Source organism: Paenibacillus sp. F4 (genome assembly GCF_002894905.1).
Lineage (GTDB): Bacteria > Bacillota > Bacilli > Paenibacillales > Paenibacillaceae > Paenibacillus > Paenibacillus polymyxa_B.
Map to the genome: position 1 here is coordinate 1 of NZ_POVS01000025.1, position 57,671 is coordinate 57,671.

The 57,671-nt window shown below is 46.5% G+C and carries 58 protein-coding genes, 1 other RNA gene and 1 riboswitch; of the genes, 21 read left to right on the forward strand and 38 right to left on the reverse strand.

What is annotated here, in order from left to right; all coding sequences use genetic code 11:
* Positions 1-340: 340 nt before the first annotated feature.
* From C1T21_RS25195 to rpoE, 14 genes are all read right to left on the reverse strand, one after another.
* Positions 341-616, reverse strand: coding sequence for a pro-sigmaK processing inhibitor BofA family protein (locus tag C1T21_RS25195; protein WP_103050203.1), 276 nt, complete (start codon positions 614-616; stop codon positions 341-343).
* Positions 613-924, reverse strand: coding sequence for a DUF2508 family protein (locus C1T21_RS25200; protein ID WP_025676300.1), 312 nt, complete (start codon positions 922-924; stop codon positions 613-615). The genes C1T21_RS25195 and C1T21_RS25200 overlap by 4 nt, the downstream gene beginning before the upstream one ends.
* A 214-nt stretch (positions 925-1,138) precedes the next feature.
* Entirely contained in the window at positions 1,139-1,738 is a 600-nt protein-coding gene (gene recR, locus C1T21_RS25205) for a recombination mediator RecR (RefSeq protein ID WP_103050204.1), read from the reverse strand.
* A gap of 27 nt (positions 1,739-1,765) precedes the next feature.
* Positions 1,766-2,077, reverse strand: a complete 312-nt coding sequence (locus tag C1T21_RS25210; RefSeq protein ID WP_013308226.1) for a YbaB/EbfC family nucleoid-associated protein — start codon at positions 2,075-2,077, stop codon at positions 1,766-1,768.
* Between the two features lie 42 nt (positions 2,078-2,119).
* Positions 2,120-3,871 (reverse strand): DNA polymerase III subunit gamma/tau, encoded by a 1,752-nt coding sequence (gene dnaX, locus C1T21_RS25215; RefSeq protein WP_103050205.1) that lies wholly within the window; start codon positions 3,869-3,871, stop codon positions 2,120-2,122.
* A 157-nt stretch (positions 3,872-4,028) separates the two neighbouring features.
* Positions 4,029-4,295: signal recognition particle sRNA large type (gene ffs, locus C1T21_RS25220), an RNA gene on the reverse strand.
* Positions 4,296-4,405: 110 nt separating this feature from the next.
* Positions 4,406-4,603 (reverse strand): 50S ribosomal protein L31, encoded by a 198-nt coding sequence (gene rpmE, locus C1T21_RS25225; protein ID WP_013308223.1) that lies wholly within the window; start codon positions 4,601-4,603, stop codon positions 4,406-4,408.
* A gap of 157 nt (positions 4,604-4,760) precedes the next feature.
* Positions 4,761-6,032, reverse strand: coding sequence for a radical SAM family protein (locus C1T21_RS25230; RefSeq protein ID WP_103050206.1), 1,272 nt, complete (start codon positions 6,030-6,032; stop codon positions 4,761-4,763).
* A gap of 96 nt (positions 6,033-6,128) precedes the next feature.
* Positions 6,129-7,466 (reverse strand): transcription termination factor Rho, encoded by a 1,338-nt coding sequence (rho, locus tag C1T21_RS25235; RefSeq protein ID WP_103050207.1) that lies wholly within the window; start codon positions 7,464-7,466, stop codon positions 6,129-6,131.
* Between the two features lie 258 nt (positions 7,467-7,724).
* Entirely contained in the window at positions 7,725-8,978 is a 1,254-nt protein-coding gene (locus tag C1T21_RS25240; RefSeq protein ID WP_103050208.1) for a UDP-N-acetylglucosamine 1-carboxyvinyltransferase, read from the reverse strand.
* A gap of 227 nt (positions 8,979-9,205) precedes the next feature.
* Positions 9,206-10,060, reverse strand: a complete 855-nt coding sequence (gene fba, locus C1T21_RS25245) for a class II fructose-1,6-bisphosphate aldolase (protein WP_013308219.1) — start codon at positions 10,058-10,060, stop codon at positions 9,206-9,208.
* 246 nt (positions 10,061-10,306) lie between these two features.
* The gene (locus C1T21_RS25250) at positions 10,307-10,675 is read right to left on the reverse strand and encodes a response regulator (RefSeq protein WP_013308218.1); all 369 of its coding nucleotides are present in this window, start codon (positions 10,673-10,675) and stop codon (positions 10,307-10,309) included.
* Positions 10,676-10,888: 213 nt separating this feature from the next.
* Positions 10,889-12,490 carry a CTP synthase gene (locus C1T21_RS25255; RefSeq protein ID WP_013368772.1) on the reverse strand — a complete coding sequence of 534 codons (1,602 nt, stop codon included), beginning with the start codon at positions 12,488-12,490 and terminating at the stop codon, positions 10,889-10,891.
* Between the two features lie 402 nt (positions 12,491-12,892).
* Positions 12,893-13,441: a DNA-directed RNA polymerase subunit delta gene (gene rpoE, locus C1T21_RS25260; protein WP_103050209.1), complete on the reverse strand. Its 549-nt coding sequence runs from the start codon at positions 13,439-13,441 to the stop codon at positions 12,893-12,895.
* Positions 13,442-13,846: 405 nt separating this feature from the next.
* On the opposite strand from rpoE, the gene C1T21_RS25265 reads away from it, so the two are divergent.
* A complete protein-coding gene (locus C1T21_RS25265) occupies positions 13,847-15,007 on the forward strand; it encodes a S8 family peptidase (RefSeq protein WP_103050210.1) in 1,161 nt (386 codons plus the stop codon).
* Positions 15,008-15,021: 14 nt separating this feature from the next.
* On the opposite strand, the gene C1T21_RS25270 is transcribed toward C1T21_RS25265, so the two are convergent.
* The 4 genes from C1T21_RS25270 to C1T21_RS25285 are packed head-to-tail and all read right to left on the reverse strand — an operon-like array spanning position 15,022 to position 20,168.
* Complete coding sequence (locus tag C1T21_RS25270) at positions 15,022-16,407, reverse strand: MBL fold metallo-hydrolase (protein ID WP_103050211.1); 1,386 nt, start codon at positions 16,405-16,407, stop codon at positions 15,022-15,024.
* Complete coding sequence (locus C1T21_RS25275) at positions 16,404-18,074, reverse strand: ABC transporter permease (RefSeq protein ID WP_103050212.1); 1,671 nt, start codon at positions 18,072-18,074, stop codon at positions 16,404-16,406. The genes C1T21_RS25270 and C1T21_RS25275 overlap by 4 nt, the downstream gene beginning before the upstream one ends.
* Before the next feature lie 4 nt (positions 18,075-18,078).
* Positions 18,079-19,149 (reverse strand): ABC transporter substrate-binding protein, encoded by a 1,071-nt coding sequence (locus tag C1T21_RS25280; RefSeq protein WP_103050213.1) that lies wholly within the window; start codon positions 19,147-19,149, stop codon positions 18,079-18,081.
* Positions 19,150-19,169: 20 nt separating this feature from the next.
* The gene (locus C1T21_RS25285) at positions 19,170-20,168 is read right to left on the reverse strand and encodes an ABC transporter ATP-binding protein (RefSeq protein ID WP_103050214.1); all 999 of its coding nucleotides are present in this window, start codon (positions 20,166-20,168) and stop codon (positions 19,170-19,172) included.
* A 202-nt stretch (positions 20,169-20,370) separates the two neighbouring features.
* Here C1T21_RS25285 and C1T21_RS25290 point away from each other — a divergent pair, with 202 nt between their 5' ends.
* Positions 20,371-21,264 carry a LysR family transcriptional regulator gene (locus tag C1T21_RS25290; RefSeq protein ID WP_103050215.1) on the forward strand — a complete coding sequence of 298 codons (894 nt, stop codon included), beginning with the start codon at positions 20,371-20,373 and terminating at the stop codon, positions 21,262-21,264.
* Positions 21,265-21,390: 126 nt separating this feature from the next.
* Positions 21,391-22,251: a hypothetical protein gene (locus C1T21_RS25295; RefSeq protein WP_103050216.1), complete on the forward strand. Its 861-nt coding sequence runs from the start codon at positions 21,391-21,393 to the stop codon at positions 22,249-22,251.
* 111 nt (positions 22,252-22,362) lie between these two features.
* Here the strand turns inward: C1T21_RS25295 and argS are convergent, their stop codons facing one another.
* The 3 genes from argS to C1T21_RS25310 all read right to left on the reverse strand — a co-directional run bounded on the left by argS (position 22,363) and on the right by C1T21_RS25310 (position 25,462).
* On the reverse strand, positions 22,363-24,042 hold the full coding sequence (gene argS, locus C1T21_RS25300; protein ID WP_103050217.1) for an arginine--tRNA ligase: 1,680 nt from the start codon (positions 24,040-24,042) through the stop codon (positions 22,363-22,365).
* Between the two features lie 2 nt (positions 24,043-24,044).
* The gene (locus tag C1T21_RS25305; RefSeq protein ID WP_013308207.1) at positions 24,045-24,479 is read right to left on the reverse strand and encodes a YwiB family protein; all 435 of its coding nucleotides are present in this window, start codon (positions 24,477-24,479) and stop codon (positions 24,045-24,047) included.
* Between the two features lie 92 nt (positions 24,480-24,571).
* Complete coding sequence (locus tag C1T21_RS25310) at positions 24,572-25,462, reverse strand: LysR family transcriptional regulator (RefSeq protein WP_103050246.1); 891 nt, start codon at positions 25,460-25,462, stop codon at positions 24,572-24,574.
* Positions 25,463-25,615: 153 nt separating this feature from the next.
* On the opposite strand from C1T21_RS25310, the gene C1T21_RS25315 reads away from it, so the two are divergent.
* From C1T21_RS25315 to C1T21_RS25330, 4 genes are all read left to right on the forward strand, one after another.
* Positions 25,616-27,370 (forward strand): ABC transporter ATP-binding protein, encoded by a 1,755-nt coding sequence (locus tag C1T21_RS25315; protein WP_103050218.1) that lies wholly within the window; start codon positions 25,616-25,618, stop codon positions 27,368-27,370.
* Positions 27,367-29,106 (forward strand): ABC transporter ATP-binding protein, encoded by a 1,740-nt coding sequence (locus C1T21_RS25320; RefSeq protein WP_103050219.1) that lies wholly within the window; start codon positions 27,367-27,369, stop codon positions 29,104-29,106. Before C1T21_RS25315 ends, C1T21_RS25320 begins: the two co-directional genes overlap by 4 nt.
* Before the next feature lie 210 nt (positions 29,107-29,316).
* Positions 29,317-29,631 carry a MazG nucleotide pyrophosphohydrolase domain-containing protein gene (locus C1T21_RS25325; RefSeq protein ID WP_103050220.1) on the forward strand — a complete coding sequence of 105 codons (315 nt, stop codon included), beginning with the start codon at positions 29,317-29,319 and terminating at the stop codon, positions 29,629-29,631.
* A 13-nt stretch (positions 29,632-29,644) separates the two neighbouring features.
* Complete coding sequence (locus C1T21_RS25330; RefSeq protein WP_103050221.1) at positions 29,645-30,226, forward strand: LOG family protein; 582 nt, start codon at positions 29,645-29,647, stop codon at positions 30,224-30,226.
* Positions 30,227-30,440: 214 nt separating this feature from the next.
* Here C1T21_RS25330 and C1T21_RS25335 read toward each other — a convergent pair whose 3' ends face one another.
* Positions 30,441-31,733, reverse strand: a complete 1,293-nt coding sequence (locus C1T21_RS25335; protein ID WP_103050222.1) for an MFS transporter — start codon at positions 31,731-31,733, stop codon at positions 30,441-30,443.
* A gap of 269 nt (positions 31,734-32,002) precedes the next feature.
* Positions 32,003-32,830, reverse strand: a complete 828-nt coding sequence (speE, locus tag C1T21_RS25340; protein ID WP_053324352.1) for a polyamine aminopropyltransferase — start codon at positions 32,828-32,830, stop codon at positions 32,003-32,005.
* Between the two features lie 282 nt (positions 32,831-33,112).
* Here speE and C1T21_RS25345 point away from each other — a divergent pair, with 282 nt between their 5' ends.
* Positions 33,113-35,170: a transglycosylase domain-containing protein gene (locus C1T21_RS25345; protein WP_103050223.1), complete on the forward strand. Its 2,058-nt coding sequence runs from the start codon at positions 33,113-33,115 to the stop codon at positions 35,168-35,170.
* Positions 35,171-35,308: 138 nt separating this feature from the next.
* Here C1T21_RS25345 and C1T21_RS25350 read toward each other — a convergent pair whose 3' ends face one another.
* Positions 35,309-35,773: a transporter gene (locus C1T21_RS25350; RefSeq protein ID WP_103050224.1), complete on the reverse strand. Its 465-nt coding sequence runs from the start codon at positions 35,771-35,773 to the stop codon at positions 35,309-35,311.
* A gap of 135 nt (positions 35,774-35,908) precedes the next feature.
* Positions 35,909-36,958, reverse strand: coding sequence for a hypothetical protein (locus tag C1T21_RS25355; protein ID WP_103050225.1), 1,050 nt, complete (start codon positions 36,956-36,958; stop codon positions 35,909-35,911).
* Between the two features lie 119 nt (positions 36,959-37,077).
* Between C1T21_RS25355 and C1T21_RS25360 the strand changes: the two genes are divergently transcribed.
* The 3 genes from C1T21_RS25360 to C1T21_RS28510 all read left to right on the forward strand — a co-directional run bounded on the left by C1T21_RS25360 (position 37,078) and on the right by C1T21_RS28510 (position 38,529).
* Entirely contained in the window at positions 37,078-37,470 is a 393-nt protein-coding gene (locus C1T21_RS25360; protein WP_103050226.1) for a VOC family protein, read from the forward strand.
* A gap of 118 nt (positions 37,471-37,588) precedes the next feature.
* Positions 37,589-38,401, forward strand: coding sequence for a pentapeptide repeat-containing protein (locus C1T21_RS25365; RefSeq protein WP_103050227.1), 813 nt, complete (start codon positions 37,589-37,591; stop codon positions 38,399-38,401).
* A 62-nt stretch (positions 38,402-38,463) separates the two neighbouring features.
* Complete coding sequence (locus tag C1T21_RS28510; protein ID WP_323873446.1) at positions 38,464-38,529, forward strand: putative holin-like toxin; 66 nt, start codon at positions 38,464-38,466, stop codon at positions 38,527-38,529.
* A gap of 270 nt (positions 38,530-38,799) precedes the next feature.
* On the opposite strand, the gene C1T21_RS25370 is transcribed toward C1T21_RS28510, so the two are convergent.
* Both C1T21_RS25370 and C1T21_RS25375 read right to left on the reverse strand, forming a co-directional pair.
* Positions 38,800-39,153, reverse strand: a complete 354-nt coding sequence (locus C1T21_RS25370) for a YunG family protein (protein ID WP_103050247.1) — start codon at positions 39,151-39,153, stop codon at positions 38,800-38,802.
* Positions 39,154-39,210: 57 nt separating this feature from the next.
* Positions 39,211-39,756 (reverse strand): histidine phosphatase family protein, encoded by a 546-nt coding sequence (locus C1T21_RS25375; protein ID WP_103050228.1) that lies wholly within the window; start codon positions 39,754-39,756, stop codon positions 39,211-39,213.
* A gap of 141 nt (positions 39,757-39,897) precedes the next feature.
* Here C1T21_RS25375 and C1T21_RS25380 point away from each other — a divergent pair, with 141 nt between their 5' ends.
* Positions 39,898-40,647 (forward strand): MBL fold metallo-hydrolase, encoded by a 750-nt coding sequence (locus C1T21_RS25380; RefSeq protein WP_103050229.1) that lies wholly within the window; start codon positions 39,898-39,900, stop codon positions 40,645-40,647.
* Between the two features lie 156 nt (positions 40,648-40,803).
* On the opposite strand, the gene C1T21_RS25385 is transcribed toward C1T21_RS25380, so the two are convergent.
* Positions 40,804-41,310 (reverse strand): PTS sugar transporter subunit IIA, encoded by a 507-nt coding sequence (locus C1T21_RS25385; protein WP_103050230.1) that lies wholly within the window; start codon positions 41,308-41,310, stop codon positions 40,804-40,806.
* Between the two features lie 304 nt (positions 41,311-41,614).
* Between C1T21_RS25385 and C1T21_RS25390 the strand changes: the two genes are divergently transcribed.
* On the forward strand, positions 41,615-41,974 hold the full coding sequence (locus tag C1T21_RS25390) for a winged helix-turn-helix transcriptional regulator (protein ID WP_103050231.1): 360 nt from the start codon (positions 41,615-41,617) through the stop codon (positions 41,972-41,974).
* Between the two features lie 9 nt (positions 41,975-41,983).
* Here the strand turns inward: C1T21_RS25390 and C1T21_RS25395 are convergent, their stop codons facing one another.
* Positions 41,984-42,535 (reverse strand): NAD(P)H-dependent oxidoreductase, encoded by a 552-nt coding sequence (locus C1T21_RS25395; RefSeq protein WP_103050232.1) that lies wholly within the window; start codon positions 42,533-42,535, stop codon positions 41,984-41,986.
* Between the two features lie 238 nt (positions 42,536-42,773).
* Positions 42,774-43,280: a YwhD family protein gene (locus C1T21_RS25400; RefSeq protein WP_013368743.1), complete on the reverse strand. Its 507-nt coding sequence runs from the start codon at positions 43,278-43,280 to the stop codon at positions 42,774-42,776.
* 124 nt (positions 43,281-43,404) lie between these two features.
* On the opposite strand from C1T21_RS25400, the gene C1T21_RS25405 reads away from it, so the two are divergent.
* The 4 genes from C1T21_RS25405 to C1T21_RS25420 all read left to right on the forward strand — a co-directional run bounded on the left by C1T21_RS25405 (position 43,405) and on the right by C1T21_RS25420 (position 47,988).
* Positions 43,405-45,417: a M1 family metallopeptidase gene (locus C1T21_RS25405; protein ID WP_103050233.1), complete on the forward strand. Its 2,013-nt coding sequence runs from the start codon at positions 43,405-43,407 to the stop codon at positions 45,415-45,417.
* An 11-nt stretch (positions 45,418-45,428) separates the two neighbouring features.
* The gene (locus C1T21_RS25410; protein WP_103050234.1) at positions 45,429-46,256 is read left to right on the forward strand and encodes a hypothetical protein; all 828 of its coding nucleotides are present in this window, start codon (positions 45,429-45,431) and stop codon (positions 46,254-46,256) included.
* A gap of 276 nt (positions 46,257-46,532) precedes the next feature.
* Positions 46,533-46,670: riboswitch (cyclic di-AMP (ydaO/yuaA leader) on the forward strand.
* A 5-nt stretch (positions 46,671-46,675) separates the two neighbouring features.
* Positions 46,676-47,176, forward strand: a complete 501-nt coding sequence (locus tag C1T21_RS25415; RefSeq protein WP_103050235.1) for a C40 family peptidase — start codon at positions 46,676-46,678, stop codon at positions 47,174-47,176.
* Between the two features lie 305 nt (positions 47,177-47,481).
* Positions 47,482-47,988, forward strand: a complete 507-nt coding sequence (locus tag C1T21_RS25420; RefSeq protein ID WP_103050236.1) for a GNAT family N-acetyltransferase — start codon at positions 47,482-47,484, stop codon at positions 47,986-47,988.
* 78 nt (positions 47,989-48,066) lie between these two features.
* Here the strand turns inward: C1T21_RS25420 and C1T21_RS25425 are convergent, their stop codons facing one another.
* Both C1T21_RS25425 and C1T21_RS25430 read right to left on the reverse strand, forming a co-directional pair.
* Entirely contained in the window at positions 48,067-48,366 is a 300-nt protein-coding gene (locus C1T21_RS25425; RefSeq protein ID WP_007428083.1) for a 4a-hydroxytetrahydrobiopterin dehydratase, read from the reverse strand.
* A gap of 117 nt (positions 48,367-48,483) precedes the next feature.
* On the reverse strand, positions 48,484-48,777 hold the full coding sequence (locus C1T21_RS25430; protein WP_013308186.1) for a hypothetical protein: 294 nt from the start codon (positions 48,775-48,777) through the stop codon (positions 48,484-48,486).
* A gap of 187 nt (positions 48,778-48,964) precedes the next feature.
* Here C1T21_RS25430 and motA point away from each other — a divergent pair, with 187 nt between their 5' ends.
* Entirely contained in the window at positions 48,965-49,759 is a 795-nt protein-coding gene (gene motA / locus C1T21_RS25435; protein ID WP_029514943.1) for a flagellar motor stator protein MotA, read from the forward strand.
* The gene (motB, locus tag C1T21_RS25440) at positions 49,752-50,579 is read left to right on the forward strand and encodes a flagellar motor protein MotB (RefSeq protein WP_103050237.1); all 828 of its coding nucleotides are present in this window, start codon (positions 49,752-49,754) and stop codon (positions 50,577-50,579) included. The genes motA and motB overlap by 8 nt, the downstream gene beginning before the upstream one ends.
* A 134-nt stretch (positions 50,580-50,713) precedes the next feature.
* Here the strand turns inward: motB and rluF are convergent, their stop codons facing one another.
* Together rluF and C1T21_RS25450 are read right to left on the reverse strand one after the other, a co-directional pair.
* Positions 50,714-51,415, reverse strand: coding sequence for a 23S rRNA pseudouridine(2604) synthase RluF (gene rluF, locus C1T21_RS25445; RefSeq protein ID WP_069290781.1), 702 nt, complete (start codon positions 51,413-51,415; stop codon positions 50,714-50,716).
* Between the two features lie 50 nt (positions 51,416-51,465).
* Positions 51,466-53,742: a PAS domain S-box protein gene (locus tag C1T21_RS25450; RefSeq protein WP_103050238.1), complete on the reverse strand. Its 2,277-nt coding sequence runs from the start codon at positions 53,740-53,742 to the stop codon at positions 51,466-51,468.
* Positions 53,743-54,071: 329 nt separating this feature from the next.
* Between C1T21_RS25450 and tadA the strand changes: the two genes are divergently transcribed.
* Entirely contained in the window at positions 54,072-54,572 is a 501-nt protein-coding gene (tadA, locus tag C1T21_RS25455) for a tRNA adenosine(34) deaminase TadA (protein WP_103050239.1), read from the forward strand.
* Between the two features lie 60 nt (positions 54,573-54,632).
* Entirely contained in the window at positions 54,633-55,199 is a 567-nt protein-coding gene (locus tag C1T21_RS25460) for a GNAT family N-acetyltransferase (protein ID WP_103050240.1), read from the forward strand.
* A 115-nt stretch (positions 55,200-55,314) separates the two neighbouring features.
* Here C1T21_RS25460 and C1T21_RS25465 read toward each other — a convergent pair whose 3' ends face one another.
* The 4 genes from C1T21_RS25465 to C1T21_RS25475 all read right to left on the reverse strand — a co-directional run bounded on the left by C1T21_RS25465 (position 55,315) and on the right by C1T21_RS25475 (position 57,358).
* The gene (locus C1T21_RS25465) at positions 55,315-56,391 is read right to left on the reverse strand and encodes a hypothetical protein (RefSeq protein ID WP_053324341.1); all 1,077 of its coding nucleotides are present in this window, start codon (positions 56,389-56,391) and stop codon (positions 55,315-55,317) included.
* 198 nt (positions 56,392-56,589) lie between these two features.
* Positions 56,590-56,745: a small acid-soluble spore protein P gene (locus C1T21_RS25470; protein WP_029514956.1), complete on the reverse strand. Its 156-nt coding sequence runs from the start codon at positions 56,743-56,745 to the stop codon at positions 56,590-56,592.
* 72 nt (positions 56,746-56,817) lie between these two features.
* The gene (locus C1T21_RS27505) at positions 56,818-56,988 is read right to left on the reverse strand and encodes a hypothetical protein (protein WP_007428073.1); all 171 of its coding nucleotides are present in this window, start codon (positions 56,986-56,988) and stop codon (positions 56,818-56,820) included.
* Between the two features lie 28 nt (positions 56,989-57,016).
* Complete coding sequence (locus C1T21_RS25475; RefSeq protein ID WP_029514958.1) at positions 57,017-57,358, reverse strand: hypothetical protein; 342 nt, start codon at positions 57,356-57,358, stop codon at positions 57,017-57,019.
* Between the last annotated feature and the right edge of the window lie 313 nt (positions 57,359-57,671).

The window sequence follows — 57,671 nt, forward strand, 5'->3', positions numbered from 1 at the left end:
TAGAAAGAGCGATAAGCTCATGTTGAAACTGACGAGATAAAATATCTCTTGTTTGATTTTGCGAACAAAATCGTTTTACTCACTCGTTGTTCAGTTTTCAAAGATCAAACCTGCATTATGTCTTACTTTGTTTCACCACCGCATCTCAGCGGCGACTTGATTAATATAACACACATTCGGGATTTAAGTCAACACTTTTTTAAAATTATTTTTTTAATTTCATTCAAGTGTTGTTCTCACAAAAAAATTCCCGGGCTTTAAGGGCCGAGAATTAATGTATCATGTTTTTGAATTTGCCGTCAACTATTTTTTAAAAATAGAAACAATATCATTTAGGTTTTCATATGGCCTGTCCGAATAATATTATTTTCAATCCTAGTAAAAGGACAATTCCAGGCAAACCCAATATTGTTACCGCCCCCATTGTCACTGGATTAATAGGGATGTACACCTGCGTAATCCACCCTGAATAATTGATAACATACAACGCGATGGCTGCCAGGCCCATATGTGCCCCGAATACTACAAGCCAGCCGACACCCAAACGTTTTTTTAAGATTAGAAATAGTAACATCCCGACACAGGCGATCAAAACAAGCCAGACCGCCCCTTTCATTCAGCTCTCCGCTTGTGAACACGATCCGTATCATTGGCATACCCCGGTTCATCTGCAGGCAGATGGAAACGATGTAGGCCTTGCTGTTTCGCACTTTTTAAATGTATCTGATATTTACGCTCTGCAGCTTCTAGAACAAATATGGCGTAGTCAATCTCATCCTTACCCGTAGCTTCATGAAATAAACGATGCGCTCTTAACCATTCCGCATGCGAAGCCCGAATCTGGGCAAACAACTCCTGCCGATACTCCGCTTCTGATTTGCCATTCTCCTGACGACGGAAATTTTGTTTCATCCGTTCCCACATCCGTTCATCCTCCTCACAAGCTGAATTATGTGCACAGTCTGCAAGACTACCTTATTCATACTTATTGAACAAAGGACAAACTTAGAACTAGGAACGATCTATACCGCCATCTATCACCGCAAATAAAAAAGGAGCCGTAGCGGCTCCCCCAAGTGAGTCGAGAATGACCAAAGGACATTCCAGACTCCCTATTTATAACGTATAAATACACCTATTAATTGAGCTCTCTACGGCCTTCCAACGCTTTGGACAGGGTAACCTCGTCAGCATACTCCAAATCTCCACCCACTGGCAATCCGTGAGCAATACGAGTAACCTTGATTTCAAAAGGACGCACCAGCCGAGAAATGTACATGGCCGTGGCCTCTCCTTCAATGTTCGGGTTCGTAGCTAAAATCAGCTCCTTGACGCGTTCATCACTGAGTCTGTTCAGCAATTCCTTGAGTTTGATATCCTCAGGACCAATTCCCTCCATAGGAGATATCGCCCCGTGAAGCACATGGTAAAAACCATTAAACTCCTTGGTACGCTCCATAGCCACCAAATCCTTGGAATCCTGAACAACACAAATGACGGAAGCATCCCTCGTCTTATCCTGACAGATCCGACAAGGGTCCGTATCCGTAATGTTGCCGCAGACTGAACAGAAGTGCAGATTGCGTTTTACATTGACCAGCGCCTTGGCAAAGTCAATCACATCATCTTCCTTCATTTTCAGTACGTGGAAAGCCAACCGGGCAGCCGTCTTCGGCCCTACTCCCGGCAGGCGCGTAAAAGCATCAATTAGCTTTGCAATCGGCTCCGGATAATACAATAGCGCGTTTCTCCTTTATGCAGCAGACTAGAACAAGCCCGGAATTTTCATGCCGCCTGTAAATTTACCCATATCATCATTAGCCAGTTCATCTGCTTTGGACAAAGCATCATTGACTGCAGTCAGCACAAGATCTTGCAGCATTTCTACATCATCAGGATCTACAGCTTCCGGTTTGATCGTGATGGACAACACTTTTTTATGTCCATTTACCTCCACCGTCACAACACCGCCGCCAGAAGTACCTTCGATTACTTTTCCGCCAAGTTCCTCTTGGGCTTTCAGCATTTGTTCCTGCATTTTCTTCACTTGCTTCATCATTTGGTTCATATTGTTCATTTCAATCTCTCCTTTAATGAAGTATACATCTAGACACTTAATTTAATCTTTAATGACTACCAGATCTTCCCCGAAAAGTTGAATAGCTTCATCAATCCAGGGCTCCTTGGACTTTCCCGGCACATCATGCTCCGGCTCCAGTTGCAATTCTTCGGCAGGCTGGTCGGAAACTCCTTCAATCGCAGCATTCCAATCCTTTTGCATCATCGTTACTAAACGATAAGGATGACCCAACTGCTCATGCAATACTTTCTCGATGACCTGCTTATTGGCAGGCTTTTCGGTAGTTTCACGATGAATATTGTTCTTAAATGCGACCAGTACACTGTCCTCTAACACAGAAACTGGCTCACCGTCCATAAACCAGGCATGAACCGTAACTTTCGCCTCTTTTACCCCTTGCAAAATCTGACTCCACTTACGCCCCGCTGCTGCGAATGCTTCGCTCGACTTCTCAGCGATATAGCGATCCAACTGAGAAGGGAGTTTGGCCGGCGCTGAAATCCGCGGAGCAGGGGCACGACCCCCGGAAGCCTGACGGCCACCCGACGATGCTTCCTGTCCAGCTCCAGAGCCCAATCCACCTTGCAGCGCGCGCTCCAGTTTCTTTTCCAGCTCAGCAAGCTGGCGCTTCAACATTACCACATCTTCCTGCTCAGCCGCAGCACCAGAGCGCTGTGCAGCCGGCTGAGCAACAGCTCCTGCTTCCTCCGGGATACTGCACAGCTTCAATAGAGCTACCTCAAACAAAGTTTGAGGCTGAACGGCATATTTCATCTCGCTCTGATAACGATTAAGGGTGTCAATCATCGCAAAGAGTTGCTCCTTGGTAAAAGCATCTGCCACTTCCTTAAATCGCTCTGGATCTAGCACTCGCTCCGTCATTTTGGTTGCCTGAGGCACCATCTTGATCATTAGCAGGTCTCGGAAATAGTACAGAAGATTCTCCATGCACTTATCCGCACTTTTACCTTCCTGCATAAAGTTCTCGATCATTTGGAGCACCGTGCCCACATCTTCTTTTAGCAATGCCAAGGCAAGCTTACCGAATTGCTCGGACGCAATACCTCCTGTCATATCCAGCACCTGCTGATAAGTAACCCGACCATCTGTAAACGAGGATATCTGATCCAAAACGCTAACCGCATCTCGCATCCCGCCATCTGAAAGACGCGCAATGTACTGCAGTGCATCCGAATCAGCCTGTATGTTCTCCTGTTGACATATCAGGTCAAGCCGCTCTGTCTGCTCTTCCAGCGATACCCGCCGGAAGTCAAACCGCTGACAACGTGAAATAATTGTCGCTGGAATCCGATGCGGTTCAGTCGTAGCCAATATGAACATCACGTGTGGCGGCGGCTCTTCCAGCGTCTTGAGCAGCGCATTGAACGCTTCCGTCGTCAGCATGTGCACTTCATCAATGATATAAACCTTGTGCCGCACTTCTGTGGGCGCATATTTGACTTTATCGCGCAAATCACGAATCTCTTCAACGCCCCGGTTGGAGGCTGCATCAATCTCCTGTACATCCATGACCGCTCCGGCCGTGATCCGTTTACAGGCTTCGCATTCGTTGCAAGGTTCCGGCGCAGGTCCATGCTCACAGTTGATTGCCTTGGCCAAAATTTTGGCCGCACTCGTCTTACCTGTTCCTCGTGGACCGCTGAACAGATAGGCATGGGACGTGCGATTTTCGCGGATGGCATTCTGCAATGTCTGGATAATATGCTGTTGTCCTACCATGTCCTTGAAAGCCTGCGGCCGCCAAGCACGGTACAACGCTATATGTTCCAATGCGCGTTACCCTCTTTCCCATTCACTTTCATGACCATTCATGGTCACTTCATTATACTATACTCCCGTCCGAATCTAAACCAGACACCTTCCAATTTATAAACACAAAAAAACATCTTCGCAATGATTGCCAAGATGTTCTAATTACTAATATATACCGTGCACCTGTTATTGATCGTTGTGATCCGAGCGGCAATCCTGAACAACAACTCGGGCTAGGCAACCCTCCGGCACAAGAGTGGGCTTGCTTATGGCTGCTTCCTTCCGGACCTGACCAGGTTCACAAGTACTCATTGCGGAGGACCCAGCCGTCAACATTGTGCGCAGGGACCAGCCTCACATCAACAACACCTCTAACAGGAATTCAACCTCGCTATAGCGGATTGCGAGTTACAGGGCACCGCTACCTCCCCATCTAGCACGGTGAAAATAAGTATATCTTAAGGCCGCATAAAAAGCAAATACACATTATTACAAAAAGAGCCCTCTGCAGTTGCAGAAGGCTCTAATAACTTTATAACCTGCGGTAATCCATTAGATACCGTATTTCTTTTTGAAACGATCCACACGTCCACCAGCATCAATAAATTTCTGCTTGCCTGTGAAGAATGGGTGGCAGGCGGAGCAAATCTCTACACGCAGAGATCCTTTCACAGAACCCGTTTCAAACGAATTTCCGCAAGCACAAGTGACAGTAGTTACGTTAAATGTTGGTTGAATAGCTTGTTGCATTGAACTTTCACCTCTTTCCGCCCTGAACGTCCTATCAGTCCAGAGTTGTATGAACACATGTTCACATTATAGCACTTGAATATGAGCGTTTCAACACCTCTTTTCCGCATTCAAAGATGGCGTAAAATAGGTGAGTTTCAAGTTGCTATTGACCGTTTTAGGCCTTGGCAAATTTGGGACGTGCCTGCCCTTGCGGCGGTACATGAGTGTAAGAACCGATGACTACATCAGGCAGTTCCTCACGATAAATCTCCAGCATTTGCTTCATGCCAAGAATCTCGCCTTGAGCAGGTGGAATCAACTCCAGATAGCTTTCAGGATCGATATTCAAATTACGCATTTGAATCAGCTTGAGCTTAGTACGTTTGGCAAATTCAATCATTGCCTCAATTTCTTCCTCGCGGTCAGTTACACCTGGAAAAATCAAATAGTTAATCGACGTATATACTCCCTGCTCAGAAGCATAACGAAGTGATTTTTCCACATTAGCCAACGTGTAGCCGCGCGGCTTGTAATAAGCATTGTAGTGATCGTCCAGTGCACTAATGGTACTAACGCGCATCAGATCGAGACCCGCATCCACGATTCCCCGGATATGATCACTCAATCCCGCATTCGTATTGATATTGATGTATCCCATATCGGTAATGGAACGCACCTCTTTGATCGAATCAATAATCAGTTTGGCTTGTGTGGAAGGCTCCCCTTCGCAACCTTGACCAAAACTAATGATGGACTCCGGTGTCTTCAAATGTTCCAGCATAACTTCCACAATTTCTTCTACACGGGGACGGAAGTTCATTCTTGTCTGCGGAGATACAAAGCCACTGTCATCCGGCTGTTCGGATATACAGCCAAAGCAACCCGCATTACAAGAATAAGATACCGGAACTCCTCCTTCCCAGCGATTCAGGAATGTGTTCGAGGAAGTAAGACATTCGTAGCCCAGCGCACAGTTAGACAAATGTTGGTACAGCCGATTTTCGGGATATTGCTCCGTCATCCGCTGAACACCCAATTTAACTTGATGACGGTCACAGTTTTCCGGATTCCACTTGGATGGACTGTCACTCTGCTCTGCCGTTACATAAAATGCCCCATCTTTCCAGACTACAGCCGAATAACCGAACAAGGGAAGTTTGTACTCCTTATCGGTCTTCACATATCCCGGCAAGCACAAGCGTGTAAAACCTTGCGGCAATAAAGCCCCTACTGCTTGCATATCTCCGGGAAGAGAAACCATTTCCCCTGTTTCAGGGTTCATACCGACCGGGCGAGTGCTGGGCAGGCTTACCAATGTAGCTCCTTCCGGTAACGGAATAAGCTCATCCTCCATGATTTCAACAATCATGTCTGCACTACGGGCAAGCCCATACAAAGAAGCATGATCATATACATTGCCTTTTTCGTCGGCATACACCAAATACATTATGGAGCTCCTTTCGCTCCGTTAAGCCTACGCCATTAACAAAATGAATGGTAACGACCGTGCACTTACGGAACAGATAAAATACATGAATGGGTTTTAGTTGGTTGTGGCCGGGACTGACGCTGTGGTAGAACGCGTAGTTCTCCGTTGTTGCCCACCAGAACTGCTTTGCGAGCCACTGGAAGAAGGTGCCGTCAAATCAAACGAAGCCAAAAACTCAGCATTAGTTTTGCTATTACGCAGCTTTTTGAGGAAGCCTTCCACAAAATCATGGCTTTCCGTCATATTTTTACGAATGGCCCAGATCGTATCCAATTCTTCCTTGTTCAACAACACTTCCTCACGGCGTGTGCCGGAGCGACGAATATCAATCGCAGGAAAGATACGACGTTCTGCCAGCTTGCGGTCCAAATGCAACTCCATGTTGCCTGTACCTTTAAACTCTTCATAAATGATATCGTCCATGCGTGATCCTGTATCAATCAGCGCTGTAGCAAGAATCGTCAAGCTACCGCCTTCCTCCACATTCCGAGCCGCACCAAAAAAGCGTTTTGGACGGTGAAATGCCGCCGGATCAATCCCCCCACTCAAAGTACGACCAGAAGGAGGAATAACGAGATTGTACGCACGAGCCAAACGTGTGATACTATCCAACAGGATGACAACATCCTTTTTATGTTCTACGAGACGCAGCGCACGCTCCAACACGAGTTCTGCCACTTTAATGTGATTTTCAGGAAGTTCGTCAAATGTAGAGGCCACAACTTCACCTTTAACAGAACGCTGCATGTCGGTCACTTCTTCGGGGCGTTCATCAATCAACAAGACAAAAAGCTCGATCTCGGGATTGTTAGTAGAAATGCTATTGGCAATTTCTTTGAGGAGAAGCGTCTTCCCAGCTTTGGGAGGTGCTACAATGAGTCCGCGCTGTCCAAGTCCGACAGGGGCCAGTACATCCATAATTCTCGTAGACAAATGGTTGGGGGAAGTTTCAAGGACTAATTTGGTTTGCGGATACAGTGGAGTCAGTGCAGGAAAATGTAGCCGCTCAGCAGCTTGCTCAGGACTTCTTCCATTGACGGCGTTAACTTGAAGCAATCCGAAATATCGTTCATTCTCTTTTGGCGTTCGGCATTTACCGGAAACAAGATCGCCTGTTCTCAAGTCAAACTTGCGGATTTGTGAAGCAGAGATGTAAATATCTTCGGTACTCGGGAGATAATTGATCGGCCTCAGAAAGCCGTAACCTTCGGGAAGGATTTCCAGAACCCCCTGCATAAACATCAATCCGCTCTTCTCAGCTTGTGCGCGCAGAATCGCGAATATTAATTCTTTCTTTTTGAGCGTTCCGTAGTACGGGATCTGGTATTGCTTGGCCAGCTTGTACAGGTCGGTCAGCTTCATTTCTTCCAGATCGGAAATTTGCAGATCCATATAATAACCACCTATTCAATTATTAAGTCCATTCATACATCTAAATGATAGACAATGATATCATAAACACCATTAACATAATTTTAACCAAAACAAATAAAGTTATGCAGCCATCTGCCTGAATTATACCGAATTATTCCGGTTTTCCGATAAAAGATTGTTAGGTATGAACCACAATCTTTTATCAAGCAGCGGCTGCATAGGTGTTGCCTGTTCTATTGCTTTCGTTCACGGAGTTCGAAAAACTGCATGGTTTAATTATTCAGTCTGGCGCCATACATCCGCGCCCAAAAGACGCAGGTTGGAGACAAGGTGATCATAACCACGGTCAATGTACTCGACACCCGTCACCTCGGTTACGCCTTCGCTTACGGTAAGTCCAGCAATGACAAGGGCCGCTCCGGCGCGCAGATCTGCCGCTTTTACTTTAGCTGCATTCAGTTGACCACCCTCTATAATGGCAGACCGACCCTCTACGCGAATTTTAGCCCCCATTCGCACCAGCTCAGGGACGTGCTTAAAACGATTGCTGTACACAAAATCGCTCAATACACTGACACCCTGTGCTTGGGTAAGCAAGCTGGTCATGGGAGATTGTAAATCTGTGGCGAATCCGGGGTATATCAAGGCTTTAACGTCGACATGTTCATAGGAAGGTGCACCCAGTACGCGAATACTTTCATCATATTCCTCGATGCCGATGCCCATTTCCTGCATTTTTGCAATGAGAGCCTCCATATGTTTGGGGATTACGTTGTCAATCAATACATTTCCACGGGTTGCCGCAGCAGCAATCATATATGTGCCCGCTTGTATACGGTCAGGTATGATGGAATGACGGCAGCCATGCAGCTCCGACACACCTTCAATTCGAATTGTTTCCGTACCGGCACCTTTAATAATGGCCCCCATCGAGTTTAAAAGAGTTGCTACATCTATAATCTCAGGCTCTTTGGCCGCATTTTCGATAATTGTGGCGCCTTTGGCACGTGCTGCCGCCAGCATAATATTAATGGTAGCGCCTACGCTGCTAACATCCAAATAAATTTTGGTTCCGCGCAGTTCTTTGGCGTGCAAATGAATAGCGCCGTGCTCGTTCGTAGCCGTGGCACCCAGCGCTTCAAAACCTTTGATATGCTGATCAATGGGCCGGGGTTCGAAATTGCACCCTCCTGGCAAACCGATGATCGCTTCCTTGAATCTGCCCAGCATGGCTCCCATCATATAATAAGAGGCTCGTAATTTCTTAACAGGCCCATTCGGCATAGGAATGGATTTGATCGAGGAAGGATCTATTTTCATCTGGCTACCTTCCCAGGTAACCGTTGCACCAAGTTCCTCCAGTATTTCGGAATACACCGCCACATCACTCAACAGTGGCAAGTTGTCCAAAATGACTTCCGACTCTGCCAGAATGGCTGCGGGAATCAAGGCGATGGCACTGTTTTTGGCACCGCTGATGGAAACTGTACCTTGAAGCGGCCGTCCACCGGTGATCATCAATTTTTCCATAAGCTTGAGGGTCCCCCTACGTGTTTTGCAGTCGGTCAAACAATAATCTCAAATCATAAACTTTTAACTTTTTTAGTGGTGAAAATGGAAAGACACCGGCTAAGCGGTGTGCTTTCCATACCAAACTATTCAACTGTACAGATTTAAATATTTTGTGCAGCAGAACTACAGCTACAACTAAGAAATACATCTAGCCTGTGCAGACGCACGACCAGTTTGATTCATTATTACGCTTTGTTGTTGGAACCGAACTCACGAATTTTACCGATAACGGTTTGTTTAATCGCTTCACGACCTGGAGCGATGAATGTACGTGGGTCATAAGCATCCGGTTTCTCAGCAAGCACTTCACGAACCACTTTCGCAAATACGATTTGGTTCTCAGTGTTTACATTGATTTTGGAAGTTCCCAGAGAGATTGCTTTTTTAATGTCATGTGTTGGGATACCAGTACCACCGTGCAGAACGAGTGGAAGTTTGATTGCATTACAGATCTCTTCCATTTCTTTGAATCCGAGGTTTGGCTCGCCTTTGTAAGGTCCGTGTACGGAACCCAATGCAGGTGCCAGTGTATCGATACCTGTTTCGTTAACGATACGCAGACAGTCGTCCAGCTTAGCGTACATTACGTCGCCGACAACATCATCCTCTTGACCGCCAACCATTCCAACTTCAGCTTCAACAGAAACGCCTTTGGAATGAGCATATTCAACCACTTTTTTCGTTGTAGCAATGTTTGTGTCGATCGGGCTGTGGGAATCGTCAATCATAACGGATGTGAAACCAGCGTCGATAGCTTCTTTACATTTTTCAAAGCTGGAACCGTGGTCCAAATGGATCGCAACTGGAACGGTGATTTTCATGTCATGAATAAGACCTTCTACCATTTTAACAACAGTGTAGAATCCGCCCATGTGACGTGCTGCGCCTTCAGAAACACCCAAGATTACTGGGGATTTTTCTTCTTCAGCAGCGCCCAAAATAGCTTGAGTCCACTCCAGGTTATTAATGTTGTATTGACCTACTGCATATTTTCCTTCGAGTGCTTTGTTCAACATGTCTTTCATAGATACCAATGGCATGGTTTCAGTCCTCCTAAAGGTGTTTGGGTTTGTCTATATTTTAGCCGACATCACATACGGGCTTATTATACCACAACCCATGTTAAATACTAAACAAGCTTTTGCATATCAACACATACAAAAATCACGTTAGGACGCCGTTTTTCCATAGAATTGTATAAGGAGAGGATTTACTTTCAGTATTTCCCATAATCACAAACAAAAAACCCTGTTGTGTTAACAGAGTTCTCAACCATAGTGACTCACCTAATCACCTCTGAGTTGTTTGTTCACAGCGATCCGCATTTCGTCAATATCAAAGGGCTTGGTAAAATGCATTAGCGCACCTAGCTCCGTCGCCTCTTTAATCATGTCCAGTTCTCCATATGCTGTCATCATAATAACCTTGATATCAGGATTCATGGTTTTTAGGTGCTTCAGAATTTCGAGTCCGTCCATACCTGGAATTTTCATATCGAGCAGAACCAGATCAGGTGGTTCCTTCTCAACAATTTCAAGTGCAATTTTCCCGTTCGCCGCCTGAAAGGTCTCATAACCCTCACTTCCGAACACTTCCATCAATAAAATCCGTATTCCATTCTGGTCATCGACGATTAATACTTTCTTCTTTTCCAATGTTTTAACCTCCTAAGATCTTAAAACGAGGATCATGCAGCTATTGCCATAACAGCGTCCGATGACGTACAATATCCGTCCCATACCTAAAACTATATTCGCTCCTGCAAAAAGAAAATCCTGCTCTTATACATAATTGTGGAATATTCTTTCATAATCAGGAAGCATGGGATAAAAAAAGACCTCCCTGAGGAGGTCTTACAAGCCGTAGCATTAACCTTGAAGCTGCAATGCTGCCTTTACAAATTCACGGAACAAAGGCTGTGGACGATTCGGACGTGAAGTAAATTCTGGATGGAATTGTACGGCCAGGAACCACGGATGCTCAGGGAGCTCCACAATTTCCACCAAGCGTCCATCCGGTGAAGTACCGGAAATACGAAGACCCGCTTTTTCAATAACTTCACGATATTCGTTATTGAATTCGTACCGATGACGGTGTCTTTCGTACACCAGCTCATCATTGTAGCAAGCCGAAGCCAGGGAACCTTCCACCAGTTTGCATGGATACAAGCCAAGACGCATCGTACCGCCCAAATCTTCGATGTCTTTTTGGTCAGGAAGCAAATCGATGACAGGATAATCAGTAGCCGGGTTAATTTCCGAGCTGTTGGCTCCTTCGAGACCAGCCAGGGAACGGGCAACCTCAATGACAGATACCTGCATACCCAGACAAATGCCGAAGAATGGAATTTTTTGCTCTCGTGCATAACGAATGGTACTAATTTTGCCTTCAATTCCGCGATCGCCGAAGCCACCCGGTACGAGAATGCCGCCAATGCCGCCCAGCATGTCAGCTACGTTCTCGTCCGTCACTTCTTCAGCGTTCACCCAACGGATTTTTACGTCTGCATTCGCATCAAATCCAGCGTGGGAAAGTGATTCAACCACACTTAAGTACGCGTCATGTAATGCAACATATTTACCAACAATAGCAATCTCAACCGTTTTATCCAGCTTGCTGATTCGATCAACTAACCCTTCCCATTCGGTCATATCTGGTGCAGGTGTTGTCAGCTTGAGGTGGTTAACTACAATTTCGTCCAAGCCTTCTTCACGCAGGTTCAACGGAACCTCGTAGAGGGTTGAAGCATCGCGGCATTCTACCACTGCATTCGCATCAATATCGCAGAACAATGCAATTTTAGCCTTCATATCGGAGGACAGTTCATGCTCTGTACGGCAAACAATGACATTCGGTTGGATACCGATACTGCGCAATTCTTTTACACTGTGCTGAGTTGGTTTGGTTTTAACCTCACCAGCAGCTTTAATATAAGGAATGAGCGTTACGTGAATGTACATCACATTCTCGCGCCCAACTTCGCTTTTGAGCTGACGAATAGCTTCCAAAAATGGCAAGCTTTCAATATCGCCCACAGTACCGCCGATTTCTGTAATAATGACGTCCGAACCTGCTTCACGGCCTGCACGGTACACGCGTTCCTTGATTTCGTTCGTAATATGAGGGATAACCTGCACCGTACCGCCCAAATATTCTCCGCGACGCTCTTTGCTGATTACGCTGGAATATACCTTGCCTGTTGTGACATTGCTGTTCTTGGACAGATTAATATCAATAAAGCGCTCATAGTGTCCCAAGTCAAGGTCCGTTTCCGCACCATCATCCGTTACAAACACTTCACCGTGCTGGTAAGGACTCATCGTACCCGGATCGACATTCAGGTAAGGATCAAATTTTTGAATCGTTACCTTCAGTCCCCTGTTCTTCAAAAGCCTCCCCAGTGAAGCTGCCGTAATCCCTTTGCCCAAGGAAGACACAACCCCGCCTGTCACAAAAATATACTTTGTCACTGTTCAAAACCCTCCTAGATAAGATGCAAAATTCAGGCGACATTATGATGTTATCGTAACCCGTTTGCACGGATTATCATCCATGAAGAAGGCAGCGGAATCATTTTCCATGTCCGCCGCCCTTAGCCCTCTTTCATGAGTGAAAACACCCCTATAAAAAACAAAAAAGCACTCCCGTAGTACGGGGCACTTTTATACAAAAAGCAAACATATAAGTGAATCAATCATAAGCCCAAGCAATAGTTTACCCCGTGTCCAATCCGCTGTCAAGGAAGTTATCCGTGTTAATTTGTCCATTGAACCAGATTGGAGAGAATCCACCTGAAAGCTTTAAATCAGAAGAGGTTTTCAAGAAAACGGTCATGAAAAAGGGGAGAACGCATCTCCCCTTGCAGCCTGTTCCTAACGAAGCGAATCGTCGTCTTCCGTCGACTCATCGTCGTTTTCATCTTCTGAATCTTCCTCATCACTGAGGTCTTCATCGTCTATAACCACGTCTTCATCACTATCATCATCTTCTTCTCCGTCGAACAGCTCATCTTCGCCATCCTCGTCTTCGCTATCTGCATCGAAGTCGTCATCAGAGTTGTATGTTTCTTCTTCCTCATGATAGTCATCTTCATCGTCATCGTCTTCGTCGTTAATAATACGAGGACGCTTGGCGCCTGTCAGGGCATCTTCGGATTTATCTACCGGATACCAACGTTTCAAGCCCCACAGATTCGTACCGACACAGGCAAAACGCCCGTCAATGTTGATTTCAGTATATAGCTGAGCAATAACGTCATTAATTTCTTCGTCGGAAAAGCCACGCAATTTGGCGACTTCCTTCATCAGGTCACGGTAATAATACGGAGTATTGGCTGCTTTCAATACCATAAATGCCAAATCCACCATTGGAGTCTCGTGGACTTTCTCCGGGTCAATCTTCAAGTTGAGTGGGGTACTCACCTAGGGACACTTCCTCTCACACGTAATTCACAAGAACATGTTTCAGAGCATACACGATACATGCAATACTAACATATCCATTATCAAAACTAAGTAAAACCTATTTGGAAGCAAATTGCAAGTTAAAGATGGGTATCGTGATAATTTCCAGGAATATCCCTCTAAACAAGACGGCATACATAAAAAGACGGGGTCCCCCCCCGTCTTCGACTGTACCCGCTCCGGGAGAACCCCCCAAAGTTGTTGCACAAGAGCTTATGCCCTCCATGTATCGTATGTGTCCACGGCCACTTTGACACGACAAGCAGGCCTATTTCCATAAAAAAGGGGCAGGTTTCCCATGCCGCAGCTGACGCTTGCTCATACAATACCTCAGCATGGCTCATCGGAGGGGGACCGTCTCAAATGGACTATCCGGATTTTTTGCAGCGTTTGCATGAGGGTATTTCGGAGCCGTCCGGCAGTGGACGGAACAAACAGATCATCACGTTCGATAAGCCTCATCAATACCGGGAATGCCTATCCTATCTCAGGAAGCTGAAACCCGAGCTTGCGGGATTACGGCAAGTACAACCGGCCCGACTAATCCGTGCTTTAATCGCTCCGCTTTCAGGGGGAGACAGGCTGGGCAAATATCACAACGGTGTTACCGTTGAAGAAGATACCCGCATGAAGGTCCACGCTGAAACTGCTTATATACCAAAAGCAGAGAAGAACCTTTCCATGCCATGGGGAGTCAAACAGGTACGAGCATACAAGGCTTGGTCTTCCTCGACAGGGAATCGGGTCAGAATCGGTGTGATCGACACAGGAGCGGATTTTCAACATCCTGATCTTCGTCATTCTCTCGCCAGAGGTATTAATTTGCTTAACCGAACCATGCTACCCTATGACGATAACGGCCATGGTACTCATATTGCTGGAACTATCGCGGCGTCCAACTATGACGAAGGTATGGTCGGCGTAGCACCACGAGCTTTAATTCATCCCGTAAAAGCATTTGATCATAATGGAGCCGCCTACGTCTCCGATATCATTCTTGGTATCGACTGGTGTGTATTAAATCGTGTCGATATCATCAATATGAGCTTTGGTATGAAGTCGCGCAGCAAGGCACTACTTGATATGGTGAATAAAGCATATCATAACGGCATTGTGATTGTAGCGTCCTCGGGAAATGAGGGCAAGCGCCGAAGTATTGACTATCCAGCCCGCTATTCCCAGACGATTTCAGTGGGGGCTACTGACAAATACAGACGCATTGCACCTTTCAGCAACCGAGGGCAATTTGTAGACGTGTACGCACCTGGCGAAAAGATCACATCCTCCTGGATCCATGGCAAGCATCACGAAATGAGTGGTACCTCTATGGCTACTTCCCATGTGACCGGAAGCATCGCACTTCTCCTTTCACTGAGGCCGGAACTGGGGCCCGGAGAAATCAAGGCGCTGCTTAAGCGTACCGCCACACCGCTCCGTCTGCGCAAAAGCGCCGGACGTAGCTCTATCTCGACCAAACTTGGAGAAGTCGATGCCTTCCGATTGATGCAGGAGGGCACAAAGTGAATGATGATGTGATGCTAAACCTCTAGTGTAGCGCCCGGCTCCAGAGAGTGGACTTTTCTGGCAGGACCTTCACATCCACCATTTCCTTCTCTTATCAACTCATCTCGCACCAGGTCGGTCTGCAGCTTCGGCGCATGAACGAGTACAACCTGTTTGCTAGGCAGCTCCTTCAACATTTGCCGCACATCTGATAATCCCTGATGCACCTTGTAAATCAAATGCCGAGCTACACAGCTGTCATTTTGATCTGCACGTTCCAACAGATGTTTGCCAAAAGAACCATGTGGAGCATGCCCGGTCAATATAACACTGTTGCTAATGCTTTCTCCGCAATCTTCACCCTCCCCCATGTTGCGGTTATCCGATAGAAACTGATAGTACCAGCGCGCCTGTGGGGAATCCATCATACCGTCTCTTGTTACAATAATAGCCGTTGGGTTCTGTTCCAGCAGACTCACTCGTTCCGCAGCATCACGTGGCACGAAGACCCTGTCACTGTTTAGCACATGTTTTATTCGTGCTGGGGCTTCCGGACGCAGCCATTCTTTCCAGCGGTTTAACTGTTTCAATCCCTGCCATATGTCGTGCTCTACAATCATTGCCTGTTCAGGGAATTGCTCGCTAGCCCATACGATCATGTCCTGTCCTCTACCAAAAGCAGGCACCGGCAACAACACATGACCACCAGACCATAATATCCGCTTCATCTCGACCCTCAGCCGCTCCAGCTTAACAGGCTGCGGGTCTATATCCATGCCATAGGCATTGTCCATAATGGATATGTCCGCTAGATTGGGCTCTGACTTCCATTCAGGCAGGTCATGCAGCCCCTCCCCAACACCCAGGTCTGGCGCATCGGCAGCGAGAAGCTCAGATTCGCGGCTGTAATCTCCAGAAAAAAACAACCGCTTCCCTTCCATTTCTACCACATACCACACTGCACCAGCCAAATGTCCACTGCGTCCCCACATGATTCTCACACCCGGACAAGCCTCAAGCCATTCTCCTACTGGCGCTTCATCTTCTAGGTAGCGATAAGCAATGGATTGGATATCCTGTTCGTCGTATGGCAATTCGGCTCCTCTCGATTCAACATAAGTATGCCAGGAGCGAAAATAGGAGCCTAACTGCTCAGCGGTGGCCTTGGTGGTCCAGACCTCCCCCTGGTATCCATACTTGTACAGTAAGGGGAGCGCCATAGAATGATCCTCATGTGCATGAGACAGCAATACAATGGTCAGTCCCTTCGCCTTTTGCGGCGGAAAAACCGGATATTGTCCAGTTCCTTCCTTTTTCACGCCACAATCCAGCATGACGTGATGCTGCGTTCCTTCAAAAACATAGCAGGAGCGGCCATGTTCGCCCGCTCCTCCCCAAATCCTAAGCTTGGTCATGATCATTTCCACTTTCTTTGCGAGTTTAAGCTTTCCATTAAGATCAGCAGCAGTGTGGTCATTCCGACCGATATGACGGCCATCGCCATCCCAAGGGACACCTGTCCCTGCTCAAATTGTGCAAATATGTAGGTTGCAGACGTCTGAACGGATGGCGGCAAAATCAGCAACGATCCTACCAGCTCGCGTGAAGCAATAGTAAATGTCATCATCCAACCAGCGAGCATTCCCGGTACAATCAGCGGCAGCACAATCCGGCGGAATATGTAAGACGGTCGCCCGCCAAATACCTGTCCCGCCTGAAAAAGGCCAGTGTCCACCTGCGTAAAGGCGCTTTTGACATACTGCACCGTATAAGGAACAAACAAGATAACATACGTCAGAATGACCATGCCGTATGTGTTATACAAAGGGATCGGCATCCATGGTGAGTTCCACCACAAAATCAGGCCGACCACCATAACAATTCCCGGAACCGTATTCGGAAGCAAACTGAATGCATCAACTGTCCGTTGAATTCTCGTGCGTGAGCCGCCAATCACAAGCGCAAACCAAGTGCCCAGCACCACAGCAAGCGTCGATGCGCCCAAAGAGAGAAATACGCTGTTCAGGAGCGCCTCCATGCTCTCTGATCCCCAAGACAGCAGTTCCTTGTAAGAGTCGAGCGTCAAATTATCCCAAGCAAGCCCCATTCCCCTCAGCTTCATCGTGGAGGCTGAAAGAATTGAAAAGTAAGGAATGCCAATGGACGCGATTAGCAACAATAGAATGAATGCAACACTTAGCCCCGTAGTCCAACCGGATATACGAAGACGGGACGGACGCGAACCTTTACCACCTACCAGCCTGTACGTAAACTTTCGGTTGATCACCGACTGCGCATACCACATGAGCAGGCAGGCGGTTAACAGCACCGAGGCCATCGACGTCGCTTTGCCAAAGTCTATAGGCCAACTGGAAATATACTTGTGGATTTCCGAAGTCATGACCTCATACCCGATACGTCGCCCAAAGGTAGCGGGGGTGCCAAACTCGGCAATCGTTTTAACGAAAATGAGCAACGCGCCCATTCCGTAAGCTGATAGCAGTAGCGGTAAAATGATTCGACGGAACCTGTACAGAAAGCCGCCTCCCATTACGGCCCCCGCCTCTTCCAGGCTCCCGCCAATCCTCACCAGCGCCCCGCGCAGCAGCAGGTACAGGAATGGAAACAGATGCAGGCTCATGATCATCACCATGCCACCAAGGCTAAAGAAGGACGGCGTTAAGAAACGCAGGTCCGGGAACAACTGCTCCAGATATCCGTTTTTTTGCATAAACAGAATCCAGCCCATGGACCCGATATAGGGCGGGGTCATAAACGGAATCAGCAGCACGACATCCAACCAGCGCCAGTGTGCAAGACGAGTGTTGGACATGATCCAGGCTAGCGGAAGTGCAAGTACCGTCGTTCCTGCAATCACACAGATACCTAGCCAAATCGAGCTGAATAGCACTCCCGCAAATGGTGAAGCAGCTAACGTTCGAAAAGGCGCATCCCATTGAAATTTTTCACCAATATACACACTTTGGATAAAGATTTGCAGCAACGGTATCACAATCAGAAAAAGAAGCGCGATCAGAGCCAGCGTCAGACACCACACTCTGATGTGTTTAACAGATAAGCCTCCCATCGGCTTACTTGAACATTTGCGTGAACTTCTCCGTCACGTCTGATCCGTGCTCACCCATCCACTCCCAATTGGTTTTCAACAATGGAATCTCGTCCAGGTTGGCACGCTTGTCGGCTTTGACATCCGTGCGGCCCGGGAGTAAGGAGGCATCAGCTACTAATTTCTGCGCTTCTTCCGACAACAGATAGTCAATGAATGCCTTCGCATTCTGCTCATGCTGCGTTGACTTGAGAATTGCGGCAGGACGTGGGCTGATGACTGTTCCCTCTGTCGGATAGACGATATCAATCGGCTCACCTTTGGCTTTAGCCTTGTAGGTCATGTAATCGACCGCAGCGACGACTACACCTTTAGCTCCGGTAATCACGGGGTCCAGCGCTTCCTGATTGGCACCAGCCATAGCAACACCGTTAGCCTTGTACTGCTCGAACAACGTCCAGCCTCCATCGCCCTTGGTGCTCAGATAGCCTGTCATAAAATCCAACGCTGAGCCGGACAGGGATGGATCGGGAATATTAACCTGATCCTTGTACTCAGGCTTCGCCAAATCAGCCCATGAAGTTGGTGGTGTTTTCACCAGCTTCGTGTTATACGCAATGCCCAGAGCAGAAGCACTGGTACTGAAGTAGTTGCCTTCCTTATCGGACCAGTCTGGATTTAGCTTGTCTGCGTTCTTGGCATCCGGGTAAGGCAGCGTAAGTCCTTCCTTTTTCAGGCCTTGTACAGATGGAAGCGATGCCAGCACAACCACGTCCGCTACCGGATTCGTCTTCTCGGCTTCCATACGGGCCAAAATTTTTCCTGTCGTTCCCTGGAACAGCTCTACCTTAACTCCGCTCTGCGCCTCATACCCTGCTACCAGCTTTTTCGCCAGTCCATCGGGGCCTGCGCTGTAGACCACCAGCTTCTGATCGGTGGATGCCGCCTCAGCTTGTCCTGCTGATCCAGTAGCTGGCGCCCCATCCTTGGATGGCGTTGCTGTTCCGCAACCCGCCACAGTGAGTCCAAAAGTCAATGTTAATGCGAGCATCGTCCCTTTTTTCCATCCTGTACGAAAAACATGCCTATTCATCATCTTATATATACCCCTTTTCCCTATGCTTCAAGTTGGTGGATGTGTTGCGGTGATACCCAAATGTGCATTTGTTGACCTATGGGCAAGCGGATGGAATGATATGCAGTCCATTGCTCGCCGTTCTCGGCTAGTATACGAATTTCATAACGATCACCGACATAGCTGACATGCAGGATCTCTACTGTAAAAGCATGCTGATCCGCTTGCTCCTGTTCCCAACGGACATGTTCAGGACGAAATAGTGTCCGTTCCGGCTCCAGCCAGTTGGATTTGCCAATAAACCTCGCCACCTGTGGATGAGCTGGGCAACCGTAGATCACCTCCGGTGTTCCGGTCTGCAAAATATGTCCACTTTTCATAACAACCACTTCATCAGACATTGACATGGCCTCGATCTGATCATGGGTGACATATAGGGCGGTCAGCCCCAGATCGCGCACAAGCGATATCATCTCAATGCGCATCTCCTCCCGTAGCACCGCATCCAGCGCACTGAGTGGCTCGTCGAACAACACAAGTCGAGGCCGGATAGCAACCGCTCTTGCAAAGGCAACCCGCTGCTGCTGGCCACCGGACAGCTGATGAGGATACCGATCCTCCATCCCTGACAATCTGACCATGTCGAGCGCCTCCAGCACCACTGTCCGCAGTTCCTTGTCTCGAGCGCTGGCGAACCCTTTCCCCCGCTTGCCCGCACGCAGGCCGAAGGCCACATTTTCAAACACCGTCATATGCGGCCACAACGCGAAATCCTGAAAGACCATGCCAAAGTGGCGGAGATGGGTGGGAATATCCTTTTTGCGTTCTGCCGAAAAAAGGATTTCCTCTCCCATCGTGATTGTGCCAGTATCGGGTGTCTCCAGACCAGCAATCAAGCGCAAGAGCGTTGTTTTCCCACAGCCGGACGGTCCGAGCAGTGTTGTGAATTTGCCCCGTCGTACTACCAGATTCGTCTCATGCAGCGCTGTTATTTGGCTGAAGGTTTTACTTAATCCGTGAATATATAGATCCTGATTCATCGCATTACCTGCCTGTTCTTCTGACTGACCCCAGTGTAAAACTTGAATTCGCAACCTGTGTTATTGGAAAGTTAAAACAAAATTAATTATTTCAATGAATTGTGTTAACACTCATAGATTTAATCTATATAGAGGGGATTGATGCTACTCCCCAAAGAAATAGGCATAATTGTTTGATTAACCTGAAAGTGAGGCATTCTAAGTGAACTTAAGTCTTTTAAAGTTACATATTGTAGAGCTGCTGAATAAGCACCATAAAATTACCACGGTCGCCGAGCTTCTTGGCCTAAAGCAACCCACCGTTACTTTTCATATGAAAAATCTGGAGCGTGAATTCGGAGTAAAGCTGTTTGACACACGTATGGGCAAAATCATCCTGACGGATGCTGGAAATGCGCTGCTGCACTATGCCACCAAAATTAATGCACTGGCTGCTGAAGCTGAGCGAGTCGTCCGCGAGTTCGATACGCTCCAGCGGGGAAGTATACGTATTGGCGCAAGCTATGTACCCGCTACCTACCTGCTTCCTGCTGTGCTGCACCGCTTTGCCCGTGAGCATCCGGGCATTCACATCGCCTTGTCCGTGAAAACAGCGCCCGTGATCAAGGACATGCTCGCTCGCCACGAAATTGACCTCGGCATCATTTCGGCAGAGCCGTTTCAATCCCCAACGCTATTCTCAGAATCTTTGGGCGAAGATGAACTGATGCTCATCTGCTCACCCACTCATCCGCTCGCCAACGAAACCGATTTGACGCCCGAGCTTATCGCTTCTTCCTCCTTCGTATTACATGGCAAGGAATCCAGCACACGCCACGTGACCGACAAATGGCTGGAGCGTGGGAGTCGGCGGCTTCCTTCCTATCTGGAGTTGGATTCACTGGAAGCCATCAAACAGGCAGTTATGCTGGGAGAACACATCTCTTTTGTCTCTCGCATTGCCGTTCAGTCAGAGGTTGAGCGGGGCTTACTGGTTGTAAGATCTATCCCGGGGCAGTCTGTTGAGCGGTACATCTATATGGTCAGCAACAAAGACCGTCATCGCTCGGCGCTCATTCACAGATTCACCGAATATTTGTCATGGAACCAAGATTAAATCTTACCTGTCATATAGAAATTATGTAATTTTTTAACCGGAGTCCCCTCTTGCTTTGACATACGACTGACAATACACCCGTAAAGTGTAGCGTGTAACCTATTTGGACGAACAGGAGAGGATGAAATGAAAACAGGCCTTCGTATCACCAAATTGATGTCGGTAGTTACTCTAAGTGCAGTACTGCTCGTAACAGGATGGAAAGGAGCAGAATCAGTACAAGCCGCCGCCAATGCCACACCAAGCTATGAGGTGAAGCTGCTACTGGATACGGCTCAGGTCCTCAATGCGGATGGCTCATTAAAAAGTGGCATCGTGAACGAGTTTCAAATTAGCGACGATGCACAACGATTGAGCGTCGAGTACTTTGATACAAATTCATTGCAATTGAATGACGAGGGCTGGAACGTGAGATTTCGCAAAAAAGAGGACAAAAAGAATTATGAATTAACCTACAAAAAGCGCTATACGGTCACAAACGGAAATATCGACGCGGCGCTCACCCAAGCGAATAAAGAAGGGTTCAGCGCATCTGATGATAATTATGAGGCTGAGGTGGATTGGGGATACAGCAAGCAAACACTAAGCTTTTCCAATGATAAAAAAACAAACGCCTCCAAAGGATTGGCTCTGCCTTCCCCAGATCAAGCATTAAAGCAATTGCAGGATAATCTTCCGGGCAAGCTGCAAAACTGGAAAAACAGCAATTGGGGTAAACAAACCTTGGCAAACTCCAGAGTACACGGTCCTATACAGGTCAGTAAATACGAGGGTAGCTTTCAGGGATTGGATACCGACGTTGAAATATGGCCTATTCGCAGCGCAAACGGATCAGGTACAGATCATATTATCGAAATCTCCTTCAAAACCTCGGATTACAACGTTGCCGCCAGCAACCGCACCAAGCTGATGAATCTGCTGCAATCCAAAGGATGGCTGGTTCCCGCCGATTCCCTGAAAACGAATCTGGTACTGGAACGCTACTAAGCTACTCAAACATAAAAAGGAACCGAACGCGCCACCCTGTTGAGGTGGTACGAACGGTTCCTTTTATCATTATAAATATGACTACAAGGTCATTATGTTAAGGTTGCTTGCTTACATACGTTCCGGTGCAGACACGCCCACCAGCTTCAGTACGTTGGCAATGGTAGTGCGCACCGCGCCAAACAACGCCAAGCGAGCCTGCGTTTGAGCGGCATCCTCCGTGATGACCCGCTCTGCCTTATAGTAGCTGTGGAACAATGATGCCAGCTCGTAGACATAGCGAATCATACGGTGCGGTGCAAAGTTTGCAGCCGCCACCGATACTTCCTCCGGCAGCTCACCAATTTTGCGTAACAGATCGTATTCATGCTCAGCCGTCAGCTTGGACAAGTCAACCTCTGCCAACGGCAGTACAGCAATACCCTGCTCTTCGGCTTGACGATATACACTGCATGCACGTGCGTGTGCATATTGTACGTAGAATACCGGATTCTCATTGGAAGTGGAAATCGCCAAATCCATGTCAAAATCCAAGTGCGAATCCATGCTGCGCATCGTGAAGAAGTAACGGATCGCGTCTACGCCCACTTCTTCCATCAGATCTTCCATCGTCACGGCCTTGCCGGTACGTTTGGACATTTTTACTTTTTCCCCATTTTGGAACAAGCTGACCATTTGGGCAATCAGCACTTTAAGCTTATCCGGGTCATTGCCCAGTGCTTCCATTGCTGCTTTCATCCGTGGAATATAGCCGTGGTGATCCGCTCCCCAGATGTTGATGATCGTGTCATACCCACGAGCATATTTATCGCGATGGTAAGCGATATCTGGGGTTAGGTACGTATATGTACCGTCATTTTTGATCAAGACACGGTCTTTGTCGTCGCCGTACTTGGTCGTATTCAGCCATGTAGCTCCATCCTTCTCGTAAATCTCCTCACGGTCACGCAGCTCATTTAGCGCTTTAAGCACTTCACCGTTTTCATACAGCGACGTTTCGCTGAACCAGGAGTCAAAAGGTACACGGAACAGCTCCAGATCGCGCTTAATCTTGTCCAGTTCCTTTTCCAGACCGTAGTCACGGAAATAAGCTGCACGATCTCCCGGTTCCATGGACAACAGAGAATCGCCCTTTTCGGCCACCAGTTCCTTGGCAAACCCGATGATATCCTCACCATGGTAACCATCCTCCGGCATCTCCGCAGGCTGTCCCAGCTCCTGCAAATAACGCGCCTCAATAGAGCGGCTCATATTGTAAATCTGGTTGCCCGCATCATTAATGTAGTATTCACGAGTTACTTTGTATCCGGCAAAATCAAGCACGTTGCAGAGAGCATCCCCTACGGCTGCACCACGTGCATGACCTAAGTGAAGGCTACCTGTCGGATTGGCGCTGACAAACTCGATTTGTACTTTTTTGCCTGCACCTTCCTGTATACGCCCGTAATCTGCCCCCTGCTCCTGTACTTGTCCAATGACTGCATACAGGTAGCTCTTGTTCAGACGAAAGTTAATAAAGCCCGGTCCAGCGATTTCCGCGCTTTCAATAGAAGCGGAAGCTAAATCCATATTCGCGATCAAATCTTCAGCGATTTGCCGTGGGTTCTTCTTTGCAATGCGGGTGAGCTGCATCGCAGCGTTGGTAGCCAAATCACCGTGTGACTTGTCCTTTGGCACCTCCAGCGTAATGGTCGGCAGCTCTTCGCGGCTCACGATTCCGGCAGCCAGCACTGCCGCTTCGATTGCTGAAGTCACCTTTTGATTAATAAGTTCCAGTGGATTGCTTGTCATGATTATTGCTCCTCCTGTATATGCAAACTGATGGCAAAATGCCCCGAGAAATCCTCAAATACGTACAGATCATAGGTCCAGCTCACATGTCCGGTGAAACCATCCATCCGAATATCGAGCTTCTGCGTATGCGCAGACATGTTCAGGTTTAAATAAGGCGAGCGGTAAAATCCAGGCAACCTGCGTCCCAGCGCAAACGACTGCTCTGATTGTACCTCACCGTGACGAATCAGCTTTAGCTCATCCGGTCCGATTTTGACTGTGTTCCGTGTCGTACCGCCCTCAGGACTTTCTTGTGGCTCATCGTACCTTATATATAGATGCTTCCCACGCACGATCGCTTCTCCGGGAAGTTCCTGTACCACATCTTCTCCGTCATGATGACTATGAAGACGGATTCGGACCTTTGCATTATGTGGCATGTATTCAAACTCCATTCTATTGCTATCCTACTGTACTACTATATCCAGTTCCCGATTGCAATTCAAATGAGTTTTTACAAAAAGATGCTTTCATCCAAAAAATTTAGCTACCTTAAGTCAGCTCCATCGGATGCTTGGCTAAAACTTTCAATGAATCGAGAGGCTAGAGAAGACATGTATTTATCCTTCAGCCAGACAGCCGCCACACGTGTATGCAATTCCTCACACCCAATTTCCTTAACGATTAACTGGTTATTGCTTCCGAGTGACAACGCAGACCGCGAAATCATACCGATCCCCAGCCCTTCATTAGCCCAGTGAAGCGTGGTGCGAGCATCATCGTTTTTACAAAAGAAATTCGGCTCAAAGCCATACTTCATACAAGTATCGTGGATCAATTGTTCAAAGCGGCGATATACGATGAGCGGCCTGTTCTTCAACTCAGACAATGAAATGGTCTTCTGTTCGGGGTTCCAGTCATATTCTTCTGTCATCACTGCTATCATCGGCTCAGTGGACGCATATCTACACCCTAAATCGGTGGTATTAAAAGGGGTTCTGACGATACCGACCTCGACAATTCCTTTGTTCAAAAGATCGAGAATCATGAACGTATTTCCCTCATGAATTTCAAATTTTACACCCGCATAGGTTTTATGAAATTCGGAAAGCCTGTCTTTCATCAGCGTTGCCCCAGAGGAGGAGACCGTTCCAATGGTGAGCGTACCTTTCATCCCCATGGCAAAATCGTTTATCTCTCTTGTCGTGGCATCTGTCAGCTCCAAAATCTGCTTGGCCCTGTTTTGTAAAATGATGCCGGCCTCCGTCAATTGGATGCTTCGTGAGCCTCGATGCACGAGCTTTACACCAAGCTCTTCCTCCAGCTGCATGAGCTGTTGACTTAAGGGAGGCTGTGCAATTTTCAGTTTTTTGGCTGCCGCTGTAATCTGTCCGGCCTCTGCAATCGCCAAAAAATACTTGAGATGTCTCAATTCCATCATTATGGACCTCCGGTACTGATATATGTAAAACCTATACCTCTAATATATATTAAATATTATTCATATGGTTGGGGATATGCCATAATCAAGTTCAGTTATGCTATTGCGGCATGAGACTATATACATTATTTAGGTTAGGTGATGGTTTATTTGCTGAAATTTGCTGTTTTTTTGAAACCCTATAAAAAGGAAACGATTCTTGGACCTCTGTTTAAACTAATTGAGGCCATCCTGGAACTATTGCTGCCTACGATGGTTGCTTTAATGATCAATCATGGTGTAGGTAAAGGAGACACCCATTATGTTTGGCAGATGGGTCTTTTGATGTTACTCATGACTATACTGGGCTTTGGCAGTTCATTAGTGTGTCAGTTTTACGCAGCCCGTGCCTCTCAAGGATTCGGAACTACGCTGCGCAATACGATGTTTAAGCATATTTCTTCGTTTTCTTATGCTGATCTCGATAAATTCGGTACACCCTCGCTTATCAACCGGATTACGAATGATGTCAATCAGCTGCAAACAGCTGTAGCGATGTTGATTCGTTTGGTCATTCGTGCTCCTTTTATTTGTATCGGGGCGATTATCATGTCCATGATTCTGGACTTCCGCCTTGCTTTGGTGCTGTTGGCTGCTACACCGGTTCTGGCTTTGATTCTGTATGTAGTCATTACGAAGGCTTCTCCCCTGTACCGGCTATACCAGAAAAAACTCGATAAAATCGCTCTGGTACTTAGCGAAAATCTTACAGGTGTACGGGTCATACGTGCATTTGCCAAAAGAGGAGCTGAACGAGTAAAGTTCAATGCCGCCTCAGATGACCTGACCCAGACTGCTATTCGTGTTGGACGTATTTCTGCTTTGCTAAGCCCCGCTACCTTGTTGGTGGTGAACGGAGCTATTATTGCAATCCTGTGGATCGGCGGCATCCATATCCAATATGGATCTCTTACACAAGGGGAGATTATTGCCTTTATTAATTACATTACGCAAATTTTACTGGCTCTGATTGTGGTGACCAATTTAATTATTTTGTTCACCAAAGCTGCCACTTCAGCAGCACGGATTCAGGAGGTCCTAGACACGCAAGCTTCGATTTCCGACACTGCTGCTACTTCTACATCTATAGACAGGGAGGAAGCAAGTGAGCATGGCGCTGTACCAGCCATCTCTTTTGATCACGTTTCCTTTGGATACAATAAGACAGGGCAATTGGCACTTAGCGATGTAGTGGTAAACATCTATCCCGGTGAAACGGTCGGCATCATCGGAGGAACAGGTTCGGGGAAATCCACCTTTGTGAATCTCATTCCCCGCTTCTATGATGCGGTAGAGGGTCGTGTGCAGGTTGATGGCATCGACGTTCGGCAGTATAAGCTTGAGCAATTGCGGCAGAAAATCGGAATTGTTCCTCAGAAGGCGCTGCTGTTCACTGGTACTATAGCGGATAATATCCGTTGGGGGCATGAACACGCCACCGATGAGGAAGTCGCTCAAGCCGCAGCTATCGCGCAAGCGGATGAGTTCATTTCCAACTTGCCGGAGAAATTCGATGCTCCGATCACCCGAGGGGGGCTTAATCTGTCGGGAGGACAAAAGCAGCGACTTACCATTGCCAGAGCTATTGTCGGCAATCCGCAAATTCTCATTTTGGATGACTCCTCAAGCGCACTTGATTTTGCAACTGACGCCGCCCTCCGTAAATCGCTACGGGAAAATAGCACCAGCATGACCGTCCTGTTGGTCTCGCAACGAGTAAGCAGCGTACAGCATGCTGATAAAATAATTGTGTTTGATGAGGGGCGAATTGTCGGTATCGGCACACATGAACAGTTGATGAGCAGCTCAGATGTATATCAGGAAATTAATCATTCCCAGCTCTCAACGCAGGAGGTAGACCAATGAGTGGCAAGGAAACCTGGAGAAGATTGTTAACCTATGTGGGTCAATATAAAACAACAACATGTTGGGTCATCGTCAGTGCGGTTCTCAGCGTGCTTGCCAGTCTGATCGGACCCTACATGATTGGTCAAGCTATCGACCACATGGTGGATAAGGGAGTAGTAGATTTTAAAGGTATTGCGCAGATTCTAGCTGGATTAGGCATTGTATATGTTGTAGGCAGTCTATTTAGCTGGCTGCTCACGTATTTGACGAACCGCATTGCTTTTCAGACCGTAAATGATATGCGGCGAGAGTTATTTGATCATTTTAATATCCTTCCGTTAAGCTTTCATGATACTCATCCACAAGGAGACAGCATTAGCCGTTTTGTGAACGATATGGATGCTGTGTCGGATGGATTGCTGCAAGGCTTTTCCACATTGATTACCGGGATTATTACAATTATAGGCTCCATTGTACTCATGCTGTATATCAGTCCTATAATGACGTTGGTTGTATTGGTGTCTACCCCGATCACATATGGCGTAGCACGGTTCATTACCACAAGATCGCAGCGTATGTTCCGCGAACAAGCCAAAATTTTAGGAAGCCTGAACGGTTACGTGGAAGAAATGATCGGCGGACAACGAGTAGTTACCGCTTTTCATTATGAAAACCGCTCGCTTGAAGAATTTTCCGCCAGAAACGAGCAATTGTATCAAGCCGGAGTGAAATCGCAGTTTTACGGATCATTGTCCAACCCCTCTACCCGATTGGTGAACAACATGACTTTTTCAGTCACCGCCATGATTGGCTGTATCTCCATTATTTTAGGTGGGATCTCGGTAGGCGGATTGTCGAGCTTTCTGATTTATACCAATTTATTCGCCAAGCCCTTTAATGAAATTACGGGTGTGCTGACCCAGTTCCAGGCAGCTACGGCTTCTGCTCAGCGCATATTTGCTATTTTGGACTCACCGCCAGAGCAGCCGGAAAAATCGAACGCCGTACAGCTAGAACGCAGCAAAGGCACGATCCTTTTTGATCACGTCAAATTCTCCTATAACCCAGAACGTACGCTCATTACGAACTTTAGTCTGGAAGTAAAGCCAGGCACTCGTGTGGCTATTGTCGGGCAGACCGGAGCTGGCAAAACCACACTCGTCAATCTGCTCATGCGATTTTACGATGTGGACAGCGGCTCAATATCCATCGACGGGGTGAATATCAACGATATGAGCCGGGACAGCCTGCGGACTAACTTTGGTATGGTACTTCAAGATACATGGCTGTTCAGCGGAACCATCCGGGACAATATCGCTTACGGGAAGCCGGAGGCCACAGACGAAGAAGTCATCGCGGCTGCAACAGCTGCCAATGCGCATAGCTTCATCAAGCGACTGCCTCATGGCTACGATACGGTCATCAGCGGGTCAGGCGACAGCCTGTCGCAAGGCCAAAAACAGCTGCTCACTATCGCGAGAGTGATCCTCGTCGACCCACCTATGCTGATCCTGGATGAAGCGACCAGCAGCATAGACACCCTGACAGAAGCGCGTATCCAAAAAGCATTTATGAAAATGATTGCCGGACGCACCAGCTTTGTAATCGCCCACAGACTATCGACCATCCGCGAAGCGGATTTGATTTTATATATGAAAAACGGCGATGTCGTCGAAAGTGGTACCCATGAGGGGTTGCTTGCCAGCGGGGGCCATTATGCCTCGCTCTATAACAGCCAGTTCACTACAGCTTAAAAGACTGACCGGATACGGTCGCATCATTAAGGTCAATGTTCTTTAAAAAAAGTCGGTTGCTTTTTAAGCAAACGGCTTTTTAATTTTTCTTTGATAAATCCCCCCCTTATATTATATAATAAAACACGAACAAACGTTTCTGTTTCATCTAAACCTTATGGTTTGTGTATAGCCAACACCTATGCATGGGTTTCAGTTGGGAGGCTGAATATGGATATTAATGAATTTCAAAAGTGGGTCAAGCAATATTATCAGGAGAGAAACTGGTCGGATTTGGATATCTTCGTCCGAATTGGTTTCTTGGCAGAGGAAACCGGGGAGGTTGCGAGAGCTATTCGCGCCCTGGAGATTGGCAGAGACCGGCCTGATGAGATCGATGGTTCATTCGAGGAGAACAAGGAGCATTTAACTGAAGAACTTGGAGACGTACTGGGTAATCTCATCGTGATCGCCAACAAGTATGACATCACCTTGGGGGATATATTTCGGACACACCAGCAAAAACTTGCAAAAAGATATACATAAAGGAGAATCTCATATGAAAAGCATTGCTGTTTTTTGCGGTTCCAGTAATGGAGCGTCTGAGATTTATCGAGAGCATGCTGTTGCTCTGGGCAAGGCACTTGCCGAACAGGAAATAAGCCTGGTTTATGGAGGAGCAAGTGTTGGTTTAATGGGTGCAGTCGCTGACGCGGCACTTCATGCAGGAGGTCGCGTCATCGGTGTGCTCCCTCACTTTTTGCAAAGCCGTGAAATTGCACATAATGGCCTGAGCGAATTAATCATTGTTGATTCCATGCACGAACGAAAATCTAAAATGGCAGAGATTGCGGACGGATTCATTGTTTTACCAGGTGGCCCAGGTACAATGGAAGAATACTTTGAAATTTTCACATGGGCGCAATTAGGCTTGCATGAAAAGCCATGCGGTCTTTTAAATATTAACCATTATTACGATCCTCTTATTTCCTTGTTTGATCGTATGGCTCAGGAACAATTTATGCAGGAAAAATATCGTGCGATGGTAATTACGGATACCACTCCGCAAGGAATCCTACGGCAATTTACAAATTACACTCCTCCTGCCGTCAAAACATATCTCACGAGCAAACGGACCTGACATTAGGAATGGCACATACTGCTCAACAGACATACCAATTAATTTAATAGTTATAAAAGGAACACCACCGTCAACGTTATTCCAGTGGTGTTCCTGTAAAATTAAGGAGAATTGCAGGCTTTTATTCTCCCCAATCGTCACGTTCACTTTTACACCTGCATTTAATTATGTAGTCATCCAATGAATGATGTCACGCCTAACGAGAACCCCAATTTTAAATCCCAGCGCCCGTAGCGGTTGGATGGTCCATTTGCTCACTTTCCTGAAAATCCCTGCGATACAACCAGCCGATCAAGATAGCAATGGTCGTCATAATCGCAGCCAACAAATACACCTGCACCATACCGAAACGATCTGCATACCAGCCCATGAATAACAAGGACAGACCGAAAGCGAGATTTGTAATCACATCAATTCCTGCCATCACTTTGGGCAGCTGGGCTGCCGGTGCACTGGTTTGCAGTAAGGTGCGGCGAATAATGCCCGCCATTTGAACAGGTAAGCCTGATACAGCAAAAAGAATAAGCGCAGCAACAGGGATTGTATTCAGTGCAAATACAATTGTAATCAGTACATACACCAGCAACGCTCCGAGCATGTACAAAAAGCTGTTCTTTTGCAAGCGCTTCACCAAACCGACGACAATCAATCCACCCAAAATCGTGCCCGAGAAAAAGGACGCATTCATAAAGCCCCACCAGCTCGCATCCCGATGCAGCACTTGGCTGACGTACGCTAAAATAAATACGCCGAGCCAGGAGACTCCCCCAATACTATCCACGCTATCGACGATCATCAGAGAACGAATACGACGGTTGTGCCAAATGATTTTCCAGCCTTCCCCAAGCTCTTTCCAATGGGAGCCTTTTTCCTTTCCCTTTGCAGGTTCTACTGCATTAGTTGAGGAATCTGAAGCATTGAGACCTAATTCCTTCTGATCCAGCGGATCACGAATGAAGGATGTGACAGTTACAGCCACGAGATAGCAACAAGACGCAATCACAAGCGTATTCAGGGAACCTAGCCAAGCCACAATAATTCCGCTCAACGCCCAGCCTGCACATTTGACCACCTGATCACTGACCGCTACCATGCCGTTTGCCCGCATTAGTCCTTCGCCAGTAGCCAAACGGGGTACAAGCGAATTACGCGCAGGATTCGTCCAGCCGTCCAGGAAAGACATACCGAACACCATCACAAAAATAAACAGAAACGACCTTTGCTCAGGTACGATCCACAAATAAAGCAGCAGAAGCGTAAAGATGACAAACTGTCCAAACTGGGAAAATAGCAACACTCGTGTCAGCCGAAATCGACCGAGGACTATTGGTGCAACGAGCCCACTAAGCACTTGAGCAAACAATCGGAACAACGGAATCAAAATTGTCGTCATTAAGGAATTACTTGAACTGAACACCAATACCACTACACTCAACATGTAGATGATATCTGCTACGTTGGAGATCGTCTGAGACCCCCACAGGTAATAAAAAGAGCGTCTGATCAAAAAAGTTTCCCCCTCTTTGGTACATCGCCGATTTATGTATTTCCATAACCAAACCTCCCCTGTTGACATTACAAATCTGTTAAATGTCTGGTTTTTTGTATATTCTACACACACCCTTAAATTTCCTTCTTTTATCTTAAAAGGAAATCCGGTGTCCAGTATGCTTTCATAGCCTTTTTCAAATCTTATCCAACACAAAAAAGCGCCTATAGTGCTCTTTTCCACCCAAAAACAGGCAATAAAGACCACTAAGGCGCTTCTTAAAATGTTTACTTCGTTAAATCTTCTACAAACTTAGGTAGTACAAACGCCGCTTTGTGTAGACGCGGACTGTAATATCGGGTGTCCATCTCTGGAATTCGGGTCTCGTCTACTTCGAGCGGATCATACTTCTTACTACCCAACGTGAATGTCCAAAGACCACTCGGATAGGTCGGAATGTTCGCACCATACACACGCACAATCGGGAAAATTTCCTTCACATCTTTGTTGACCTTCTGAATCAGGTCTGCCTTGAACCAAGGGTTATCCGTTTGCGCTACGAAAATGCCGTCTTCCTTCAACGCTTCAAAAATACCTTGGTAAAACCCGCGCTCGAACAGCGGGGCTGCCGGACCTACCGGCTCCGTCGAATCGACCATAATGACGTCGTATTCATTTTTGTGTTCAATAATGTGCATGTATCCGTCATTGACCAGCACTTCTACATTAGGCTCGTCCAGCTTTCCAGCAATTTCAGGCAAATATTTTTTGGAATATTCAATCACCTTACCGTCGATCTCAACCAATACAGCCTTTTCCACTTCAGGGTGCTTGATGACCTCACGAATAACGCCGCCATCGCCACCACCCACAACCAAAACTTTTTTCGGATTCGGATGTGTATTCAAGGCCGGATGTGCTACCATTTCATGATACACAAATTCATCCTTAACCGTCGTCATCACCATGCCATCCAGAACAAGCATATTGCCGAATTCCTCTGTCTCGATCATAGCCAGATCCTGAAAATCTGTTTTCTCAGAGACGTAGGTTTGTTTGATTTTTGCTGTAATGCCGAAAGAGGGAGTCTGCTTCTCCGTAAACCACAAGTCCATCATTCCAACCTTCTTTCTGATCAAAGTATGTGTCCGGCAATCCGGTAGCATAAACGTTGACTTTCCTTATATCAGCAACACGCAAACGCCGAGTTTGCTATATTTATTGTACCAAACACATTGGAATTTCACACTTTTTGCATTATAAGTGATACCTGAATGGACTGCAAAAGCAATTTGAAGATTTAATCTTGTTTAAAATAGACACGTATGTGTATCTGATGAATAGACGCTTTCGGATTGACTATACTGAGAACATCAACTATGGAAGGAGGTGGCATGATGACCGATACGACCGGGCGATCCCCCAAGCGTAAACCGCTTTGGCTTCGATGCTTTCAAGGAATGATGTCTATCACTATTCTGACGGTCATCGCCGCCTGCATCCTGCTCGCCTATTTGTACACGACCAGCCTTCCGCTCGCGGATACGGATCGGAATTCACGTCTGCTCGATAGTCAAGGGCAAGTCATCGCCACTTTCTCTGCTGGAGGCAAAGAATCCATTCCGGTCCAGCTTGATCACATTTCACCCGATTTGATTGCAGCTACCCTGGCTGTGGAAGATCGGAAGTTTTACGATCATTTTGGTTTTGATTTCAAAGGTCTGGGCCGGGCGGTAATCGTTAATCTGACCCGCTGGGATATGTCGCAAGGGGCCAGCACGCTGACTCAGCAGCTTGCACGCAATCTGTACTTATCTCATGAGAAAACGTGGACGCGCAAAGCCAAGGAGGCCATTTATACCGCACAGCTTGAAATGAAGTACACCAAAAATGAGCTGCTGCAAATGTATTTGAACGAAATTTACTATGGTCACGGCGCCTATGGCATTGAAGCAGCTTCGCAAATGTATTTCGGTAAATCTGCAAAAGATCTGGATTTGGCCGAAAGCGCCCTGTTAGCAGGTATTCCGAAAGGACCGACCTACTATTCACCGTATAATCATATGAAAAATGCAAAGGATCGGCAGAAAATTGTGCTGGACTCGATGGCGCTCACTGGCAAGATTACTCCAGCTGAAGCCACCAAGGCCTATGAGGAAATGCTGGCCCTGCGGCCCGAGAGCCAGCGCCGGACAGTGGAAACTGCTCCCTGGTTCCGCGATTACGTTCGCCAGCTGGCGACTCATCAACTTGGGATTAGCGAAGGGGTGCTTGAGCATGGCGGCCTGAGCATTTATACCACGCTGGACATGCACATGCAGCAGGCAGCCGAGGCGGCTGTAAACGAAGGCATGAAGAACAGCAACGGACTGGAAACCGCGTTAATCTCCATGGACCCGCGCAACGGACATGTCAAGGCCATGGTTGGCGGAACGAACTATGTCGGGAATCAATATAATCATGCGCTGGCCACAACCCGGCAGCCAGGCTCCGCTTTCAAGCCGATTATGTATCTAAGCGCGCTGGATTCCGGCGAATTGACGAGTACGTCCAAGTTCGAAAGCCGACCGACGTTGTTCCACTACGATAACAACCGCAAGACCTATAAGCCCAAAAATTTTGGAGACAAATATTTGGGCGAAATAGATCTTCGGCGCGCAATTGCGGCGTCCGATAATATCTATGCCGTTAGCACCATTTTGAAGGTGGGAACGGATAAGGTCATGGACCTCGCCAGCAAAATGGGCATTACAAGCGAGCTCAAGCCCGTACCTTCGCTGGCGCTGGGCGTGTCGCCCGTCAGCCCGTTCGAGATGGCCTCGGCCTTCTCGGTCATCGGCAGTGGCGGGCAAAAGGTGGCTCCGGTAGCAGTGCTGCGCATTACCGATGCGGCCGGGCGGTCGCTGTACGAAGCGCCCCAAGCCGCACCCGTGCAGGTGGTGAAGCCCGCCTCCGCCTACGTCCTCACACGCCTCATGGAAGGCGTGTTCGAAGAAGGCGGCACCGGCAACCGGGTCGCGAAGCTGATCAAGCGCCCGGTTGCCGGCAAGAGCGGCACGACCAACACCGATGCGTGGATGGTCGGCTTTACCCCCGAACTGTCCACCGCTGTCTGGGTCGGCTATGACAAGGGCAAGGACATCAGCACACAGGATGCCCGACGGGCGGCTCCGATTTTTGCGCAATATACGGAGAAAGCGCTGGAGAATGTGCCACCCAAAATCTTTCCTATCCCTGACGGCGTAGTCAGTGCTTATATTGATCCGGCCAGCGGCAAGCTGGCTGCACCGGACAGCCCGGACAAGCGGCTGGAGGTATTTGTAAGCGGCACGGAGCCGAAGGAGACGCTCTCGGGGCAAGATAACCCACCGGCATCAACACCAACTGACCAAGCGGAGCGACAAGCCGAAAAGAAATCGTGGTGGGGCAATTTTAAACGCTGGTGGATGGATTAATAGCAAAAAAAAGACTGGGGGAACGCGATGAGCGTTCTCTCAGTCTTTTTATTTTCGCTTCACTTACCCATTTACCTCTCTTGCCAGTGCCATCAGCCATCATCCCGTTAAGCCCCGCTCTTCCCTAAAGCTGCGCTATTACCAATAACAGCTAAACGACTCAATACGGTTAGTGTCTACACCGTAATAAAACCAAAAACGACCACTCCACCGAAAACCCGCTACGGATGTCCTGCCTACAAAGACAGGGTACATCCAGAAACGCTCTCCGTTCGTCAGCCATACAAACGTGTTGCGGAACAAACAACCGAAAATGGCTCCAGGGTCAACCGCATATGCCGAAACCAGCGGCTTCGGTGGCGTAAATTGCGGTGGTGGGGAAGTTGGTGCTTGAGTTTGCTGCCCACCTTGCGGACCGAATGGTCCCTGCGGCGGCGGTGAGAACGGGTGTGGCGAAAAAGGCCCTGGGCCTGGTGGCGGACCTATCGGAGATGGGAACGAATCCTGCATATCAGGAAATTGTGGAATCGAAGGACCTGACGGCGTGAATGGACCCGGAGTACCCGGTTGCGTTCCGAAAGGAACTTGTGGCAGTAAAGACATGTGTTTCACTCCTTGTGTTCTAGGCTGATGTATCCTATGCGGGACATCAGCCCGCGGACTGGGCGAATCCCCATATCGCCGCCAAACTCTGCTATTTCGTCCTTTTACATCAAAAGTTCTTATTTCCTGATACGATTAACTCCCTTTCTGAACATGCTCCAGCTCAATTTCATGTACCATTTTAATCTCGATTCGTTTCCTTAGCTCATAATACCGTTCCAGTAGTCGGTGCCCAACCCCCAACTGTTCATTGATCCAGCCTATAATAGAGTCATCGTGATGTTCGTTAGACCAGCTAAACAAATCGCTATATAGCTGACCAAATGATTCCTCATTGCTGCGAGCGAACCGGATCGGTCGGGCTGTATAGCTTAGCTTGAGTTCCAACATCTCATATAGCACATCCAAACGGTATTCCAATGCCTGTACATCTTCTTTGGATGCATCGTAGCTTTTTATATCCTGAACAAGCTCCCTAAAGGTGAGCCCTACATGCTGCATAGCAAAATAAGACCACACACAACTGCCTGTAGCCGTTCCATGAGCCTCCCAAAACGGATTCCACAGGATAGATCGAATCGTATCCTTCTGCCCTTCTCCAAACAATGCTATTCCAGCAATAATTCCTGCATTACAGTCTACGGAAGCATGTTGCTCTCCCCAATGTACCAATCGCGGAATCATATCTTCAGTCGTGCATTTGAAGCTTAACAGAGGTAAGAATTCATTAAACAAATTCTGATCCAGCGCTTTTTCCAATTCAGCCGCCAGTTTCTCACGATACGGTTCGCATGGAAGATGTACCAGTCCCAAACAGGCATCCACAGACACAGCTCCATACGGTCCGTTCACCAAAGCGACGAGATCAGCAGCAGCCTCCACATAACCCAAATAACCTAGCGCATACAGCACACCGTCAGGTATATGTTCTGGGGATGCCTGATTTCGGACGTAACGCTCGTACATATCCTGCGCCAAAGTAACATCCCCGCATCTCATGATCGGCTGGAGGAGCAACCCCCTGATATAATGATGGGGATCTTCTACAAAAAGCCTATATAACTCCCACGCATCCTCCACTGTCCCATATTTGGCAACCACATCCGTATAGGCAGAAATGATGCTAGCATCCAGCTTCTTAGCTGAGCCGAACATATCAATAAGTCTTGTTGTCGCGTCCATCATCCTGTCTTTCTCCTTTCACGTGTGTACGTCTTCATGAAGCACTTCTCTAATGCTGAATATTTCTATTAAAAAAGAGGAAAGATGTTATCATCTACGATACAATCTAGGGAGTTGATCTCATGCATGATTCCAGTCCAAAAATCACAACATTTTTCATGTTCTCCGGTCAAGCAGAAGAAGCCATGCAATATTATACCTCTGTATTTAAGCCGTCTGGTATCATGAGCATTTTTCATCAGGAAGATGGGACCGTGTTACATGCTGTATTCAACCTCAAAGGGCAGACTTTTATGGCTATAGACTATAACCATCAGGACAAACACCCTTTTACCCCAGCTCTATCGCTATTCGTCACTTGTGATTCGGAAGAAGAAATTCATCGTGTGTTTGGTCAGCTATCTCAGGAAGGCCAAGTTTTAATGCCCCTTGAAGCCTCGCCCGTAAGCCAACAATTTGGGTGGGTTGAAGATAAATACGGAGTCTCATGGCAATTGAACCTGGCAAAAGACTAAATTTCTTCTCTAAACGATCCAGGAGACTCTAGAAGTCTATGGAAAAACAATAGACCATGCTCCATCTTTTTTTGGTAATATTATGTTTAATAGGTGCCAGTAAAAGGATGTGTGTTTATTGTATAGTGCAAATTGTGAACAATGTTTTGGTTTATGCTGTGTAGCCTTGCCTTATGCAAAATCTGCTGATTTTGCTTTTAATAAGGACGGAGGAACCCCTTGTCAAAACCTAAATGCGGATTATCGTTGTAATATTCATAAGAATCTAAGAAACAACGGCTTGCGAGGCTGTACGGTATATGATTGCTTTGGAGCAGGTCAAAAAGTTTCCCAAGTTACATACAAGGGAAAAAGCTGGCGAGACGATCCGGCAATAGCTGAGGAAATGTTCAATATATTTCCCATCATGCAACAGCTTCATGAAATGCTTTATTACCTCAATGAAGCCCTTAACTTAAAAGAAACTCAACCCATCTATACAGACTTACAAAAAGCTATGGCGAAAACCGAGCAGCTTACGGATCAAGATCCAAAATTCCTCATAGATCTTCATGTACCAACCCATAGGGCGTTAGTCAATGATTTACTTTTACAAACAAGTGAGTTAGTACGAGAAAAAGGTAAGAAAAACTTAGAGCACAATAAATATAGTAAAAAAATCAGGAGTAGAGACCTTATCGGGGCAAATTTGAGAGGCGCCAATCTTAGAGGTGCCAATTTGAGAGGAGTTTTACTTATTGCTGCTGACCTCCGAGAAGCCGATATGAGAATGACCGACCTTATCGGTGCGGATTTTAGAGACGCTGATTTAAGTGAAGCTAATCTGGAAGGAAGTATTTTTCTTACACAAGCGCAATTAAATTCGGCTAAGGGCAATTGTAAAACCAAACTGCCCCCTTCTCTAAGCATTCCCGGTCATTGGCTGCATTAGAGTTTATTTTATAGTACTCTCCAAGAAAATACGTAATTAAGTAATTAATATCTTAAGACGCGATTTCCTTGATGATCATGTTCGGCATGTTCATTCTGGCATTGCTTACCTACATGAAAAAGAAATAGACCGCCCCCCACAAAGGTAACGGTCTATTGTTGGACCCTACTGCCGACTGCTCTTTAAGCAGTGGTTGTACACTGGAGTCGTGTTGGCGCACGACTCCTTACTATTCTTACCTCAGTATAGCTCATTTTATAACGTAAATACAGCTTTTATCTTCAGGAATTTTACTGATTGCTCAGCTCTTTAATGTATATTGGGCAACGAAAAAGTACCTTCCATTGGATCAGGTTCAAAAATCACGTCTTTATGACTGCATCCAGATTTAAATCCCCTTATTCTTCTTCGTTTAGAAATTCCTTTAATCTCTGACTTAAGGCTGCATACTGCTCTGCATTGGTGTCCGAAAAAGCCTCCTCCCGGTTGGAGTATACATCCTGATACTGAGGAGGGCTTGAAAATTGCGACCTCGTAAAATCTATAATGTCCTCACCAATGCGGTTGTAATAATGCCAGCCACTATCCAGCCATGTCCTCAAAATATCGCCGCCAAGCCTGTCCTGAACGACAAGCGCTGTGACACCACATTGTCCAGCCGCAGGATTATTTGCTGTCCATTTAGAGCTAGAGTCCAAAGACCAAGCTTGAAACAACGCCTTTTCTAATTCTAAAAAACGGTTTGCATTCAACATGCGTCTCCCCTTTCGATTCCATTCTGCACTTATGGTGAACGTGCTTTATTTATTTCAACCCGTATTCCACACTCTGTGAATCTTGGCTTCTGCTTCTTTCAGTTCTAGTAAATACACGTCGGGATTCGAAAGCTTTTTCCAGTCCTCAAACCCAAACTGCGGATCGTAATGTCGAATGAGAAGAGATAGTAAAGCTCCATGAGTTACAATGATAACCGTTTTTTCCGCCCGCTCTATAAGCTCCTGAACAAGCTGGATTCCTCGATCTACTGCTTCACGGGATGATTCCCCTCCCTCCAGCTTCAAGTCCTCGTCCAAATAGGTCTGTTCCAGCACGTCCAGCCAATGATCCAAATGCTCATGGCTAAGTACCCGTTCTTGAAGACGTACATCAGTATACACCTGCAACTGTTTCCGTTCAGCCAAGGGCTGAATGGTTCGCACGGCCCGTTTCCACGGGCTGGACACAATATATTCCACACCTACATTCTCCATAAAATCAACCAACTGCTCAGCTTGTCGGGTACCCTCATCGGTAAGTCGGGCATCTGGTTCCTGTCCTGTTGCTTGGGCATGTCTGACCAAATAAATTTTCTTCACGTCATCACTCCTAACTGTCACACAAATTTAAAATTCTACATATTTACAAATAATTATTTTTATGATATAATATAGGTTTACATATTTATATTTCATGATACGATTCCTTTGTATTACATCAACTCTTATGGGAGGGATTCGATGCAATTAGACAAGGGAATACACATGCTCCAGGTTTCTGCTAACATTATGGGAAGTATAGAGAGTATTCACCCCACTTTAATGTGGGACGAAGATAACATAATTTTAGTTGATACGGCTTACCCCGGGCAACTCTCACTTTTACATGAGGCTATTCTAGGCACCGGATTAGCAATCCATAAACTTACCTTCATATTAATAACACACCAGGATCTTGATCATATCGGCAGTTTAGCAGATATAATCCGGGCTTCTTCATCCCCAGTTCAAGTATTAGCCAGTTCTATCGAAAAGCCTTATATACAGGGAGAAAAACAGCTTATAAAGCTGACTCCAGAAGCAATAGATCAAGCTGTAAGCTCCATGCCCGAATCCGTTCCGGTAGAGTGGAGACATGCATTCCGGCGTACACTTGAAAATCCCCCAAAGGCTATTGTAAACTCCACCATCGTTGCCGGAGAGAAATTACCCTTCTGTGGGGGGATCGTAGTTATAGATACTGCTGGACATACACCAGGGCACCTAAGTTTCTATCATAAATCCAGTCAAACCCTGATTGCAGGAGATGCTCTACGCGTAGTAGGCGGCAAATTATTGGCTCCAGACCCGCAATACTGCTGGGATTTCAATATGGCCAAAGAATCTCTTAAAAACCTGCTGCCATATGATATTAAAAAAGTGATTTGCTTTCATGGAGGGCTGTACGAAGGCAATTGTAATCAGCGGATATCCGAGTTGTGTGGATCCTAGCCTTTGATTCACATGTTCATACCAGCCCCTTGACCGATAAGTGAATCATCTAAAGAAAAGACTAACCAGGAACTCCTGGTTAGTCTTTTTTCTAACATATTTTATTGTTAATTCTAAAATAAATCTCACTATTACACAAAAGAAAGAAGATGAGAACTAGGCTTTTAAGTGGACTCTTAATACAGATACTTCTGGAGAGGCAGATGTACCTTCCAAGAATTCCACATGACTAATCATCTCTTGCCCGTCTGGAACGATTACCGGAGTAATTACAGGAAATCCACTCTGTTGAATCGCGTCTAGATCAAACTCCATCAGTAATTGCCCTGCTTTAATGTTATCTCCTGTTTGAACGTGAGGGTTAAACCCTTGTCCTTTGAGGGAGACTGTATTAATCCCGACATGTATCAAAATTTGTACTCCGGATACATGCTCAATGATCAGAGCATGCTTACTTTTCTCCATCACGTGGACGACTTTACCCGTAAAAGGAGCAGTAACTTTACCTTCAGTCGGATGAATAGCGATGCCTTCCCCCATAGCCTTCGTAGAGAACGCAGGATCTGGAACCTCTTCAAGGGAAACCACTTTTCCTTTGATTGGTGCTACCATGTCGAATTCTTCAATACGAGGAGCCGCCTTCTTTTTCAACCATTTAAACATAACGATGCCACCTTATTTAGAGATTACATTCATAAACAGTGAACAGGACTTAACTACATCTTTTAAGGAACCGGTTCCACAAAATGAATAAAAAGAAGAGTGGAAGCGATTTCTATCTGAATTATAGTGAATGCCTTTCCAGGATGTCAAGGCGCTCCTCTCCGTTTCTAAAATCACTCTATTTAAAGATACAGAAACATTTTATAACGAGCATACTTTACATCATTTCACTAAGATTGCATAATGATCAGTTGTAAAGTATGCACATTTATATTATATACTTACCTAAAGGAGAGTGTAACTTATGGGTGAAACCTGTGTTCCGTCTGGCGTGGTCCTAAAAGACACTGGCTTTGGATATACGTTGTCCTTAATAAGTGGTAAATATAAAATGATCATTATATATTGGCTTTCTGAAAATAAGGTTATGCGGCATAACGAGCTGAAGCGAAGTATCGGCACCATTTCCTTCAAAACACTAAGCATTATGTTAAAAGAGCTAGAGGCAGATGGCCTTATCATACGCAAGGAATTTCCCCAGATACCTCCAAAAGTTGAATATTCATTATCTAAGCGTGGCCTTTCTCTCATCCCATTGTTAAATATGATGTGCGAGTGGGGAGAGGAAAATGGTTTGCCAGCTCTGGAGGACGGACAGCAATAGGCATTCCTATTACAGGCTGTCAATAAAACTCAAATAATCTCGTGCGCTTTTTTCCAATTCGCTTTCGGACAAACCTGGGGCATCTGCGCCAGGCTCATTTTCTGTACCATAAAACGAAAAGAACGAACGATAATCTGCACTGCAATATAGGAAGGTTGTTTCAAAAGGGGATAATAGATGCTCAAGTGTATAGCGATATCTCCCCTTTTCACTATAATCTTCTTTTTTAATTCCGGCAGATACAGCTAAAGCAACTTTGCGATTCTTTAATTTGTATCCTCCATTTGAACCATAAGCCCAGCCATAAGCAAAAACATCGTCAAGCCATTTTTTAAGGAGAGGCGGACTACTAAACCAATAAACAGGGAACTGTAAAATAAGCTTACTATGCGATTCAATTAAGTGCTGCTCTTTTTCCACATCAATGTTCCCGTCAGGGTAAACCGTATGCAATTCATGTATAGTATACTTTTCTGGATATTTTTTGAGTTCTCCTACCCATCGCTTATTTATCACAGATGTTTCTATGCTTGGGTGTGTTACGATAACAAGAGTTTTCAAAGACTTATCCTCCTTGAGTATTATTTATTTTCTGAGTATAAAGCGCGCACTACAAATATGTAAGTATGCACTTTTAGTACAACTACTTACTAAAAGGTTAGTGTCAAATCAGAAAAATATTCTTTCTATACCATCACCACGATCATACATTCATGCTGAAAGCTATTTCGCAACAAAAAAAGCAGCCCACAGAAGCGGCTGCTTTTTTTACATCACTATTACTACGTTAACGCTTTTCTTACCCTTCCAGCGCCTGCTTCAATTCCTCAGGCGAAGCGTCCCACCATTCCTCGTTATGCGAAATTAGCAGGCTTTTGAGCGCTGCTTTATCTTCGCTGCCGAGATCATCCAGCATGAAGCGACGCTTGAGCGCATAATCCATACGGTTGACGTGATCGGCGAGGATTTTCCAGCCGCGTTTGGCTTCGTCGTCAATCAGCATCTCGCAGGCGGTGGCACCGCCGTACATACGTCCTTCGGGCGTGCGATCCACGGCTACCCATACGAGCCATACTTGGCGTCCATTCGGTACATCCTCTTTATTCGTAGAGAACTTGATACCGCGTTCTACTTTACTTTTGGCATGCATGGCACCGATATCAATTTTCGCCTCTCCTCGGTCAATGATGACCGGAGACATGCTGTTCAGGTCGATTGAGCCTGCGCCGAAACCCTTATGTTTACTCTTGCCACTGACAATGTTCAGTGCAATCTGTTTTTTGCCGTCCGGCTGATTTTCACTCATGCGTCACTAGACCTCCATTTTCCGTCTTCACACTCATTCTACACTATAAATATTTTAACTAATAATCTCCTGAAAGCAAACATATACATGCTGTAGATGCTTGTCAACGGGAGGTATCCATTGTATGACCCCAGCACGCACTAAAATCGTTTTATTGTCTACACTAGCCCTCGGTCTCCTCGCAGGGACGTTATGGTTTGCCTGGCAGCCCCAACCGCTATCTGACCCGCAGTCCATAGGCCAACCACTATACGGCTCCCTGTCTGAGTCTGCGCTTGCCCCAAATATGGGCAAGCCTCTAGGGGCAAACATCCTGCCTGACCTGCCCAAGAACCCTCCACAGCCCGCTACAGAAATCCTCAGCAAACGGGTGGTAGAGTACCACATTGATGTGTCTCTGGAAAAAGGACAGGTTTTGCGAGGCACTGAGACACTGACCTGGAAGCATCCGGGCAAGAAAACCGTGAATGATCTGTATCTTCATCTATACCCGAATGCCTTCTCTTCCATGGAAACCACCTTTATGAAGGAATCCGGTGGAAAGCTGCGAGGAGACACCATGCCCAAAGACGGCTTTGGCTCCATGACGCTGACTGAACTAAAAACAGAAGACGGTTTATCTCTCATGCACCGCATCCAATATGTGCAGCCAGATGACGGTAACGCAGGCGACCGTTCGCTCGTGAAGGTGCGTCTACCCAAGCCGGTACGAGGTGGCGAAGAAATCACATTATATATGAAGTTTGAGGTAAAACTGCCCGCCATCTTCGCTCGTATGGGTGCGACAGATGATTTTGTAATGGCAGGACAGTGGTTCCCGAAGCTCAGCGTCTACGAGACTGCAGGACAGCGTGGACGCGCCGAGGAGGGCTGGAACCTCCACCAGTATCATGGTAACTCCGAGTTTTATGCCGATTTTGGAATTTACAGCGTACGGATTCGGGTGCCTGAAACTCATATCGTAGCAGCGACCGGATTTCCCACCCGTGGTGCCGTCCGACAGAACGGCCAAAAAATATATCAATTTTATGCCGATGATGTACACGATTTTGCCTGGTCCGCTTCACCCAACTTTGTAACCGTAGAAGAACCCTTTTCTTCCGCTGAAGTCCCTGGTGTCAAAATTAAGCTCTACCTTGACCCGTCGCACAAGGAGCTCAAAGGACGCTATATGAGCGCAGCGAAGGCCGCCCTTTCGTACTACAGCAAATGGTACGGGCCTTATCCATATTCCACCCTATCCATCGTGGTTCCACCCAAATCAGGCAATGGAGCCGGCGGTATGGAGTATCCGACACTCATCACGGCCGCTGCTGCGGGTAATCTGAATCCTGGCTATAGTCTGGAACGGACATTAGTTCATGAGATTGGACATCAATATTTCTACGGAATGGTAGCCAATAATGAATTTGAGGAGCCGTGGCTGGATGAAGGCTTCACCTCCTATGCAGAGGAGCGGCTTATGGAACAAGAATATGGGCTTACTCCCAACTTGCCATTACAATCGGGACAGGTAGCCTCCCCACAGCCGCTAAACCGCGAGTCATGGAAGTACGGCTCAGCTGCTGAGTATGCGCAAAATGCCTACTCTCGAGGCAAGCTGGTACTACGGGGCATTGAACGTCAGGTGGGTATGAAAAAAATGGATCGCATTATGCGGACCTACGTCCAGACGTACCGATTCAAGCATCCGTCCTCACAGGATTTTCAACGTATCGTGGAGAGAGTCACCGGACGCTCATGGAGCCACTATTTTGAACAGTATGTATATGACGGACAGATGGCGGACTTTTCAGTGGATCACATCACAAACCACAAGCTGGAGAATGGATATGAAGCCGTCGTGACGGTCAGCAAAAAAGGGGCGGATTATCCCAAGATCCCTGTCCAATTTACCTTCAAGGATGGGACAACGATATTCAAGGCTTGGGACGGCACGGGCAAAAGCACAACTTTTCGGATCAAAAGTACTTCTCCCGTTTCCTATGTAACCCTTGATCCTCTATATACCATTGCACTGGAGAACAAGCATATTAACAATAGCCTAAAGGCCGAATTGGACGAAAAGCAACAAACCCGTTGGAATGTAAGTGTAACCAAGCTGTTAGAAACACTGCTTGGAAGTCTGTCATGGTGAGGTGTCTATAGATGCGGACTGTTATAAAAGAGGGCTGGGCGCTGGTGCGCATACGATTCTATATCGTTATCATTTTATTTCTGTATCGACTACTGTGGGGGGTGTTTCTCTATCGGCTGGTGCAGTCTGCCGTTATCCCGCTACTGCTCCGTTATCCTGATCAGGGTCACAACGAGCTGGGACAGACCTTGTTTTGGATGGAGAGCCAGATTGCTCTGGTGGATAGCCAGGAAGTACATGTGTATTTGTGGATACTACTAGGGGCGACTGTACTACGCATACTGATCACTCCCTTCATTAGAGCCGGAATATATCAAAGCCTGCATACCGATGCGACTGAACCGCAAAGCCTGTCCTTTTTCAAGGGTATGAAACGCCATGGCATGTCGTCGCTGTTGTATTACACCATCGAGTTGGGACTGCTGCTGCTTCCCGCCTTTTGGGTAGTACCGAGACTCTACCCTATTGTAGCAGGAACGCTTCAGTCTCCCTCTTACCTGCTTCATTTGTTGCCCTATGCTATGGGGTGGATGGCTTACGGATGGTTCATTCGGCAGTGCATCCTGTATATGCAACTGGGGACTGTCGGTGGTCACGCCATACTATCGTCCCTGCTCGCCTTCTTTCGCCAGTTCCTCCCAGCTGTCGGTATATCCCTTTTGCTCGGTGCTTGTGTGCTGCTGGTCTTCGGTCTATTTGGCACCGTGGCGATGATTTGGACTGGCATGCTGGCGCTCATTCTCCAGCAATCGTATCATTTTGTTACTAGTCTGGTCAGGCTGTGGCATATCAGTTCGCAGTACAGACTATGGCATACCGATATCTCCAGTAGAAGTTAAGCCCTGCCTTTATGTTTTTTACTTCATTTCTGTCTGTCGAAAAATCTTGATTCATATCCGCGCAAACGACACATAACTGAATACTGTTAACAAGATCTGTTCCTGGGACATTAGGAGCAGATTTTTTTTGTAACTTTTTGCAATGAAACATTTGCCAAAGCCAGCCGTCTTTGTTACAATAATCGCAGTGAACTGATAGTAACAACTTTGTAATCTTTATTGTAACCTTTATCTCAAAAATAACGTTATTGTGAATACTGCTCTCCAAGGTGCACATCTTAAGTTAAGCCTAATTCCTGGCACCTAGGAAGCGGGGGAACCAGTTTGGGTGAATTGATCTCGCAACAGAGTGGTCATAGGGGAACCTTCTACCGAATCCTTAAGCTAACCTCGCAGGCATTGGAAGGGGTATATTTTTTTTGAAGAAGAAGCTAACGATCGCAGCTATGGGTCTTGCCATTGCCTTTACATCTTTTACATTCGGTGGCGGCAGTGCATATGCAGACTCTAAGATGGACCAGGTCATTCAAGATGCCAAAGGAACGAGCTACAGAAGCGGAGGCACTACACTCGAGGGATTCGATTGCTCCGGCTTCACAATGTACGTATACAACAAACTGGGAATTAAACTTCCGCATCAATCCGGATCACAATTCAAAATGGGATCTTCTGTATCCCGCGATGAAATGAGACCTGGGGACTTGGTGTTCTTCAACACCACAGGAAGAGGCATTTCCCATGTAGGTATCTTCGTAGGTGAAGGGAAATTTGCCCACTCCTCGACTTCACGTGGTGTAGTAGTTAGCTCACTGAACGAAAATTATTACGCTAACCGCTATGTCGGTGCAAAAAGAATTATGAGCACAGACGCTTACCATTCTGTAGCTTCAGAAATTCCTGATGACGACAACGTAGAATAACTAACGCACAGCAAGCTAACCCTAGCCGCAATTTGATTCTGACCGGAATCGAATTGCGGTTTTTTATGTCCACAACATCAGCAATTATTATCATTACTGACGAACTGAATCCTCAAAAGGTTTCAATTGTAGCGAACATCGTCGGTTTTACCGTCAGCGCTGGGGGAGCATATGAGCAGTAAATCCTTCTTATTGAATGTATACCCGACTTGGGTATGAAATAAACACGCTTGCCATTCCCCTGCAACTTGTCTACAATCTGTTGTTAATGATTGAAGTACCTGTGTAAAAGGAGGATGAAACACATGCCGGCCTCAATATCCAACTATCGGATCGTACCGATGGATGAGCATCAAGCGGCTGCAATCTGTGAGTGGCGCTATGATCCACCTTATAACATATACGGTTGGCTCCCCTGGGAACAAATGAAGGCACTTGAAGTCGAATTTGGAAGTCCCACGCTTCGCCAAGAGCAATATGTTGCCGTACTGGATAAAGAGAACAAGCTGACGGGATTTGCTCAATATTTTCCTATGATCGGTGTGACCCGGCTAGGTCTTGGAATGCACCCTGAAAGATGCGGACATGGCAAAGGCTCTGATTTTGTCCGTGCCATTGCAGAGGAAGCCCAACGACGCAACCCGAAGAATGAAATTGACCTAGAGGTGCTCACTTGGAATGGGCGCGCTATCCGGGCCTACAAGGCGGCTGGATTTGAGCTTACAGATACCTATGAACGCCAGACTCCTGATGGCAAAAAACCATTTTATTGTATGGTATATCGTCCCGAGCACCCAACCCAGATTCTATGATAAAAGCGCCTTCGGCATACAACCGCAATGTTGTATAGCGAAGGCGCTTTTATCATCATACGACAGATCATTACAAGCTCAATGACTGCTGCGCATTTTTTCAAAAGCTTCATTATATTGTTGGGCTTCCTTAATATCCACGGCCATAATACCGCCGTCGTCCCAAGAGGTCAAACGCAGAGTCACGGTCTTGTAATCAATCGTAATAAATGGATGATGATTGAACGCTTCAGATATAGCGGCAACTTCATCCACGAATGCAATCCCTTTCATAAAACTGGAAAAATTATATTTTCGGACGATCCAACGTCCTTCCTCCAGTTCCCAGCCCTCCAGTTTCTCCAGATGTGCTTCAATCTCTTCTTGTGTAAAAGGCATGTTACGAACTCCTCCCCGTTTATACGGAAGCCTTTCGACCGCTTAAATACGGCCAAAACTACGATATATTGGTGTACATATTACCACGGCCCCGTTGATAAATCCATAAGACGGACCTCAAATCAAAGGGACTGACGTCAGCTCCTCGTCCCCAATAAGTACATAGATGCGATGCTGCTCCGGCTCATAGATCACAACGCCACTCCCTACAGTGATTGTGGGCTCTGTACCCAGTGCATAAAATAAGTCTTCTGCCAAAGCTTCATTGACTTCCTGACGTCCCGCCGGGTCCAGCCTGTCCCAATCTTCTGCTTCCATCTCAAAAAATTCATAGCTATCTGGGATGCGCCCCACAGCCTCTGTCAAATCGTTCAAAATTTGTTCATACTCACGCCCATGCTTTACTCCCATGCCATTTCCTCCAATGGTTCCGCCATTCAATACATAATCACCTTATTATACCGGAAATTCGCACTTAACAAAAAAGAGAGTTTTGTCGATAAATACTATAATCCGTCTTGTAATGACGCGCTTGGGGCAAGGACGACCCCGGCGGCATGAAAGGATTCAAAATCTATTCTCATGGATGAGGTGTATCATGCAAATTTCAACCATTATCGGACTTGTGCTCGGGATTTTGTCACTGGTCGTCGGGATGATCTTAAAAGGCGCTCCGGTCGTCAATCTGGTCAATAATCCCGCTGCTTACATGATTATTTTCGTCGGAACGGCAGCGAGTATATTTATGGCCTTCCCGATGGCAGAAATCAAACGGATTCCGAAGCTGTTCAAGGTTATTTTCACTGAACAAAAACTGTTAGACCGCAAAGAGCTCATCGGTACGTTTACCGAGTGGGCATCCATTACCCGTCGTGAAGGTCTGCTCGCCTTGGAATCTAAGGTAGAGGAAATCGACGATCCCTTTATGCGTGGCGGCATGCGAATGATTATTGACGGCAATGATCAGGAATTCGTACGGGACGTTCTGATGGAGGATATCAATGCTACCGAGGATCGACATCGCTCTGGCGCACTGATCTTCTCCCAAGCCGGTATGTATGCTCCAACGCTCGGGGTACTCGGTGCGGTTGTAGGTCTGATTGCCGCTCTGGCTGACCTTAGTGACATGGAAAAGCTCTCTCATGCCATTGCAGCAGCCTTCATTGCGACGTTGCTCGGTATTTTTACAGGTTATGTCCTGTGGCATCCGATGTCCAACAAGCTGAAACGGTTATCCAAAAAAGAAGTAGAGCTTAAATTAATGATGGTCGAAGGTCTGCTTTCCATTCAATCGGGGATATCGACGATCGCCATCAGTCAGAAACTGACGATCTTCCTGACTCCGACCGAACGGGCTACGATGACCCAGAAGGATGGCGATTCCAGTGAGTAAAAAGAGACATGAACCGCATGAAGAGCATGCTGACGAAAGCTGGCTGTTGCCATATTCCGACTTAATGACCCTTCTGTTGGCTCTTTTCATTGTCTTATTCGGTATGAGCTCGCTCGACGCCAAAAAATTTGAAACTATGGCTCAATCCCTGAATGCAGCTTTTAGTGGCGGCACTGGCGTGCTGGATCACTCGGCCGCGAATCCGTCGTCACAATCCATGGATATGGGCAAAAATAAAGAACAAGTGTCACAACCCGTAAAATCGAAAGCTACTTCTACCTCTGAACTGCAAAAACAGCTTGCCCAGCGGGAAGAAGAAGATTTAAAAAAGCTTAAAAAACAGATGGATCAATATATTCAAAATAACGGCCTGACCCCCTTGCTGAATACCAAGCTAAACCAATCGCAACTAATGATCACCATTAGTGATAATGCCCTGTTTTCATCCGGGCAGGCCGAAGTAAAGCCGGAAGCAAGAAAGCTGGCCAAGTCCATTTCTAGTATGCTCCAGCAGTTCCCTGGCTATGATGTTATCGTATCAGGTCACACGGATAATGTACCGATCTCCAACAGCCAGTTCCCGTCCAACTTTGATTTGAGCGCCAAGCGCTCTCTGAATTTCTTGCGTATCTTGTTGCTCAATCCAGATCTCGATCCAACCAAGTTTGTATCCATCGGTTATGGCGAGTATCGTCCATTGGCAAGCAATCAAGATGGTCAAGGACGCTCCAAAAACCGTCGTGTTGAAATATCTGTTCTCCGCAAATATCAGAACGGAACACAGGTTATCAGTCCTACCTCAAGCTCGAATGAAGGTTGATTATGCATATGTTATATGAACAAAGGCACCGCCGCATTTTTATGCAGCTGGTGCCTCTTTGTTTAGTGCTTCCTGTACTTTGCCCTTTCAGATACGACGATCATACGCTGTAGGCTATACGAGCCCCTCTGGCATTAGCTAAGCGTATAATCGAGCATCTGGCCAAGCTCCTGCTTCTCAGCCTCTGTCAGATCACGCCAGGCACCTTTCTGAAGGGACCCCAACCGAATATTCATGATTCGCAGCCGTTGCAGTTTTTTAACTTCATAACCGAAGGCAGCACACATACGCCGGATCTGACGATTTTTCCCTTCTGTGAGGATAATACGGAATACATACTCAGATACACGCGTCACCTCACAAGGTAGCGTCCGCTGGCCGAGTATTTTCACCCCGCTGGACATGCCCTGCACAAAAGATGGTATGACAGGGCGATCCACCGTTACGATATATTCTTTCTCATGCTTGCCTTCTGCCCGTAAAATTTTATTCACAATGTCCCCATCATTGGTAAGTAAAATGAGACCTTCCGAATCCTTATCCAGGCGTCCAATCGGGAATATCCGCTGCGGGTGCCCCACAAAATCAACAACATTGCCTCTAATGTGGCTCTCGGTTGTGCTTGTAATGCCCACCGGCTTGTTCAATGCAATATAGACGTGATCGGACTTCTCGCGCAGTGGCTTGCCGTTCACGCGAACATCATCGCCTTCTTCCGCTTGACTACCCAGCACAGCCACTTCGCCGTTAATCGTCACGCGGCCGCTCTCTACCAGCTTGTCCGCCTCCCGGCGCGAGCAAAAACCGGTTTCGCTGATAAACTTGTTAATGCGCAACCTGTGTACCCTCCATTTCTACTAACACACTTCCTCCTGCGTCCAGCCCGTTACTCCGGCTTGGCAATCGGAAGCTGCACCAGGGCTGTCGTTCCCTCTCCCTCTGTGCTTTCAATATCCAGTGTGCCTTTATGACTCTGTATAATACGCTGACTGACCATAAGTCCTAGTCCTGTCCCTGTTTCTTTGTTTGTGAAAAAAGGTTCTCCTAGCTTGGACAGCATTTCTGCGGGAATACCCGTTCCCTGGTCCCGTATGAAGATTTTAACGTTTTCTCCCTCCAAGAACAAATGAATCGTGATGATACCACCTTTACTCATAGCCTCCATGCTATTTTTAAGTAAATTAATGAATACCTGTTTTAACTGATTTTCTTCAGCGTATACTAGGGCAGGCTCGTCCGTGACCTGAAGATTGAATACAATGCCCAGCAGGTGCGCCTGACTATCTAGTAAAGAAATCACGTCGCTCACAATATAGCGAACATCCTTTTTCTGAAAATGCACTGCCTGTGGCTTCGCCAGTATTAAAAACTCGCTAACGATCAAATTAATGCGATCCAGCTCAGACATCATAATATCGTTGTGTTTCATATTCAACACTTGATTTTGCTGCTGTAGTTGGAGAAAGCCTCGTAGCGTAGTTAGCGGGTTACGAATCTCATGCGCTACGCCTGCCGCCAATTGTCCGACGGTTGTCAGTTTCTCTGATCTGCGCAACAACTCCTCCATTCGGTTGCGACCCGTAATATCACGCGACACGCAGATAAACCCCAAAATTTGGCCTTCTTCATCCAGAATAGGCGACGTGCTCATACTGATCTCTACTGTACTTCCATCCTTACGCATTCTAAGGGTCTCACTTGATACGATGCTCTCTCCCTGAAGCAGGCTCTTCTTCTGAAATTCATACTCCTCCTGTTGCTGCGGAGGTACAAACTCCAGCTTACGACCAACCAATTCCTTCTTGGTCCAGCCGTACAAAGCTTCGAAGGCATGATTGACCCGAACGACACGATCCTCCTCGTCGGTTACATGAATCGCATCAGCTGTCTGATTAATAACCGATTCCAGATGCTCCTTTACAGAACGGTTCTCTTCATACATCTGTTCCAGTCTTCTCGTGTACATCCCTAGGTTGTAGGCCATCGCATTGATGCGTTCACCCAACTGTGCAAGCTCATGACCACCTTTTATTTCTAGCCGTGTATCAAAATGACCATCAGCCATCTCGTTCACTTTCCCCAGAATCGACTGAATTGGGCGGACAAACAGACTTGCCAGCACATAGCTTCCAATGATTACAACCTCCAAAAGGACAATGGAAATAGCAATTAAGCTTATCAATTGCTTGGAAATAACAGAAGTAATCGTATCATAATTCATAACAATACGGATAACATAGGCTTCGCGGTTAGCCGGGTAAAAAGGTATGTAACTGACGAGAACCCGTTCGCCTTTGATATAGCAGTCTTGTACAATACTCTCCCCGGAGAGGATAGCTCTGGACACGGCCAAACGATCTTCCTGCACTCTCGTTAGTTGATACGTGCCAAATTGGATTGGTTTATTGTACATGTAATAGTATTTCGAATCGTTCCCGTTCTTGTCCATCGAAGCGCCACCAAAGGTTGCAGGGTTAATTCCTGTAATCTCCATGATGCGATAATCCACTTGTTGGGTTTGCTTTACGATCTCATCGGGGCTCAGGATGGTTATGAAATCTTGCACTGAAGTATCCTGAAAGGAGATTCGAATTAAGTAATTACGTTTTTGGTCATAATAAAATCCCCATTTGTTAATCTGTGAGGAGTCTGAACCGGTGTAGTCAAATGATCCGGTCCAAAAATGATCCAGTTTCTGACCTTGCGCCATTGCAGCCTGTCCGTGCTCATATAATTGGTCAACTGCATTTTTCCAATACCCTGTCAATGGATCAAATGGCGTTACTTCTTTTGGATCCGAAGATTTAACAACCTTATACCCCTGCCCGTCTCGAATCATCAAAGAAATATTAGTATCTCTGTGGAGTGAGGCCACCTTTTGAAGCTGTTCCTGCTGAATATTTCGGATGTCAGGACCTAGCTGATTAGCAGCCAACGTGGCAGAAAGCCACAGATTATATCCGAGCTGCTTGTCAACGGCCTCCCAGCTATGTTGGGTTTGTTCGATAGCTCCTCCGATAATTTTAGCCGTCAGAACCATTTTAGTTTCACTGTCACTTCTTAGATTTTCGTGGGTCGTGTAATAATTGAGTGCGATGTTTAATAAAAGGATAAACAGGACGGACCCCGACAAAATGATCGTTATTCTGATTTTTATCGACACACTGATTTCTCACCTCTTGCCGTATGCTGGCGATTACTGGCAATTGCTAACTCAATGATACCGTAATAGCGCCTGTGATACCAGCATTTACATTTACCGGATATACATAAATACACACCTTGTGTACAGTATTGTCAATAGACAAGGGTTTGCCTACAATATAAGAAGATAATCATCCACAAGTAGTCCACAAATACACAGATTTTATTATAAACTGTGGATAAACCTGTGGACAAGTGCCATGTTATCCACAATTTTATTCACATCATGTTAACAACGGAATATTTGTTCGTTGGATAATTCCGCGTTTTGAAAGGAGCATTTTCCCAGTGACCACCATGGATCACGCCTATTGGATGAAAGAAGCCATTCAGGAAGCATATAAGGCAGAAACGTTAGGTGAAGTCCCTATCGGGGCTGTCATCGTAAAAGATAATGAAATCATCGGTCGCGGCTACAATTTGCGCGAGACGGATGCTGACCCAACCGCACATGCAGAGATGGTTGCCATTCGTCAGGCCAGTGAGCACTTAGGCGCTTGGCGCCTGCTGGATTGTAGGCTGTATGTCACTCTGGAGCCGTGTCCAATGTGCGCCGGAGCCATTGTTCAATCACGGGTTCCCCATTTGATATACGGAACTACAGATCCCAAGGCAGGCTGCGCAGGCACGCTGATGAATTTATTACAGGAGCCTCGGTTTAATCACTGTACAGAAGTAACTAGTGGTGTACTGCAGGAGGAATGCGCCTCGCTGCTAACGAGCTTTTTTCGGCATCTCCGGCAAAAAAGAGCGGCAGCCAAATTGTCTCCTCCCCCATCCTCATCCTGAGGGGGAAAAGTCCAAAATAATTCATCTTATTGCTAATTCTCAATGGAAGGAGATCAATCCATGCCTATGAGCTTGTATAATACGCCTCAAGGTATCTTTTTACGGCCATTTAGCTTGGCGGATAGCGAAGCCCTTCTCGCCCTTAGGGTGCGAAATAGGGAGTCACATGCGCTGTACGAGCCGCTTTACGAGGATTCATTTTTCACATTAGAGAAACAGCAGGATTACATCCGTCAGAGGCTGCGGCAAGCCGAAGAGGATCGAGGGTACACGTTCGGCATCTTTCTCTTAAAGGAGGAGCGACTTATCGGTTATGTTTCCATTTCCAATTTAGTACGTGGAGTTGGACAATTCGCTGATATCGGCTACATGATGGATCATCATGAACAGGGTAAAGGACATATGACTGCTGCCTTGAAGTTGACCATACAATATGCCTTTCGTGCCTTATCTCTACATCGTCTCCAAGCGGGTACTCTTTTGCATAATGATCGTTCACAACGTGTATTAGAAAAGTGCGGATTCCAGCCAGAAGGCACTGCTCGCAAGCTTGTACAGATTCAGGGCACATGGCAGGATCACCAGATGTTTGGACTTTTGGCTGAGGATGACGTGTGGCAGAGCTAAATGACTGCACAGGGACAACATTGGCAGTAAACAAAAAACCGCTCGGCATAAGCCGAGCGGTTTTCTTACATCATATTCGAAAAAAATGATGTTTTGCAATCATGTCATCCCATAATTAAGGAGCAACAGTTTGCATTTTTTGTTGCAGTTGTTCCATAGTCAGGACTTGATCACCCGTTGGAATACCCACTTTAAATGCTGCTTTAGCATTGATTTTGCTGTATTGCGTGTAGCCTGTTACGGACAATTTTACATTGTCTTTTGTAGCCGGATCATTCATCTCTACATTCGCATTCAGGTCTTGATACACAGGAATGTCATCCTTGTTCAAAGCTGTGTTAATATCAAACTGTTTCACTGTCAAGTAGTTTTTCAACTCATCCAGCTTTTTGCTAACTTCGCTGGTGTTGGATTGCAGTTCTTTCTTCGCTTCAGCCAGCTCTTCCTTCTTCACTTGAAGCATACCAGCATATTCATCTTTAGACATCACATCAAGGACTTTAGGAAGCGCCTTAGTGATAAATGTATTGGTCGCTTGCTTCACATTGTCGTTCGTTATTTTGAACTGAACTACTTGTTTAGCTTCAACGCCTTGTGGCAATTTAGCGTCTTTAGGATCAATATCAAAGAAGTACGTAGCTTGATCATACTCGTTCATAATAGCAGCAATCACTTCATTCGCAAATTTCTGCGATTTTTCCTGATCCATGGCTGCAGGATTAAATTCTTGTCCTGATTGTTTAGCCAGTTCTTGTGGATCAATGATCAGGAATTTACCTACAACATCCTGTGGAAGCGGGTAAAATGGAATATTAGGAATTTTAACGTACAGTTTATCTTTAGTCATTACCATTGGAATCGTGAAGCTGGTGGAAAGATCACCTTTCAAATGAATGCCGAGCGTCATTTCAGATTGGAAAGGTTCTTTTTGGTATACACCATCCAGCGTAATATCAGCATTTTTCAGCATGCTAGTTACCATTGCACTTTGCTCACTTGGAACAGAAGCGGATGTAATGGTCAGTTCCTTAATCGTGAATTGACTTTTGGATTCATAAGAGTTCAACTTCATTGCATTAGCTGTACCGGTCGTAACAGCTTCCTTCGGTTCTAACTTCTTACTACAACCTACCAGGGCTACCGTCAAAAGCAACACCATAGTGAGTACCAAGACGGATAACTTTTTACTCATTGTGTAGATTCTCTCCTCTCGTAATTAACCCCTTTTTTATGCTAACAAAAAAAATACACACCTCCTATTTTAACTCATATTCTCAAACGGCGAAACACTTATTGGAAAATTTTCTTACAATAAGCACAAAGACACCCTGGCTCTCTAACCAGGGTGTCTTACACTATGCAATATATTTTAGGAGAAAGGTCTGCCTGCTTATGAGCCTTCTCTATTATGGTGATCCACGTGATTCCGCTGTTTCACCTTCTTGGAACCGGATAACGGCTCCTGCTGATGACTACGCTCACGCTTTTCGTTACTTCCACCAGAATCCTGTGCTTCGGGGACAGGAATGGCTTTAGGCTTGCCCATTTATGCATCCTCCATTCTCAGTCTATATTTGTGGTACATCAACGAATCCGTTTATTACCATTAAAAATAGGACTATAGATGGTGTAGATCTTCCGTTTTATCGTGATTTAGTGAATCCTGATGACGGCGATCATTACGATCCTGCTGCACTTGCTGTGCCTGATGACTATTAACTGGACGCTGCTCCAAATCATCAACAATGTTAGACAGGTTTTTATCCAGTCCGTTTTTGGCTTTTGTCATGTAGCCTTCCTCCTCATTCCTTCATGACCTACGAATGCGTCAACGACTGTAATGTTTGGGCACATTGGTGAATATGCCGAGTATAATCGGACACTAGCTGCTGAATGATATCTGTTCGTTCATCCACAGACTGTCCGTCCCGCTCTACATCGACTAAGCTAACCTGTACTTCCCGGGAGTCTACATAAGTACATGCAAAATCAAAGGAGTACATTTGTCGGCCTTCAACCTCGATGTGGATTCGTATAGCCCGGTTGTCGGCTTCATCTGCCTGTACCTGTGATTTGTCCCCTGAATTCAAAAGAATCGGCAGTTGTTCCTGCCAGGCCTCTACCAGCTTTTGCTGATCTACTGTCATTTCTCGATTCATGCCAGCACCTCCACATTTGATAACGTGTGAAAAAAACGAGCTTTTTATACAACAAAAAAGCCATTCCCCACGATTTCTGATCATTGGCGTATAAAGGCCAATGTACCAGCTATCGTATTCGAATGGCTTGGTTTATTTTAGAATATGGCGGAGAGGATGGGATTCGAACCCATGTGGGCTTGCACCCTAACGGTTTTCAAGACCGTTACTACCTATGAAAAGCCGCCGAGCCTTGGTATGACTGGGTTTGTGAAGTCTAATGCAAGAACCGCTACAACTGCTGGCCTGTCTGTAACGCTGCCGTGTCCCCCTT

Bases quoted from the DNA above. Each gene is read 5' to 3' on its own strand.
- C1T21_RS25195 (WP_103050203.1), bottom strand. From the start codon at position 616: ATGAAAGGGGCGGTCTGGCTTGTTTTGATCGCCTGTGTCGGGATGTTA.
- C1T21_RS25200 (WP_025676300.1), bottom strand. From the start codon at position 924: ATGTGGGAACGGATGAAACAAAATTTCCGTCGTCAGGAGAATGGCAAA.
- C1T21_RS25210 (WP_013308226.1), bottom strand. From the start codon at position 2,077: ATGAACAATATGAACCAAATGATGAAGCAAGTGAAGAAAATGCAGGAA.
- rpmE (WP_013308223.1), bottom strand. From the start codon at position 4,603: ATGCAACAAGCTATTCAACCAACATTTAACGTAACTACTGTCACTTGT.
- C1T21_RS25230 (WP_103050206.1), bottom strand. From the start codon at position 6,032: ATGTATTTGGTGTATGCCGACGAAAAAGGCAATGTATATGATCATGCT.
- rho (WP_103050207.1), bottom strand. From the start codon at position 7,466: ATGGATCTGCAAATTTCCGATCTGGAAGAAATGAAGCTGACCGACCTG.
- C1T21_RS25240 (WP_103050208.1), bottom strand. From the start codon at position 8,978: ATGGAAAAATTGATGATCACCGGTGGACGGCCGCTTCAAGGTACAGTT.
- fba (WP_013308219.1), bottom strand. From the start codon at position 10,060: ATGCCATTGGTATCTATGAAAGACATGTTGAACAAAGCACTCGAAGGA.
- C1T21_RS25265 (WP_103050210.1), top strand. From the start codon at position 13,847: ATGGACTATCCGGATTTTTTGCAGCGTTTGCATGAGGGTATTTCGGAG.
- C1T21_RS25270 (WP_103050211.1), bottom strand. From the start codon at position 16,407: ATGATCATGACCAAGCTTAGGATTTGGGGAGGAGCGGGCGAACATGGC.
- C1T21_RS25275 (WP_103050212.1), bottom strand. From the start codon at position 18,074: ATGGGAGGCTTATCTGTTAAACACATCAGAGTGTGGTGTCTGACGCTG.
- C1T21_RS25280 (WP_103050213.1), bottom strand. From the start codon at position 19,149: ATGATGAATAGGCATGTTTTTCGTACAGGATGGAAAAAAGGGACGATG.
- C1T21_RS25285 (WP_103050214.1), bottom strand. From the start codon at position 20,168: ATGAATCAGGATCTATATATTCACGGATTAAGTAAAACCTTCAGCCAA.
- C1T21_RS25295 (WP_103050216.1), top strand. From the start codon at position 21,391: ATGAAAACAGGCCTTCGTATCACCAAATTGATGTCGGTAGTTACTCTA.
- argS (WP_103050217.1), bottom strand. From the start codon at position 24,042: ATGACAAGCAATCCACTGGAACTTATTAATCAAAAGGTGACTTCAGCA.
- C1T21_RS25305 (WP_013308207.1), bottom strand. From the start codon at position 24,479: ATGGAGTTTGAATACATGCCACATAATGCAAAGGTCCGAATCCGTCTT.
- C1T21_RS25310 (WP_103050246.1), bottom strand. From the start codon at position 25,462: ATGGAATTGAGACATCTCAAGTATTTTTTGGCGATTGCAGAGGCCGGA.
- C1T21_RS25320 (WP_103050219.1), top strand. From the start codon at position 27,367: ATGAGTGGCAAGGAAACCTGGAGAAGATTGTTAACCTATGTGGGTCAA.
- C1T21_RS25325 (WP_103050220.1), top strand. From the start codon at position 29,317: ATGGATATTAATGAATTTCAAAAGTGGGTCAAGCAATATTATCAGGAG.
- C1T21_RS25330 (WP_103050221.1), top strand. From the start codon at position 29,645: ATGAAAAGCATTGCTGTTTTTTGCGGTTCCAGTAATGGAGCGTCTGAG.
- speE (WP_053324352.1), bottom strand. From the start codon at position 32,830: ATGGACTTGTGGTTTACGGAGAAGCAGACTCCCTCTTTCGGCATTACA.
- C1T21_RS25345 (WP_103050223.1), top strand. From the start codon at position 33,113: ATGACCGATACGACCGGGCGATCCCCCAAGCGTAAACCGCTTTGGCTT.
- C1T21_RS25350 (WP_103050224.1), bottom strand. From the start codon at position 35,773: ATGTCTTTACTGCCACAAGTTCCTTTCGGAACGCAACCGGGTACTCCG.
- C1T21_RS25355 (WP_103050225.1), bottom strand. From the start codon at position 36,958: ATGATGGACGCGACAACAAGACTTATTGATATGTTCGGCTCAGCTAAG.
- C1T21_RS25360 (WP_103050226.1), top strand. From the start codon at position 37,078: ATGCATGATTCCAGTCCAAAAATCACAACATTTTTCATGTTCTCCGGT.
- C1T21_RS25380 (WP_103050229.1), top strand. From the start codon at position 39,898: ATGCAATTAGACAAGGGAATACACATGCTCCAGGTTTCTGCTAACATT.
- C1T21_RS25385 (WP_103050230.1), bottom strand. From the start codon at position 41,310: ATGTTTAAATGGTTGAAAAAGAAGGCGGCTCCTCGTATTGAAGAATTC.
- C1T21_RS25390 (WP_103050231.1), top strand. From the start codon at position 41,615: ATGGGTGAAACCTGTGTTCCGTCTGGCGTGGTCCTAAAAGACACTGGC.
- C1T21_RS25400 (WP_013368743.1), bottom strand. From the start codon at position 43,280: ATGAGTGAAAATCAGCCGGACGGCAAAAAACAGATTGCACTGAACATT.
- C1T21_RS25405 (WP_103050233.1), top strand. From the start codon at position 43,405: ATGACCCCAGCACGCACTAAAATCGTTTTATTGTCTACACTAGCCCTC.
- C1T21_RS25410 (WP_103050234.1), top strand. From the start codon at position 45,429: ATGCGGACTGTTATAAAAGAGGGCTGGGCGCTGGTGCGCATACGATTC.
- C1T21_RS25420 (WP_103050236.1), top strand. From the start codon at position 47,482: ATGCCGGCCTCAATATCCAACTATCGGATCGTACCGATGGATGAGCAT.
- C1T21_RS25425 (WP_007428083.1), bottom strand. From the start codon at position 48,366: ATGCCTTTTACACAAGAAGAGATTGAAGCACATCTGGAGAAACTGGAG.
- C1T21_RS25430 (WP_013308186.1), bottom strand. From the start codon at position 48,777: ATGGGAGTAAAGCATGGGCGTGAGTATGAACAAATTTTGAACGATTTG.
- motA (WP_029514943.1), top strand. From the start codon at position 48,965: ATGCAAATTTCAACCATTATCGGACTTGTGCTCGGGATTTTGTCACTG.
- C1T21_RS25460 (WP_103050240.1), top strand. From the start codon at position 54,633: ATGCCTATGAGCTTGTATAATACGCCTCAAGGTATCTTTTTACGGCCA.
- C1T21_RS25465 (WP_053324341.1), bottom strand. From the start codon at position 56,391: ATGAGTAAAAAGTTATCCGTCTTGGTACTCACTATGGTGTTGCTTTTG.
- C1T21_RS25470 (WP_029514956.1), bottom strand. From the start codon at position 56,745: ATGGGCAAGCCTAAAGCCATTCCTGTCCCCGAAGCACAGGATTCTGGT.
- C1T21_RS27505 (WP_007428073.1), bottom strand. From the start codon at position 56,988: ATGACAAAAGCCAAAAACGGACTGGATAAAAACCTGTCTAACATTGTT.
- C1T21_RS25475 (WP_029514958.1), bottom strand. From the start codon at position 57,358: ATGAATCGAGAAATGACAGTAGATCAGCAAAAGCTGGTAGAGGCCTGG.